We start from the raw sequence: 56,159 nt of genomic DNA on the forward strand, positions 1-56,159 counted from the left end.
ACAGAAACGGCCGAAAATTTCAGCTTTTCCAGCTAGAAGGGATTAAAATTGCCTGCGATGAGTACACGTAACCCACACTCCCCCAATAAAGCGCCGCGGCGTCCGAGCGCAGGCTCACGCATAGGACGGTTTTTTGTCCAATCCTTCATCTTCTGCATCGGCTTAGGTCTCTGCGGTTTGTTGTTGGGCACCCTTGCCGTCGCGCTGACCTGGCCGAACCTGCCTGACCTGAAGGCGATGACCGACTATCGCCCGCGGGTGCCGCTGCGCGTCTACACCGCCGATAAGGTGCTGCTTGCCGAATACGGCGAAGAGCGACGCAATGTCCTGCGTTTCAACGAAATTCCCGATGTCATGAAGCAGGCGCTGCTGGCGGCAGAAGATGATAATTTCTATCATCACGGCGGCGTAGACTGGTCCGGGGTTGGCCGGGCGGTCATTGCAAACCTGGTATCCGGCGCCAAGGCACAGGGCGCCAGTACGATTACCATGCAGGTAGCCCGCAATTTCTATCTGTCTTCAGAAAAGTCATTTATTCGTAAATTCTACGAATTGATGCTCACATACAAGATCGAGCAGAACCTGAGCAAAGACCAGATTCTGGAGCTGTACCTGAACCAGATTTATCTGGGGCACCGCTCCTATGGTTTTGCTGCCGCGTCCCGTACGTACTATGGCAAACCGCTATCTGAAGTCACCGTCGCCGAAGCGGCGCTGCTGGCCGGCATTCCCAAGGCGCCGTCTCGCTTTAATCCGCGTGCCAATATGAAGCGTGCCGTGGCGCGCCAGCACTATGTGCTTGAACGCATGGAAAAGCTTGGCTACATCACCCCCGAGCAGCATCAGCAGGCGCTGGCACAGAAGATTGTGCTCCGGGACAATACGGTTGAAACGCCTGAAACGACCTTTGCCCGTCACGGGCAGTACGTTGCCGAACTGGCAAGACAGCTGATGTACAACGTATACAAGGACAATGTTTACGGACGTGGCCTGAGCGTATACACCACCATCCGTTCCCAGGATCAGGAAGCGGCCTATCACGCCGTGCGTGACGGTATTATGTCTTACACACGCCGCAAGCCTTACCCAGGTCCGGCAGCGCAAGTGGATCTGCCGGCCGGCATTGAGAACGATACGGAACGTTTCGATCTGGCGCTTGAAGACATTCGCAATAAATATCGCGACAGTGACGATCTGGTGACGGCTGTGGTGCTGTCGGCCAGTGCAACCAAGGTAACAGCAGCGCGTACGCCGGAACAGATTTTTGAGCTCAGCGGCAAGTCACTGGGCTATGTGAAACGCGCGCTGGTCAAGACCGGTCCGGTTTCCCGCCGGATCCAGCGCGGCTCCGTGATTTACCTGCAAAAGGTCGATAACGTCTGGACGATTATCAATATGCCGAGTGTGGAAGGCGCGTTTATTTCGCTCAACCCGCAAAATGGCGCGATCGACTCAATGATCGGCGGCTTTGATTTCAATCGTGGCGACTTTAACAGGGTGACTCAGGCATGGCGCCAGCCCGGATCCACGTTCAAACCGTTCGTATATGCGGCCGGCCTTGAGCGCGGCATTACGCCGGGCACCAATATTTCCGACCAGCCGTTTCACCTGAGCGCCGCCCAGACGCGCAGCAAGCCCTGGAGCCCCAAGAACTACGGCAATTCATATACCTACAGCCAGACCATGCGCCAGGGCCTGTATAAGTCCAAAAACATGGTCTCTATCCGTATTTTGCAGACGGTGGGTCCGGAATTTGCCAGTGAATTCATTTCGCGCTTTGGTTTTGACCCGGCTCGCCAGCCGCCCAAAAGCGCCTATCTGACCATGGCCCTGGGGGCAGGCAGCGTGACGCCCCTGCAAATGGCCAGTGCCTATTCGGTTTTTGCCAACGGCGGTTATCGCGTCAATCCGTACATTATTGACTCTGTCGTCGATATTTCCACGGGTCGCGTGGTTATGAAGGCCCAGCCGGCCCTGGCCGGAGACGAAGCCAACCGGGTTCTGGACCCGCGCACAGCCTATGTCATGAACGATCTGTTGCGAGGCGTGGCCAAATCCGGCACGGCTGCCCGTACGCAGGCGACCCTGAAGCGCAGCGATATCGGCGGCAAAACAGGCACGACCAACCAGTCTTTCGATGCCTGGTTCGCAGGCTTTACACCCAAGCTGGTAGGCATTTCCTGGCTGGGCTTTGACCAGCCGAAATCCCTCGGTGACCGGGAAACCGGTGGTGGCGCAGCCATGCCGATCTGGCTCAGTTATATGCAAACCGCGCTCAAGAAAGTGCCGGTCACGCCGGTGGGACCGATTCCCGATGGCTTGACCAAGGTGGGCGACAACTTCTACTTCACCGAGTTCCCGCAGGGCAAGGCGCTGGCCAATATCGGCGTATCGGGCAGTGGCGTGCAGAATCCAAATGCAGCCAAACCGGCATCCGCCCCGTCGGGTGATGCCATTGGCAAGGCACTGGAGTCATTCAATCCCATGGGTGGGCCACCGATCCGCTTCTAGCCAGGCGTTTGCAGCAGGCACGAGCGCCATGCTCTGCCTCACTGCTCTGCTTATAAAAAAAGACGCCTTGCATATGCAGGCGTCTTTTTTACCTTAAAGCGTGAGGTTAAGCGTCTGGCCGGTAATCTCAGAAAAAATCTGGCTCAGGTTTTCTTCAAGTCCGGTACCATCACGCGTATCGACCCAGCGGTCATTTTCGAATTTGTAATGAAAACCGCCGGATGGCGCAGCGACCCACATTTCCTGCAGCGGCGCCTGGCTATTGACCACGACATGGGTTTTCTGATTGAATACGATGGTCAGCACCTGGCCGCTGCGGCTGGCGTCAAGATCAATATCCAGCTTTTCGAACCAGTCATCGGCCTGTTCGTGGATCTTGTCGAGGATCGCATCTGCGCGTGCAAGAAATTCTGATTCAGTCATAATATCGTTCTGTAAAAAATTTTAGGGGTGTGCCGTGTCTGCGCCAAGTATAAAACGCCGTGTGGCCTTCATTGTAACCCTCCTTGTCGGGAGTGTGGGTTTATCGGCTTGCGGCTACAAAGCGCCCCTGTACATTCCCACACCCGAGCAGCAACAAAAACTGCAGGAACGCGAAGCGCGCATTCAGGCCCGCAAGGCCAAGGCCGCGGCAGATAAGAAGGCGCAGAAGGCTGCGTCCGACAACGCCCGCGCAAGCCAGAACCCGCCTGTGCCGGTTTCCGACTCATCCGATCCCGCTATCCCGCAGTAAAGATACGCAGCTCCCGTCGCGCTTGGAGCAGCAGTCTGCCAGAATCACGATTTGCGTCCGGATCACGGCGCCCCAGATGGCGAACGCAGCAGCCGGATTTTATTGCACCGACGTCCAAATCGGGCCGGCTATCTTTGCCAAGCCCTGTTTCCATTGTATTTTTAATTATTCTTTAACCTACTGTCTGATTATGTCTGAATTGAATGCCCCGGCGGGCTCGCCTTTTTTCCATTATGACGGCTCCCAGTTGATGGTCGAGGCCGTGCCTGTGGCGCAGCTTGCCGAGCGCTTTGGCACCCCGCTATATGTCTATTCACGTGCGGCGCTGAAAGCAGCGTGGGAATCCTATGCCCAGCCGCTGACCGGCCGCAATGCGCTGGTCTGTTTCGGCATGAAGGCCAACTCCAACCTGGCGGTGCTGCAGCAGTTCGCGCAATGGGGCAGTGGTTTCGATATTGTCTCGGGCGGTGAACTGGCACGCGCGCTCAAGGCAGGCGCCCGGCCCGAGACGATCGTGTTTTCGGGCGTCGGCAAGCAGGATTGGGAGATCCGCGCCGCACTGGACGCGGGAGTCAAATGCTTTAATGTGGAATCGACCGATGAACTGGAACGCATATCGTCAATAGCCAGCGGGCTTGGGCGTATTGCCCCCGTGTCGCTGCGCGTGAATCCCGACGTGGACGCCCAGACGCATCCTTATATTTCTACCGGCCTGAAGGACAACAAGTTCGGGATCGCCATCGACATCGCCCCCCAGGTTTACCAGCGCGCAGCAACGCTGCCCGGAATCAGCATCGTGGGGGTCGACTGCCATATTGGTTCGCAAATTACCCAAATCTCCCCTTACCTGGACGCACTGGAGCGCCTGCTCAATCTGCTGGACACGCTTGCCGGCATGGGTATTACTGTACATCACCTGGATATTGGCGGCGGGTTGGGCATCCGCTATCAGGACGAAACACCGATTGCTCCGGCCACCCTGCTGGACAACGTGTTTGCCGCCCTGCAGGAACGCGGGTATGGCCAGTTGCAGCTGGTGATGGAGCCTGGCCGGTCCCTGGTGGGCAACGCCGGTATCCTGGTGACCCGCGTCCAGTATCTGAAGCATCATGAGAGCAAAAATTTTGCCATTGTGGATGCCGCCATGAACGATCTGCTGCGCCCCACGCTGTATGACGCGTGGCACGGCGTGCTGCAGGTCAATCAGCCTTCTGACGGCACCTCTGCCCTGGTCTACGACGTCGTTGGACCGATTTGCGAGAGCGGCGACTGGCTGGCGCGCGATCGTACCTTGTCATTGACGCAGAACGATCTGCTCGCCATTGAATCGGCCGGCGCCTATGGATTTGTCATGTCTGGTCAATACAACACCCGCCCGCGCAGCGCCGAAGTCATGGTGGACGGCGATCAGGTTCATCTGATTCGCCCGCGCGAAACAGTCGAGGAACTCTTCGCCTCCGAGCGCATGTTGCCGGCATAAATAACGCCGACAGGCAGAGCTTACACCCAGCGAAGGTCGAGAAATTGACATTCGCTTTTTTTTATCTGCACGCAGACCGACCCACGCTCGATTAAGCGTATTCCGCATTTCATTTGCAATAAAATTCACTTGCGAATGAAAACGCCGCAGTCGTGCAATCACCGGAGACGCCAATGTCAGAGCGTGCGTGTGCTTCATGCCTGCCAGTTACGTTCATATATCCGGATATATAAATAAGAAATATCTATTTTACGTATAAAAATAACTTATATACAGTGGTCATAACTGACTCATCCCTTGGTCTTGATCTTTTATGACTGCTGTTTATTCAACTATCGATGCCAGGGCGTCGAACAACGCCCTGGCGATTAACCGGCCTTTATCGTCTGCCAGCACCGGTCACCCTCCCTTTCTCATCCGGCAATTTGCGGCGCCGCTGGGTGCACAGGTACTGGGCCTGGATTTGAACCGGCCGCTGCACGAAGACGATTTTTCACTCATTCGCAAGGCGTTTGCGGACCACCATGTGCTGGTGTTTCGCAAGCAGGACATCACGCCGCAGCAGCATGTCGCCTTCAGCCGCCGTTTCGGCCCGTTGCAGATTCATGTGCTGAAGCAGTTCCAGTTACCTGGTACCCAGGAAATTTTGCAAATTTCCAATATCCGGGAAAACGGCGAACCCATTGGACTGGGAGATGCCGGCGCGTTCTGGCATTCTGATCTGTCCTACAAGGCCATACCCAGCCTGGGCTCGCTGCTACATGCGCGCGAATTGCCGACGACGGGGGGAGATACGCATTTTTCCAATATGCATCTGGCCTGGGAAACTCTGCCTGCAGCCCTGCAGAAAACCCTGCTGCCCCTGAAAGCCGAACATACCTACATCAAACGTTATGAGGAACAGCGAGCCAAGGCGCCCTGGCGTCCTGCGTTGACGCAGACGCAATTGGATGAAGTCCGTCCGGTTGTTCATCCGGTAGTGACCACGCATCCCGAAAACGGTCGCAAGACGCTTTTCGTGAACGAGCACTTTACGTCGCGCATTGTGGGACTGCCTGTGGATGAAAGCGACGATCTGCTGCAGCAGCTGTTTGCCCATAGCATTCGTCCCGAGTTCATTTACACACACCAATGGGAAGAGGACGACATGGTTTTCTGGGATAACCGGTCAGTCATTCATCTGGCAGGAGGCACGCCCGATGACCAGCGCCGCCGCCTGAACCGGACCACCGTTGAAGGTACCGTGCCTGTCTGAGGACAGCGTATTATTTTTTTCCAGAGAATCCATTATGTCCAAGCTGCCCATTACCCCTTTGTTTCGTTTGCTATCCGCCCGGGCAGCCAGTCTGATGCTGGGCGCATCGCTGCTGGCCGGGACCGCTGCCCATGCCGAAGGTCAGTTGCGAATCGCCGAGCAGCACGGCATCGTATACCTGTTGCTGCAGGTTGTGCAAGACCAGAAACTCATCGAGAAGCACAGCAAGGCAGCAGGCCTGGATATCACTCCGCAATGGGTCAAGCTGTCGGGCGGGGCCGCGATCAATGATGCCCTGCTGTCCGGATCAATTGATATAGCCGGCGCGGGCGTAGGGCCTTTGCTCACGATTTGGGACAAAACGCGCGGCAAGTACAACGTCAAGGGTGTCGCCTCACTGGGCAATTTTCCGTATTATCTGATCAGTACGAATCCGGACGTCAAAAGCATTGCCGATTTCAGCAGTAAAGATCGCATCGCGCTGCCGGCCACGACCGTTTCTGTCCAGGCACGCATTTTACAACTGGCCGCCTCCAGGCAATGGGGCAAGGATCAGTTCAACAAACTCGATCCGTTGACCGTGACGCTGCCACACCCGGAAGCGACGGGCAGCATCATCAAGGGTGGCACGGAAATCAATGCGCACTTTGCCACCCCGCCGTTTCAGGAGCAGGAACTAAAGGGCAACAAAAACGCGCACATTGTATTGAAATCATATGACGTACTGGGTGGGCCATCGACCTCGACCGTGCTATATGCTACCGAGAAATTTCGCCAGGACAATCCCAAAACCTATGGCATATTCATCGAATCGTTAAAAGAGGCGGCCGCGTTCATCAAAAACGACCCTGAAGGCGCAGCCGACGCCTACATCCGCAGCGCCGGAAGCAATATCGACCGCGATCTGTTGATTGAGATCATCAAAAATCCCGATATTGATGTCAAGCTTGCGCCTGAAAAAACGTTCCCCCTGGCCACATTCATGTCTGAAGTGGGTGCGATCAAGAACCGGCCTGCGTCCTACCAGGATTACTTTTTTGAAGATGAACATAACCGCAATGGCAGTTGAAATATGGCTCATGTCCTGAAAAACACTGCGTTGCGACTTGCTTCTGTGACCCCCGAACCGGCCCGGAACGCAACGCCGGTGGTTGCGGCGCAGAATCATGGCAGCGACTCCGCGACATTTCCTGCTCAGCTGCCGCCGGCCCTGTTCCGTGCGGAGCGTGTAAGCCTGCGCTATGAAACAGATGATGCCGTCGTCCAGGCGACGCGCGATGTGAGTTTCTCCATCTACCAGGGCGACCGGTTTATTTTGCTGGGCCCGTCGGGTTGCGGCAAATCCAGCCTGCTGAAGGCGGCGGCCGGCTTTATCACACCACAATCGGGTAGCTTTACCCTGAACGGCAAAGCCATCTCAGGACCCGGACCTGACCGTGTCGTGGTTTTTCAGGAATTCGATCAGCTGGCGCCCTGGAAAACCGTGCTTCAGAACGTCGTGTTTGCCCTGCGTGCTTCGCGCACATTGGGCAAAGTGCAGGCAAAAGAGCGCGCTGAACATTATTTGCATCGCGTAGGTCTTGGCCAGTTTCTGCATGCCTATCCACATACCCTGTCCGGTGGAATGAAGCAGCGCGTGGCCATTGCCCGGGCGCTGGCAATGGAACCCGCGGTGCTGTTGATGGATGAACCCTTTGCTGCGCTGGACGCTTTGACCCGACGCAAAATGCAGGAAGAATTATTACAGTTGTGGGATGAAACCCGGGTCACGCTGATGTTCGTTACCCATTCCATTGAAGAAGCTCTGGTCGTGGGCAATCGTATTCTGCTGCTGTCGCCCCACCCCGGCCGGGTGCGCGCCGAACTGAACAGTCATGAGTTCGGAATGGATAGTGCTGGCAGCGACGCCTTCCAGGCGGCAACCCAGCGTATCCATCATCTTCTGTTCGAAGAGCAGATTGAACCCCAGCCTTTGCCCCCACGCGTTGCGAGCCACCATGAATCCGTCTAGCATTCGCGCCGATCCGCCGTTGCGTCCGGAATTTGAATATCCCGTGTCCGCGCTTGCGCCAGCCGCCAACGCCGACTTGGTGCGCGCGCCGCGCAGTTTGATTCAGCAATGGCTCCACCATGATGGAGTCCGCAAAGTATTGATTCTGGTGGTGCTGGCATTTGCCTGGGAAATGGCGGGACGCTGGCAGGACAATGAGCTGTTGCTGCCCACCTTTAGCGCCACGATGTCCGCAATGTGGAGCGATCTGGCCAATGGCCAGTTGCCCGCGCGTATGGTCACTTCACTGTCCGTCCTGTTGCAAGGCTATGTCCTGGGTGTGATGCTGGCGTTCTTTCTGACTACGTTTGCTATTTCCACCCGGTTAGGACGGGATGTGCTGTCTACGCTGACCTCCATGTTCAATCCGTTGCCGGCGATTGCCCTGCTGCCACTGGCGCTGATGTGGTTTGGCCTGGGCACGGCCAGCCTGCTTTTCGTGCTGGTCCATTCTGTCATGTGGCCATTGGCTCTTAATACCTTTTCGGGCTTTCAGAGCGTGCCGCAAACCTTGCGCATGGCCGGCCAGAATTATGGCCTGCGCGGCTTGCCGTTTGTCTGGGCAATCCTGATTCCGGCAGCATTGCCTTCGATCGTTTCTGGCCTGAAGGTCGGCTGGGCGTTTGCCTGGCGCACACTGATTGCGGCCGAGATGGTATTTGGTGCATCGTCCGGACAGGGTGGGCTGGGATGGTATATCTTCCAGCACCGCAACGAACTTGAAACAGCCCAGGTGTTTGCGGGCCTGGTTATGGTGGTTTTGCTTGGGCTGCTGGTAGAAAATCTGGTGTTCAGAACGGTAGAGCGCCTGACCGTCCGACGCTGGGGAACGCAGCAATAGCAAGTGAGATGCCTCGCCTGTCTGGCAGACGGGTCAGTATGAACCAGCCGATCAGCGCATTGAAGAATGAATGATTTTCCCTGTTGGGATACCACGGTGTTTTATCACCTGGTATCCCTTTTTTTTACCTGCAGCGAAGGGATGAGCGAACCGGCCCGCTCCGCCCTGGACTATGGCGCTTACAACTCGCCGTAGGAGTGCAGGCCGGACAGAAAGATGTTGACGCCCAGGAAGGCAAAGCTGGTAATGACCAAACCCACCAGAGCCCAATAGGCTGCGAAAGTACCGCGCATGCCTTTCATCAGGCGAAGGTGCAGCCAGGCAGCGTAGTTGAGCCACACGATGAAGGCCCAGGTTTCTTTGGGATCCCACTGCCAGTAGGTGCCCCAGGCGTCGGCAGCCCAGAAGGCCCCCAGGATGGTCGCGACGGTGAAGAACGCAAAGCCGATAGAGATGGAGCGATACATAATATCGTCCAGCACTTCCAGCGGAGGCAGTTTGGCCGCAATCACGCGGCGTCCCAGCAGAATGGCGGCCACAATAGCCAGGCTGGCCAGAAAATAGACGAGCCAGAATCCAACGTTTTCTTTGTCACGGAAGATAAACAATTCCGACACCATGGCGCCGCCCACCAGCAGCAGCGGAATCATGGGCTTCCAGCTGGTGGTTGCGCCATGCTGCTTGACCAGATAGGCAAAACCCACCATGGCCGACAACGCGAACGAGCCGTAACCGATAAAGTTCGCCGGCACATGCAGCTTCATCCACCAGCTGCGCAGCGCATTGTTCAATGGCGTGATCACCGCGGCATCGCGCTCGAAGGTGTACCAAAGCAGGAAGATCACGGCAGACGAGATGACCAGCAGCACGAACCCGCCCAGGGCCCGCGTGTTATAGCGTTTTTCGTAATACAGGTAGAACAGCGCCGTTATCAGACAGAACAGCACGAAGACTTCATACAGATTGCTGACGGGAATATGACCCATATCGGGGGCGATCAGGTGACCTTCACGCCAGCGCACCAGCAGGCCGGTGAATCCGGCAAACACGCCCGCCCAGGTAAGCGCAGAGCCCATCCAGGCACCGGTCGTACTCACAAAACCAATCCAGTAGCAGACGGTTGCCATAAAAAACAGGGCACACATCCACAGAATGGCCGATTGCGACGACAGCAAATACTTCAGCATGAAGTTGCTTTCTGCATGAGCCAGTTGTCCGTCATAGAGCCAAATCGCCAGGCCGGCCGCAAGGGCACAGGCAATCATGAGTTTGCGCGCAGGCCGCCACAACCAGCCCAGCCAGGTCGCCACAAAGGTCATGCCGACCAGGATGGCTTTTTCATAGTAATCCATGGCGTCGGGATAACGCATGATGGCGTAGGCGGCCCCGGCCAGCAGCACGAGCAGGAAAACAATATCTGTCAGGCCCGGCCGACCGCGCTGCATGCGGCTATCGCCCGACTCGGTGATATTTTTTTCCCACGCTGCCAGAGAATCGGTATCAGCCCAGCTGTCAGTTGCCAGCTCAGCGTTTCCTGATGCGGTCACAATTGTATTTGACATAAATACCCCTACTAGGCTTTTGGGTTACCGGTAAAGTGATGACGGAACCGCTCGAACTCACGATTGAAATCGAGTGTGCGTTTTTGCGAGGTCATGGCCGCCATCATCCGGCTGTCCTGATCGTCCTGCCCGGGCTTGACCCAGATCCAGATACGTCGATCACGAATGTAGAACATGGAGAAGACACCCAGTATCAGCAGCACCGATCCTCCGTAAACCAACAGTTTACCCGGGGATCGCGTAGCCTGCAGAACACTGGCCTGAATATGCTGAAAGGTTTTCAGCTGGAAAAACATGGGTGCGGGGTAATTGGCCAGATCTGAAACGGCGCGCAGCGCCTGATCGAACCACCGCGCCTGGGCTTCGGAGCCCGGTCCGCCAAAGACGATCGGCGCCAGGCCCGCCTGTTCGCGCGACAAATTACGCAGCTCAATCGCGGAAAACAACAAATATTCGCGCAGGATCTTCTTCATGGGTTCGCGCAGATCTGCCGGTACCCGGTCTTTTTCAGGAACACCCTGACCATCGACGTAATTATCGATGCCCGCAAAGCCATCAGCCGCAAAGACGCTCAACGCCCGCTCTGCCAGTTGGACGATGACAGCCTTGTCGATACGTCCGTCCTGATTCTTCTCGGCATAGGCAGTCGCAGCCTTCAGCCGCATGGCTTTGTCATTGAACGCCGCGCGCAGGCTCAGAAATTCATTGATCGAGCTTTTATCATCAGCCGGAATCCTGACATAACGGAACATCGTGTCCCCCGGCACTTGCATGCCGATCAGGAAAACCGGCGCGTTCTCGAGCATGACCGGCAGCATGTAATTATTGAATTTGACGGACTGGTTACGGTCATCGGTCAGCGTGTACGAGACGCTGGGGCCGATATTGTGCAGTTTTTTATCATTTTTGCCGGCGGCGCTGCCGGTGACAGCCAGAATATCTTCCTGGAAGGTCTTGGGCTTTGCCGCGCCGGGATTGGGTGCAGACAGATCTTCTACATTGATGGGCTTGAAGTCGTCGAAGGTGACGGTATAGTGTTTGGTCTGGCCTGCCAGTGTCGTGGTGACACGCGCCTGCTCTCCAACCGCGCCGGCCAGTTCGAAGGGTGTGCTATCGCTGCCGGCCAGCGGATAACCGGTTAGCGTCACCTTGGAGCCGCCATCATGGAAACTGGATTGGTATAGCGTAATGCCATGCATTTCGAAAGGATGGTTGACCTCGATGGTTTTATCGGTCACCTGCCCCGTTTCTTTGTCGGTAATGGTCACTTCGCTGGCAAAGCGCTTGGGCATGCCATTGGTTTCGTAGTATTCGATAATGAACTTGTTCAGCTTGATATCGAACGGCAGCATTTGCAGATACTGCCCCGCGCTTAACTGCAGAATGCCGGTATTGGAGGTGTTGCCCTCTGCGATGGAGACATTACCCCGAAAGCTGGGGTTGCCGGGCGAAAAGCGGGCAGAAGACGGGACATCGGACACGTAGCGCGCCGATTCGGGAATAGGCTGCTTGGAACCGAGCCAGATTTGCAGACGGTTGGGCAGTTCGCTATCAAGCAGACCACCGATACAGACGATCACAATGGACACATGTGCAAAGATGTAGCCCAGGCGGTTGGCGCTGCCTTTTTTGGCGGCCAGCAACGTGCCGCTATCGTCGGTTTTTTCCTTGACCGCGTAGCCTTCCTTTTTCAGCCAGGCCTTTGCCCGCGCCAGCGTTGCCGCGGCAGTGTGTCCGGTCTGGAAGTCCAGGCGATGCGGGAACGCGCGCAGGCTGCCTTCACGAATATACTCGCGAAAGGAACGCATGTCCTTGATCATTTTGGGCGCATTGCGCAATACGCAGACCGATGTAGACACGACCAGGAAGGTCATGATGAGCAGAAACCACCAGGTATTGTAGATTTGCGCTACACCGAATTTGCTGAAAACGGCATACCAGTACATGCCGAACTGGTCGGTATAGGTGAGTTCAGGCTGGTTTTGCTGCAGAACAGTACCGATGATACTGGCCACGCAGATAAAACTGAGCAGGCTCACTGCAAAGCGCATGGAACCGAGCAGGTCAATGAGCTGGGCGCCCCAGACTCTGTGGGTTGGACGAGATACTGAAGTGGTCATAGGAAAAAGGGGCACACAATACGCGTTACCCCTTCTTAGACCAGCGTAAACGGAAAAGTTCCAAACATTCCCGCCGGTGCTGGTGATAAATTGACGATCAGGACAGGTTCAGCTGCAGCCTGCCTTGAACGTTCGGCCGGCAGCTTAGCGAATGCCTGCTGCGTAATCTGCAACGGCCTGGATGTCCGCCTTGTTCATGCGGTTGGCAATTTTACCCATCATGTTGTCTGCACCGCCCTGCTTGCGATACCCATCGGCAAAGCCATGCAGTTGCGCTTCAAGATATTCGGGGTGCTGGCCGGAAAGACGCGGGAAAGCAGAGGGAATGCCCTGGCCGGTTGCACCATGGCAGGATGCACAGGCAGGAACACTACGCTCGGGAATACCGGCGCGCCAGATCTGGCGACCACGACTGACCACGTCTTTGTTGTCGCCCTGTTTGGCCTTGGCGGGCTGGGTCAGTTGCTGCTTGCTGAGAAATACGGACAGATTCAGCATGTCTTCTTCTGTCATTTGCGCTACGATAGGCGCCATTGCGGTGGGTTTGCCATCGGCCGTGCCGCGAATGACCTTGTCTGCGGGGGCTTTGAAATGTTCCAGCTGGAGTGCGATGTATTCATGAGGCATGCCGGCGAGGTTCGGATACATGGGTACGCCACTGTTACCGTTGGCGCCATGACAGGCTACACAGGCCAGAATGCCGCGAGACATATCACCTTTCGTGTAGAGCGCTGCACCTTTTTCAGCATCGGGTACGGGCGCTTTTGCTGCTGCCGCTTCTGCACCGAAGGCTGCCGCTCCAAAGGCCACACCGGCCAATACGCTACCGGCAACCAGAATGTTTGTTAAAACTCGCTTCATGAATATCCTCTGTGACCCATGGATCTGGGGTGCACTTTTGCAACCACGGCCCGTATTTTAAAAGATAAATGCTGTCAGACACGGAAGTATAAACCTCAAACGTGAATTTAGGCATTTTTTAGCCTAGCAATTATACAATACAGGACGAAACTTTTTTTGCCGGAACCCCTTGTGTCAATATTACATCGCGCCTCGTTCTACATCTCAGCCGCCAAGCTGGATCAGTTGCCCCCGCCCGGCGCCCCGGAGGTCTGCTTTGTGGGACGCTCCAATGCCGGCAAATCATCTGCCATCAATGTGCTGACCAACCAGAAACGGCTGGCGTTTTCCAGTAAAACGCCGGGGCGGACCCGGCTGATCAACCTGTTCGGCATCCCCGATCCGCTGGATCCGGAGCAACCCCTGGGCTTTCTGACCGACCTTCCCGGCTACGGTTATGCGTCGGTGGCACGCGATGCCCGCGAGGAGTGGGCTGAAGTGCTGGGCGCCTATCTGCGCCAGCGCACCTCGCTGGCCGGCGTCGTGCTGCTGATCGACATTCGCCGGGGCGTCACCGACCTGGACCGGCGGCTGGCCAACTGGATCGCCCCCTCGGGCAAACCGGTGCTGGCGCTGCTGACCAAGGCCGACAAACTGCCATATGGGCAACGCATCAAGGCGGTCTTCGCTGTCAAGAAGGAACTGGCCGATATCGGCGCGCTGAACGCCGTGCCGTTTTCCGCCACCCAGCGCATCGGGCTCGAAGAGGCCGACCGCAGCATCGTGAACTGGATTTCACCCCAGGTTGTGCCCTGAAGAGGATCAGCCACTCGCTCAAACCACAGGGCTATATCGAACTTTTTTGACCGGGCGCACTCTGAGCAAAGGGTGCTCATCCTGACACCAACGACCCGTTGTGCCGATTCAGGCCGGGGGAGTGTGCCAGAACCGGATCATCCGTCATCTGCCACCATTGGCATGACATCTACTGCTTTACGGACAAAACAATGACTTCTATTATCACCGCCGACTTTCCCGCTTCCCGTCCCCGCCGCAACCGTCGCGACGATTTTTCGCGCCGGCTGGTCCAGGAAAATGTCCTGACCGTCAACGACCTGATTTATCCGGTCTTCATCAAGGAAGGCCGGGGCATTACCGAACCTGTCGCATCCATGCCCGGTGTCAGCCGCTACAGTCCCGACACGCTGCTGGCGGTGGCCGAAACCTGTGTATCCCTGGGTATTCCTGTCATGGCGCTGTTCCCCTCCATCGATCCGGACATCAAGACGCCCGACGGCATTGCCGCAACCCGCGAAGATGGCCTGATCCCCCGTACGATTGCGCTGCTCAAGAAGGAGTTTCCCGAACTGGGCATTTTGTGCGACGTCGCGCTGGATCCCTACACCAGCCATGGGCAGGACGGCGTACTGGATGAAAATGGCTATGTGCTGAACGATGAAACCACGGAAATTCTGCTGCAACAGGCGCTGACACAGGCACGCGCCGGCGCCGACTATGTGGCGCCCAGCGATATGATGGACGGCCGGATCGGCGCCATCCGCCAGGCCCTGGAAAAGGAAAAACTGATCTATACCCGGATCATGGCCTATTCGGCCAAGTACGCCAGCGCCTTCTACGGCCCCTTCCGCGATGCAGTGGGTTCAGCCACCAATCTGGGCAAATCCAACAAAATGACCTACCAGATGGACCCGGCCAATCGCAACGAGGCGTTGCGAGAAATTGCTGCTGATATTCGCGAAGGTGCCGATATGGTGATGGTCAAGCCCGGGCTGCCTTACCTGGATATTGTCCGCGAGGTCAAGGACACGTTCCGCGTTCCGACCTACGCCTATCAGGTTAGCGGTGAATACGCCATGATCAAGGCAGCCGCGCAAAACGGCTGGCTGGATCACGACAAAGTGATGATGGAGTCACTGATGTGCTTCAAGCGCGCCGGTGCAGACGGCATTCTGACGTACTTTTCCATTGACGCAGCACGTATTCTGACCGGTCGTCAGTAAGATGGAGGCCCGATACGCTTCTACAATCTGAAACGAAAGACAACGGCCGTGTTTTCTTGCGACAAACGAAACTCGACAGGGCGCGATTGTTGACGGCGGCAAGTCCTCGCCAACAATCTGTTCAACAAATTACAGCTTGAAGCCGTGATATTTCTGCCCCAGTGCGACCGTCGCGGCAAAAAAGCCGGCCTTGCTGCCGCAATCGTAGCGTACACCATCGTAGGCGAGCCCAAAAACATTGCGGCTTTTGAGCAGCGCGGCAATCCCGTCAGTCAGCTGGATTTCGCCACCCGCCCCCTTGCCGATATGGCGCAGGTATTCAAAGATTTCCGGTTCCAGGATATAGCGCCCCACGACGGCCTTGTCTGATGGCGCGTCTGCCGGTGACGGTTTTTCGACAATATTGGCTACCTGAATGGTGTTGGATGACACGGACTTGCCGGCAATAATGCCGTACTTGCTGGAATCTTCACGATTAATCGTCTGAATACCCAGCACGCTGCCATTGTTGGCGTGCGCGGCCTGGATCAGCTGTTGAGTCACCGGCACATCGGCATCAATCAGGTCATCGGCCAGCAAGACGGCAAACGGCTCGTTCCCCACGACGGGTTCGGCGCACAGCACGGCATGCCCCAGTCCCAGCGGCGCCGGCTGACGGATATAAATGCAGTTGACGTTGGACGGAATGACCTGTCGGACCTGTTTCAGCATTTCCTGTTTGCCCTTTTCTTCGAGCTCGGATTCGAGTTCGGGCATGGAATCAAAATGATCTTCGATGGCGCGCTTGTGCCGTCCGGTAATGAAAATCAGATCTGTAATACCGGCCTTGACTGCCTCTTCAACTGCGTATTGAATCAGCGGTTTATCGACGACCGGCAGCATTTCCTTGGGCATCGCCTTGGTGGCCGGTAAAAACCGGGTGCCCAGACCGGCGACAGGAAAAACAGCTTTACGAATCGGATTCATGTAGACCTCATTGAGTGACAGATCGTTGTATTTTATCTGAATGTTCCACCAAACCGGTCCTGCACACGCGCTCAGCCTAAACGCCTGCCCTCAGGGGTAGAGGTCCTGCAGTGCCGCAAACGCCGGGAAGTGCCGGTCCCGCTCGGCCAACAGGCGCCGCTCGCCCGGCACCCGCCAGTCGATATTGAGCTGGGGATCATCGAAAGCCACGCCCCGCTCTGCCTCGGGGGCATAGGGCGCGTCGGTTTTGTAAGAAAAAATAGCCTGTTCACTGAGTACGGCAAAGCCGTGTGCAAAGCCGACGGGGATAAATAGCATCTGTTTTGTCTCGGCATCCAGTTCAATTTGCAGAGACTGACCAAAAGTGGGGCTGCTTTTACGCAAATCGACCACGACGTCCCGCACCCGCCCCTGCACCACCCGCACCAGTTTGCTCTGGCCCCAGGGCGGCAATTGGTAATGCAGCCCCCGAATCACGCCATAGGCAGACAGCGACTCATTGTCCTGCGTAAAACGCACCGGGCGTCCCAGCGCATCGTCAAGCACCTGTTGCCGGTAGGTTTCCAGAAAATAACCGCGCGCGTCGCGATGCACCCTGGGCGTGAGCAGCAGGACATCGGGGATAACCAGGCGTTCTGTTTTCATGAAAGCGTTGACATGCCATGAGGGGATCGGATCAACACCGATTATAGCGGATCGATACGGAGCGCGGCGGGCCGACAGGCCAAGGCACACGGGCATCCTGTTATGATAGTCGATTACCACTTTGACTTGACAGCCCGAAGACAATCATGGCCTCTCTGCTCGTTACCGGTGGCGCCGGATTTATCGGAGCCAACTTCGTTCATTACTGGCTGGCGCAGCACCCCGACGACACGCTGGTCGTGCTGGATGCACTCACCTATGCGGGCAACAGGGAGAACCTGGCGGAACTGGATGCGCGTCAGAATTTCACTTTTGTGCACGGCAACATTACCAATACCGACAAGGTCATTGCCCTGCTGCGGCAGCACCGCATTGATACGATCGTGCATTTTGCCGCGGAAAGCCACGTGGACCGCTCCATCCAGGGTCCCGATACGTTCATCCAGACCAATATTACCGGCACTTACAGCCTGCTCAAGGCCGCCCGCCAGGTGTGGATCGAGGCGCCGGCACTGCAGAATAAGCCTGCCTTGCCGCATCGTTTCCATCATGTCAGCACCGACGAAGTGTTTGGCAGCCTGCAGGCAGACCAGCCGGCCTTTACCGAAAACACTGCGTACGCGCCCAATTCACCGTATTCAGCCAGCAAAGCGGCAGCCGATCATTTGGTACGCGCCTTCAACCAGACGTATGGACTGGCCACCACGCTCAGCCGCTGTTCAAACAACTACGGCCCCTATCATTACCCCGAAAAACTGATCCCGCTGGCACTGACCCATATCCTGCACGATAAAACCATTCCGGTTTTCGGCGATGGCCGGCAAATCCGCGACTGGCTGTATGTGCTCGATCATATTCGCGCAATCGAAACCATTCTCCTGCGAGGCAAAGCCGGCGATACCTGGAATATCGGCGCCCGTTGCGAATTGACGAATATTCAGGTGCTGCACACGCTGTGTCGTGTCATGGACGAGGCCTTTGCCACGCAACCACAATTGCGGCAGCGCTTTCCGCTGGCCAGGGCCGCGCGCGCGGGACAATCAACCTCCCTGATTCGTCATGTGCAGGACCGGCCGGGGCATGATCGCCGCTATGCCATTGATCCTGCAAAAATCGAGCGGGAACTGGATTTTGTCGCGCACGAGCCGTTTGACTCGGGGATTGTCAAGACAGTAGCATGGTTTCTTGACAATGAATCGTGGTGGCGCACGGCGCTATCACAGACGTAATAGGCCGGGCTTTGAGGCAGGCCGAGTTAACGCCCGCATCAGATCATCTTGATTGCAGACGCTTTGGACGACGGGAACACTTTCTGCACTTGCTCATTATTCAGCCCATAAATTTCTTTGAACAGACCACCGAGCACATCCCGTGAATTGTTCAGCACCTTGTAATCACGTTCTTCATTCAGCGCCGCAATGCTGACGTCGGTTTGTTCGCCCAGAATTTTACCGCCGTTGATCGCGCCCCCCAGCACCCAGTGCACCGAACCGTGGCCGTGGTCCGTTCCGCCACTGCCATTTTCACGAAACGTTCGGCCGAACTCGGACATCACATACACCACGGTTTTGTTCCACTGCGGGCCCATTTCGTCGGCAAAGGTTTTCAGACCACTGCCCAGGTTTTTGAACTGATTGGCCAGCATTCCGCTGGCGCCACCCTGACTATAATGGGTATCCCAGTTACCAATATCCAGAAAACCCAGGCTGTACTTGTCTTTCATCAACGAGGCCATGCGTTTGACCTGCAGATCAAACCCTTTGGCGCTGACTGCATTTCTGCTGGCGGCTTCCTTCTCTTTCTCAAACTCCTCCAGCATCATTCTATGGTTGGCTACGCCTTCGGCGACAATCTCCTCCTGTTTGCTGTTTTTGTACAGATCTTCCAGCAGGGATATTTGATTATCTCTGAACACCGACTTGCCTGATCCGCTCAGACCAATCAGGGGAATGCGGGCGGGCCCCTGCATGATGAGCGGGTTGTTGTTGGTGAATGAAACGGGCTGCGCCTTTGCGCCCAGAACGGTGGCTAGCCGGTTCAGGAACCCCGTCCCGTAAGCGCGTTTACCATTGGCCGGTTGCCCGCTCTCCATCAGGTCCTGCGTCTCGAAATGGCTGCGGGACAAATCGGCAGTACCCGCAAAGGGAATGAATGCAATCTGCTTTTTCTCCCAAAGCGGCATCAGCGTTTTCTGAAAGACCGGGTGCATGCCCCAGTGATTGTCCAGCTTGAGCGCTGCGTCTTGCGCACTGCCGGGCTGGGCAATAGCGATACGCGGGCGATTTTCGTAATAATCGTCACTGGTGTAGGGCACCAGAAAATTACAGGCGTCATAGGCGCCGCGCAGGAAAATAACCAGCGTTTTGATATCCGTGCTTTCGGCAGCAAACAACTGGTGGCTATTGACCGTGAGCGGCGCCAGCATGGCGGTCGCCAGGAAATCACGTCGGTTCATGTTCATTTCTTGTACTCCCTGTTCATCCATTCTGGCGAGGAGAAGAGCATGGCATTCCACATTACCCGGTTTTTGGGGGTTTTGTTCAGCACGCCCAGCGTGGTCTCGGACAGATGCGGTTTGATGTTTTGCTCGTAGAAGTCATTGTTCAGATCAGGAACAGATCCTTTTATCTCGTCAGATTGCTTGCCATACTGGAAAAATCTGGCGGTGCCTGTGCTCAGAAACCGAACTACTTCAAAGCGCTGAAAGAGCTGACTGGAGCCATCCCACATGCTTTTTTGCAGCGGATAGCCGTCTGGCGTCACTCTTTTGTATAAGCCCTGACCCAGGCGGTCGAGCGAATTGGTCAGGGGTAGATAGTTCTGTATTTGCCGATCTTCGTAAGCCAGCCTTGCGGTAGAGACGACCACTTCCATGGGGTCACGGAATTTGCTGCCCAGTGAGGCCTTGAATTCTTTGCTTTTGAACAGCGTTTCGAGCGTTTGCGAGATATCGCCGTCGCTTTTCATAAAACGCTCGCTCATAGCTTTGACCAATGCCGGCGCGGGCTGGTCGCCGACAAAAAACTGGGCCAGTTTGGTACTGATGTGCTTGGCGGTAGCGGGCTGTCTGGCAAGCAGATCGGCCAGCGCTTCAACTTCACCCCAGCCGTCACCCTTGATTTTTTTACCTAGCACGACCTTGTCCCCTGCGTCATGCTGACGAGGAAAGAACTGTATGCCATTTTTGCGAAAGAAACCCTCTTTAGATTTCTCGTTAAGCTTGGGCAGTGTGGGACTGAAATTGACACTGATCCCCGTCAGCACCCGGGCCACTTCCGTGATGTCTTTCTGTGTGTAGCCGCTGCCCACCCCCATTGTGTGCAACTCCATGAGTTCACGCGCATAGTTTTCGTTGGGCTTGCCTTTTTTGTTTTTGGAAGCATCCAGGTAATCAAGCATCGCCGGATGCGTCATGGTTGCCAACAGCAGATCCCTGAATTTCCCCAAGGCGTGGGGACGCAGGGCACGATCTTCGTAGTCGCCTGCCTGAAAGCGAATATTGGCCTTTGCAGCGAACACAGAAAAATGATTCAGCCAGAACCAGGCCATTTGCTCTTTCAACTGCCAGGGTGAATAAATGGCGCGAATCAGGTGCCGGCGTTTGGCGACAGCCAGTACCTTGTTGCCTTCGCGACGGATCATGGTGTTAAATTCAGACCGTTTCCTCTGGTCTTTGACTTCACGGACAAATTTCTGCCGCCTGACCGTCACATTCTCCATGACGGTCTGCATATCAACGACATTCCGCGCCAGATTCGCTTCAGTGGCCTCATCCAATTGGTCATTTGCGGGCGGATGCAGCTGTTTTTGCAGAAACTTTTCCCGTCCCAGTTTCTCGTACTCCATGGCCGTCTGTTTATTGACGCCATAGGTGATCCGGTCTATCCAGGCCAGGTCTTCCGCAGACAGGGCCGCCATTGCAATGCGGGGAGCCAGGAGCATCGCGGCAAGCAGCAATGCGCTAGTGGCAAACCGGCGTGTGGCCGCAATTGAGTCCGGGGACGCGGCTTGTTCCAGATTGGGCGACACGTTTGCCGTAATGAGAGACGGCTCGGAGCGCTTGTCGGATTGCCAGGCGCGGTTCCATATTTTGTTCATAAATCAGCCATTTTCTGTTATGAAGAGAGTCACCCACACTTGCGTACATGGGCAAGATGCATCAGTAACAAAACAGATTCTAGTGTACCGGGCCTGATCGCAGGCTTAACAAATTGAAAGCGGCTGAAACCACGTGCCAGTAACCCGATTTGACAGCGATGAACCTTTTCGGGACGCATGCGCCGCCGTTCACCGCGATCACCCTCACGCAACTATCTGGCCCATGTCAGCGGATTTGTATTACTATATCGGCAATGGGTTTTCATAGTCAGGGGAATTAAAATGAAAGTGCTGATCACATATGACCGCCGTCTGCTGGGAACACGCTTTACCAAGTTAAAGCAACTGATCGATGAACATTTTCCCAGCCGCTGGCATTGCTATGACTCAAGTTATATTGTGTCCACCAGCCTGGGAGTCACGCAGGTGCGCGAGCTGTTGCTGCCTGCCCTGGACACCAACGACAGTCTCCTGGTGATCGAACTGGGAAATAAATGGGCTGGCATCGGACTATCGGAAAAAAACCGCAGCTGGCTTGACCTGGACTGACCTTCCCTTCTCTATTCAAGATTGCCTGCACTGTGTGCAGCCGGCTATTGCTGTGCCTGTTGCAGCTTTTCCAGAAACCGGTCGGCTTTTTGAAAGCCCACGACCCGGTTATCGACCATTTCCCGGCCGCCCCGGTCAAAAAAGATAATCCCTGGCGGGCCAAACAGCCGAAAACGCTTGAGCAACTCCCGATCCTGCGCATTGTTACCCGTCACATCGGCCTGCAGCAGAAGCATTGAGTCCATGAGCCCGGCTACCCGGCTGTCGGTAAACGTGAATTTTTCCATCTCATGACAGGAAATACACCAGTCGGCATAAAAATCCAGCATGACCGGCTTGCCGGCTGCGGCGACACGCGCCTCTAGCTCAGTCAGGGATTTGACCCGTTCAAACTGCACTTTTGTGTTACTGGCGGGTGCTGCACCATTGACTTGCGTGATGCCTTGCAGGGGGGCCAGAGGGTCGCGGCTGCCGGTGGCCAACCCGATCAGCAGCAACAAGGCCCAGGCCGCCGCCAGCAGGCCCAAGGCGCGCAGTATCAGGCGCAGGGGACCCGTGTCGCCAACCGGAGCGGTATCAGCGCGGAAGGCGCCCAGCAATACCGCCAGACACATACTCAGGAAGGCCCAGCCCAACATCTGTACCCACAAGGGAACAACGGGCATCAGCATCCATAATGCCGTCGCCAGCAACAGCAGGCCGCAGAAATATTTGATACCTTCCATCCACGGGCCGGCCCTGGGCATCAGCGCGCCCGAGGTGGCGCCCAGAATCAACAGCGAAGCGCCCTGCCCCCAGGCCAGCACAAACAGCGCCAGCCCACCCAGCAACAAGTTACCGGTCTGCGAGATAAACAGCAAAATGCCCGCCAGGGGCGCCGCTACGCAAGGACCACAGATGAGTGCGGACAGCATCCCCATCCCGAAAGATCCGCCGTAACGCCCGCCAGGCATGCGCGACACCTTATTGTTCAACGCGGTTTGCAGCGACACCGGCATTTGTATGGTGAAAGCGCCAAACATGCCGATGGCCAGCACAATCAATATCAGGGCGAACGCCGACAGGACCCAGGGATTCTGGATCCAGGCTGCCAGGACTGAACCGACAGAGGCTGCCGCGATGCCCAGCACCGTGTACACAACGGCGGTGCCCAGCACATACATGAGCGTCAGCGCGAAGCCGCGCCCTTTGGAGGGAACTCCGCCGCGCGCCTTCTGGTCGCCGACGATGACGGACAACAGAATCGGCAGCATGGGCAGCACGCAGGGGGTAAACGACAGCACGACGCCCAACGCAAAACAGATCAGCAAAATGCGGACCAGCCCGGCTTCTGACAGCCATTGGGCGATCGTTGTATCGCCTGCATCAAAAAGGGATGGCGTTGCGGCATCGGCACCGGGACCGGGACCGATCTGATTCTGGGATGCGTTCTGCCCGGTTGCTGATGGCTGCGCCAGACTGCGGGTCAGATCAGACGTGGCAGTAGACGTAATCTGACCTGCGCCATTCCCGGAAGCATCTGCGTTGGTTGGCGGACTATCGACCGAGCCTGCGGGAGCCGCGCCTTTTTTAACGCCGCGCGTCCCGTCTACAATGCTCAGGCCGCCGCCAGGCGCCGGTTCCAGTTCGATTTCATACGTAATGGGTGGGTAGCACAGACCGGCATCGGCACAGCCCTGGCCGACGACCTGAAGCGTAAACGGTGTGGTCTGTTTAAGCAGCGGTAAAGTAATGCCCACCTGGTTATGGAAGACCTCCATCTTTTTGTCGAAGGTCGGGTCATACTTCACTTCCCCCTTGGGGAAAACCGGGGTTCCCAGCAGCGTGCGTGCCTGGGACTGATCCGCGTCGCCCTTTACATGAAACTCAAAGCGCTCGTGATACATATAGTATTTCGGCGCAATACGATAGTCTATACGCAGTTGCGAAGGGTTTTGCATTTGCGCAGAAAACACAAATGCCTGTTCCGGATCCAGAAACTCTTCTTCTGCATGTACTATCGGCCCGGCCATGAGCACCAGCATGGCAATGAGCCCCAGCAGCCACATCATGCGGCTCTTCAGATCAGACAACGTCAACACTTGACCTCTCTACTTCGATGTTTGCGCTTTCACCCAGTTCAGGTAGGGCACATGCCCGCCCAGGACAGGCAAAATAATGATTTCCGGTACGTCATAAGGGTGCAATTGCACAATCCGCTCCTGACAGCGCAGACTGGCCTGGCTGGAGGTCTTGATGGTGAGGGTGATTTCCTCTGTCCCTTCGACGTTCTCTTCCCACAAATAAATAGACAGGCCGGCAGGGCTTAAGTTCACACAGGCGGCCAGATGTTCTTCAACCAGCAAATGGGCTATGCGCTTTGCCAGTAACAGGTCGGGCACGGTGGTGTGCATGACTACGCATTCGGTTGTCATTTTGAAACTCCCGGAATGAAAAAAGCTAGTCCAGCGCCATTCCCTTGCGTTCAGGAATCAGAAACAGCGTCGCAATAATGTCCAGCACGTACAGGGAAGCCAGCAAAGCCAGCGCCACTTCAAAGGAATACGCAGCGGCAAGCGCGCCCACGACCACAGGCCCGAAACCACCCACGGCCCGGCCGATATTGAACAGCACATTCTGCGCCGTGGCCCTGGCCGCCTTGGGATACAACTCGGAAATAAGCGCCCCGTATCCACCAATCATACCATTGACAAAAATCCCCATGATGGCGCCGCCCCACAATAATGCAGCCGGCGTTGTCAATTGAGAATACACATACACCATGATCACGGCGCCACCCTGGTAGATCAGGAAACTGGGGCGACGCCCGATGCGGTCCGCCAGTTGCCCGAACAACCAGATGCCCAGGCTCATGCCCACCACCGTCATCGCCGTCCAGCTGGCTGATTTGGTGAGCGAATAGCCGAACTGAGTGGACAGGTAGGAGGGCATCCAGATCATGAGTCCGTAATAACCGAAGTTCTGGACTGAACAGAGGATGATGACGCCCACGCTGCGTCTGATGGTCTCTGCATCTTTGATCAGCAGTCGCAAGGGTGCGAGGGTAAATGAGCGCGCCACGGGCGTGGATTTGACGAACTGTTCAGGCTCGCCGATGTAGGATCGAACCACAAACGACACGATGGCCGGCAGCACGCCGACCGCGAACATGCCGCGCCAGCCGATAATGGGCAGCAACAATGGCGTGAGCAGCGCGGCCGCCAGCACCCCGGCCTGCCAGCCAAGGCCCACGTAGGAGGACACACGAGCGCGCTGCGACGGGCGACAGGCTTCGGTGGCCAGGGCCATGCCGATACCAAACTCTCCCCCCAGGCCCAGCCCTGCGATTGTGCGATAGACAAGCAGATCCCAGTATCCTTGCGCCAGCGCGCACATGCCCGTGAACACGGCAAAGAGCAGGATTGTCCAGGTCAGCACGCGTACCCTGCCGTAGATATCGCTGAGCAGACCGAAGCCGACGCCACCGACCACCGCGCCGACCAGCGTCCAGGTCACCAGGGATCCCGCTTCGGTGCTGGTCAGCCCCAGCCCTGCGCTCACGGCCGACAGAATAAAGCCCAGGATCAGCAGATCAAAGCCGTCCAGTGCATAACCGATAGAAGAGGCCCAGATGGCTTTTCTGGCATTTTTTTCGTAATCGGGTTCTGCAGGCGCAGCAAGACCTGACACAGACGAAGCACGCATGGTACGTTCCTGGTGGAGAGAAGATGGGGGATTTTTTTGCAGGCCTTATTGTAGCGCGGGTATGACTGTCATCAATCTGAAAAAATCGGGTTTTAGAAAAAGAACGATATGGTGGATGCTCATTGCGCAATATCGTGTTCAATAAGCATCCTGATATATCGCGTGTATGGAATGCCTTTGCTTTTTGCCTTGGCTTTGATGGCATCCAGCAAATTCTGCGGCAATCGCAGATTGAGCGCTGCTGATTTGTTTTGCACCTCGAAGCGCATGGGCTTAAAACCGGAGAGATCGAACTCCGAAAGATCGGCTGAATCCACAAATTCCTCTGCCTGTCTGTCACTTTTGAGCGAAGGCATAGGCTTACGTTTTGACGCATTGCTGCTCATAATAGGCAATCTCCTTTTGATGCATATAACGTGCGCTAATTGGACGAATCTCTTAGAAACCCCGTGTCTCGCGCATTTTGGCCAATTTCCGTTATCCCAATCGAATCCTGAAATGAAGAACTGCATTCCCATAGTATATACAAATGTAGATATATTTGTATTTCAACAATCAATTTTATTTAACTACATGAGAATAGCAAAAATGACGCTTTAAGCAGATGTGAGTGTGACAGATTGCTCCTGCCCAAAAGACCACAACTGATTTTCGACGAACATCCAAGGCGCTTGTCGACCCAGCAGACGCAAAAAAGGCACCTGCCAAAACAGATGCCTTTTTTGCTGCCGATGTAAAATGCTCACCGGCCAAGAAATACTGCGACGCCTGCCGGTGTATGAACACCGGCGTGTCGACTTGCGATCTATGCCTTATTATTCGGCGTCGACCACTTCGTCGGCCACTTCAGGACGGTCAACCAGTTCCATGAATGCCATTGGTGCGTTATCGCCCTGACGGAAACCCATTTTCAGAACACGGGTGTAACCACCGTTGCGCTCTTTGTAGCGGGGACCGATTTCGGCAAACAGTTTAACGACGGCATCGCGATCACGCAGACGGGCGAATGCCAGGCGTTTGTTGGCCAGGGTTGGCTCTTTGGCCAGAGTGATAAGGGGCTCGATGACACGGCGCAGCTCTTTGGCTTTAGGCAATGTTGTTTTGATCGCTTCGTGCTGGATCAGAGATACAGACATGTTGCGGAACATCGCCAGGCGATGGCTGCTGGTACGGTTCAGTTTACGAAGACCACTACGGTGACGCATGATAATTTCCTTTGAATCTACGTTAAAGACGGCAGATGCCGCCTGTTTGGCCGGTTCTTCTATCCTGTTATGACAGCTGTCATAGCCGGCGGTCCGGTTGGCTTATGGAGAAAACAGGTATGCCCGTTGCGACATGCCCGGTTTCATCCGGATTATTTGGCTCCCTTGCGGGGAGCCGCTTATTTTACAACAATTGTGAGCCTCAGGCTCATATCGACCGCCGGCTTTGACGCCGGCGGCCGACACTATGCAACATTAAGGCCGCTCAAGTCCCAGTGGCGGCCAGCTTTCCAGCTTCATGCCCAGGGTCAGGCCACGCGCAGCCAGTACTTCTTTGATTTCGTTCAAAGACTTACGGCCCAGGTTTGGTGTTTTGAGCAATTCGTTTTCAGTACGCTGGATCAGATCACCGATGTAGTAAATATTTTCGGCTTTCAGGCAGTTGGCGGAACGAACAGTCAGTTCGAGGTCATCAACAGGACGCAGCAGCACAGGGTCGATTTGCGGTACGCCGCGAACCGGTGTTTCAAACGTGTCGCTCGCGCCTTCAAGCGCGGCAAAGACGGAGATCTGGTCCATCAGGATACGTGCAGACTGGCGCACGGCTTCTTCAGGAGAAATCACGCCGTTTGTTTCGATATCAAGAACCAGTTTATCCAGATCGGTACGCTGTTCAACACGAGCGCTTTCAACGGCGTAGCTGACGCGACGAACCGGGCTGAAAGAGGCGTCCATCTGGATGCGACCGATCGTGTGCGAGCGCTCGTCTGTAAGGGCGCGCATATTGCCGGCGACATAGCCACGGCCCTGCTCGATCTTGATCTGCATTTCCAGCTTGCCGTTGTCGGTCAGCGTGGCGATGACATGATTCGGGTTGATGATTTCAACGTCGTGAGGCAGATCGATATCGCTGGCCAGAACCGGGCCTGAGCCGGATTTGCGCAGCGTAACGGTCACTTCTTCACGATTATTCAGTTTGAATACAATACCTTTGAGGTTCAGAACGATGTCAACGACATCTTCACGCACGCCTGCCAGCGTAGAGTATTCGTGTACCACACCTGTGATCTGCACTTCTGTCGGCGCATAGCCAGTCATGGAAGACAGCAGGATGCGGCGCAGGGCGTTGCCCAGGGTGTGGCCATAACCACGTTCGAACGGTTCCATGACCACTTTGGCGTGGTTTTCGGTAACCGGTGTGACTTCAATGGAACGAGGCTTCAAAAAACCTTGAGACATAACTCTGTTTCCTTTTCAATACCCTCGGCTCGTTACACCGATAAGGCTGATGGATAAGATAAATACTACCTGGATACAAGCTGGAGAGACAAAAAACAGGAAACCCTGAAGGTTCCCTGTTTTCCTGAAGCACATTAACGTGAATACAATTCCACGATCATGGATTCGTTGATATCGCGAGCGACATCAGCGCGATCAGGAGCCTGTTTGAACGTACCAGTCAGTTTGCTGGTGTCCACTTCGACCCACTGTGGCAGGCCGTTGCCGGATGCCAGTTCCATGGATTCCTTGATGCGACCCTGGTTTTTCGATTTTTCACGAACAGAAACAACGTCGCCGCTGCTGACCAGCATGGAAGGAATATCTGCCTTGTGGCCGTTCAGTTCGATTGCACCGTGGGCAACCAATTGACGGGCTTCTGCACGTGTTGAACCGTAACCCATACGGTATACAACGTTGTCCAGACGTGATTCAAGCAACTGAATCAGGGTCTCGCCAGTGTTGCCACGGCGACGCTCAGCTTCAGCGAAGTATTTACGGAATTGCTTTTCGAGCACACCGTACATACGTTTCAGTTTTTGCTTTTCACGCAGTTGCAGGCCGTAGTCGGACGTACGGGCACCGGAGGTGCGGCCGTGCTGACCGGGTTTGGAGTCCAGCTTGCATTTGGAGTCGAGTGAACGACGTGCGCTTTTCAGGAACAGATCAATGCCTTCGCGACGCGAAAGTTTGCATTTTGGTCCAGTATATCGTGCCATTTTTTTCCCTTGCTAAATTAGATACGACGACGTTTAGGAGGGCGGCAACCGTTATGCGGGACTGGCGTGATGTCTGAGATGCTGGAGATTTTGATACCCAGTGCATTCAATGCACGCACCGAAGATTCACGACCAGGACCAGGGCCCTTGATGCGTACTTCCAGTGTTTTGATACCATATTCCAATGCTACACGGCCCGCTGACTCGGCTGCAACCTGCGCTGCAAAAGGCGTCGATTTACGAGAGCCTTTAAAGCCCGCGCCACCCGACGTCGCCCATGACAAGGCATTGCCTTGACGGTCAGTAATTGTGATGATTGTGTTATTGAAAGACGCATGAACGTGTGCAATACCGTCCGATACGACCTTTCTGATTTTTTTGCGTGCGCGTGCAGCGCCGCCAGAAGCTTTCGCCATAATCTACCCCGATTATTTCTTCAGTGATTGTGCTGAACGACGTGGGCCCTTGCGTGTGCGTGCGTTAGTACGTGTGCGCTGACCGCGAACGGGCAAACCACGTTTGTGACGCAGACCACGGTATGTACCCAGGTCAATCAGACGTTTAATCGAAAGTTGTACTTCACGACGCAAATCACCCTCGACTGTGAACTGACCAACCTGTTCACGGATTTTTTCGAGTTCTGCATCTGTCAGATCTTTCACTTTCTTGTCAAAAGCCACACCGGCTGTTTCGCAGATTTTGCGAGAGCGTGTGCGTCCAATGCCAAAAATAGCGGTCAGACCGATTTCTGCATGTTGATGCGGCGGAATGTTAATGCCAGCTATACGGGCCATGTCTGTTCCTCGTTAAATCGATGCACCAGGATTAACCCTGACGCTGCTTGTGACGTGGATCTGTACAAATTACTCGTACAACTCCGTGTCGTTTAATGATCTTGCAATGACGGCAGATCTTTTTTACCGATGCCATTACCTTCATGGTTGACTCCTAGTTTTGTTTCCGCTTATTTGGAGCGGAAGACGATTCTTGCACGTGACAGGTCATAGGGTGTGAGTTCCACCGTTACCTTGTCACCCGGAAGAATCCGAATATAGTGCATTCGCATCTTGCCGGAAATGTGAGCCAGGACCACATGTCCGTTTTCGAGCTTTACACGAAAAGTTGCGTTTGGGAGGTTCTCGACAACCTCACCCTGCATTTGTATGACGTCATCCTTTGCCATGTTCTATCTCATTGGTAAGCTCGAACCTTTGAAACTTGTTTTCTTCAGTAGCGAATCATACTGGTGTGACATCATATAGGCCTGTACCTGCGCCATGAAGTCCATTGTCACCACTACGATAATCAACAGCGAGGTGCCACCAAAATAAAACGGTACGTTCTGCCACTGCATCCGGAGAAATTCGGGAACCAGACACACCAGCGTGATATAAATCGCACCGATCAGTGTCAGGCGCATCAAAATCTTGTCGATGTATTTTGATGTCTGCAGTCCCGGACGGATACCCGGAACAAATGCACCGCTTTTCTTCAGATTGTCTGCTGTTTCCCGGCTGTTGAAAACCAGCGCGGTATAGAAAAAGCAGAAGAACACGACCAGGGCAGTAAATACTGTCACATACAGGGGCTGACCGGGCTGCAATGCAGCTGCCGCATCAGACAGCCAGCGCATGTTGCTTGACTGCGAGAACCAGCTGGCAATCGTGGCCGGAAACAGAATAATGGATGAAGCGAAGATGGGAGGAATCACACCTGCCATATTCAGCTTCAGGGGCAGATGCGAGCTCTGACCGCCATAAACCTTGTTACCAACCTGACGTTTGGCGTAGTTCACCGTAATCCGGCGCTGACCACGTTCAACAAATACCACCAGTGCAGTTACCGCCACCACCAGAACCAGGATGAACAGTGCGGACACTGTACCGATCTGATTCTGACTGACCAACTCGAACATGCTTGCCAGCGCGGTAGGCAGACCGGCCACAATACCTGCAAAAATCAGGATTGAAATACCGTTGCCCAGGCCGCGTTCGGTAATTTGCTCACCAAGCCACATCACGAACATGGTTCCGGTTACCAGGGTGACCACGGTCGTGAAAACGAACATGGGTCCGGGTGCATTGACCAGATCAGGTTGAGCCTGCAGCGTGGCAGCAATACCAAAGGATTGCGCCAGCGCCAGCACAACCGTGCCATAGCGTGTGTACTGGGTGATCTTGCGGCGGCCGGCCTCGCCTTCTTTCTTGATAGCTTCAAGAGAAGGCATGACCGAGCTGAGCAGCTGCATGATGATCGATGCCGAAATATACGGCATGATACCCAGAGCAAATACCGAGAAGCGCGACAATGCGCCACCCGAGAACATGTTAAAGAGGCCCAGAATCCCGCCTGACTGAGAATTGAACAACTGGCGCATGGCATCGGGATTAATACCCGGAACCGGAATATGCGTGCCCAGTCGATACACAACCAGTGCGAGAATCAGGAACACAAGACGCTGCCTGAGGTCGCCGTATTTCTTACCGCTACCTGCTTTTCCTGCTGCCTGTGCTTTAGCCACTTTGACCCCTTTTACTCAGCGAGTGAACCACCAGCGGCTTCGATCGCTGCGCGGGCACCTGCTGTTGCTGTCAGCCCTTTGAGGGATACCTTGCGGGAAAGATCACCGGATTTGATGACTTTCACATAACGTACCTGCTGACCAATAATACCTTCCTGCTTGAGCACCTGAACGTCAACCTCGTCGGCAGTCAGCTTCTGCAGATCAGACAGACGTACTTGTGAGTACAGGTGCTGACCCAGAGGCGTAAAGCCGCGTTTTGGCAAACGACGTTGCAGAGGCATCTGACCACCCTCGAAGCCGACTTTATGAAAGCCGCCTGAGCGTGATTTCTGACCTTTGTGTCCACGGCCGGCGGTTTTACCCAAGCCTGAACCAATACCGCGACCAACGCGGCGTTTGGCATGCTTGCTGCCTTCAGCGGGGGACAATGAGTTGAGTTGCATTTCGGACATCTCTATTCCTTTACGATAGGCTTCAGGCTTCCGAGACGGACACGAGATAATCGACTTTGCGAATCATCCCGCGAACTTCCGGTGTATCCACCAGCACGCGGCTGCTGTTTACTTTACCCAAACCCAAACCACGCACTGTATCGCGGTGATCTTGCTTGGTGCCGATAACGGACCGAACAAGCGTGACTTTAATTTGCTTCTTCTGTGCCATCATTTACCCCAGAATTTCTTCGACGGACTTGCCACGCTTGGCTGCCACCTCGGAAGGTGTCAGGCAGGCGTTCAGACCGTTCAGTGTTGCGCGTACCAGGTTATACGGATTGCTTGAGCCCAGGCTCTTTGCAACCACGTTACGGACACCCATCACTTCGAAAATGGCGCGCATCGGACCACCGGCGATCACACCGGTACCTTCGGCGGCCGGTGAAATCAGAACAGTTGATGCGCCATGTTTACCCACGACGGTGTGATGCAGGGTACCCTCTTTCAGAGCGATACGAACCATGCCGCGACGGGCCTGTTCCATTGCTTTCTGAACTGCGACGGGCACCTCGCGTGCTTTACCTTTACCCATGCCGATACGACCATCGCCATCACCGACCACTGTCAGGGCAGCGAAGCTCATTGTGCGACCACCTTTTACTACTTTGGTCACACGGTTGACCGCAATCATCTTCTCGCGAAAACCGTCATCGCGTTCTTGCTCAGGGGCGTTCTTGCCTTGTGCTTTTGCCATTTGACAATTCCTCGATTAGATCTTGAGGCCGGCTTCACGCGCGGCTTCAGCCAGCGCCTTGACGCGGCCATGGTAACGAAAACCGGCGCGATCGAACGCTACAGACTCGATGCCCGCTGCCTTGGCTTTCTCGGCAACGCGTTTTCCAACAATGACGGCTGCCTCAACGTTGCCACCATTTTTCTTGCCTTCGGCCAGTTCCTTGCGGACTTCAGGCTCGAGCGTAGAAGCGGTGAACAACACCTTGTCGCCTTCCGGCGAAATAACGTTTGCGTAAATGTGAAGATTCGAACGGTGAACTGACAGACGGTATGCACCGAGTTCTGCAATTTTCCGGCGAGTCGCCACGGCACGACGCAAACGGGATAATTTTTTGTCCATGATATATCCTTGCCTGCGCTATTATTTCTTCTTGGTTTCTTTGATGATGACGCGTTCGTCAGCATAACGGACACCTTTGCCTTTGTAGGGCTCTGGTGGACGATAGGCGCGAACTTTCGCAGCAACCTGACCAACAGCCTGTTTGTCGAAGCTCTTCAGAACGATTTCGGTCTGAGTGGGGCATTCGGCTTTCACGCTTTTTGGCAGCGGATGCACGATGTCATGCGAGAAACCAAGTTGAAGCTTGAGTGAATCTCCCTGAACCTGGGCACGGTAACCCACGCCAACCAGATTCAGACGACGTTCGAAACCCTTGCTGACGCCGGTAACCATGTTGTTTACCAGAGCACGCAGAGTGCCGGACATTTCTTTTGCATGGCGGGAATCATCAGCCACCGCAAAAGAGATTTTGCCGTCGTCCAGTGTCAAAGCGACTTCGCCGCCCAGAGCCTGGTTCAGTTCACCCAAAGGGCCTTTAACATGAATGTTGCTGTCCGTGATGTTAACGTCAACACCTTTAGGGACTTCAACAGGATATTTTGCTATACGTGACATATTCTTCTCCTTATGCCACGTAACACAGTACTTCGCCGCCCACGCCTTCATGACGGGCCTTGCGGTCGGTCATGACGCCACGTGAAGTGGAGACGATGGCTACGCCCAGACCGTTCATCACCTGAGGGATGGCAGTACGGCCTTTGTAAATGCGCAGTCCAGGACGTGAAACGCGGTCAATGCGCTCGATCACGGGACGTCCCGCGTAATATTTCAGTGAAATTTCAAGCTCTGGCTTGGCTTTTTCACCTTTGACTTCAAAGCTCTCGATATAACCTTCATCTTTCAGCACGGTGGCGATAGCCACTTTCAGCTTAGAGGAGGGCATCGATACCGAGACTTTCTCGACCTGCTGTGCGTTACGAATACGCGTCAGCATATCGGCGATTGGATCGCTCATGCTCATAATTTATTCTCCTACCAGCTAGCCTTGGTCATACCGGGCACTTCTCCGCGCATTGCCATCTCGCGCAGTTTGTGACGGGTCAAACCAAATTTGCTGAACACGCCACGAGGGCGTCCGGTGATAACACAACGGTTACGCATACGGGTCGGGCTTGCATTACGCGGTAATTGCTGTAATTTCAAACGTGCGTCGTAGCGCTCTTCGTCGGATTTCGATGTATCGTTAATGATCGCTGTCAATGCGGCACGTTTGGCTGCGAATTTCTCAACCAGTTTGGCGCGTTTGATATCGCGATTGATGAGTGAAAGTTTTGCCACGTCATCGCCCCTTAGTTACGAAACGGGAAGCTGAAGGCGGTAAGCAGTGCCTTGGCTTCTTCGTCTGTCTTAGCTGTCGTTGTGATACTGATATTCAGGCCACGCAGTGCGTCGATTTTGTCGTACTCAATTTCAGGGAAAATGATTTGCTCTTTCACCCCGACGTTGTAGTTACCACGACCATCGAACGCGCGACCGGAGATACCACGGAAGTCGCGTACACGAGGCAACGCAATCGTCACCAGACGATCCAGGAACTCGTACATACGCTGACCGCGCAATGTCACCATGCAACCGATAGGATAGTTTTCACGGATTTTAAAACCGGCAATCGCCTTTTTGGTTTTAGTCACGACAGGTTTCTGACCGGAGATTTTTGTCAGGTCGGAAACAGCGTGTTCGATCACTTTCTTGTCGGCAACGGCTTCGGAAACACCCATGTTCAGTGTGATCTTGGAAATGCGAGGCACTTCCATGTCGCTCTGGTAACCGAACTGTTTCTTCAGATCGCCAGCAATTTTGCTGTTGTATAAGTCTTGCAAACGAGCCATGATTACGCCCCTTTCGCTTTCGCGCCAACGACTTCGCCGTTAGAACGGTAAATACGGACGTTACGTCCATCCACTTCTTTCACGCCCACGCGATCAGCCTTGCCGGTAGCGGGGTTGAACAATGCGACGTTGGAAACGTGAATAGGCATTGTTTTGTCAACGATACCACCCGGGTTGTTGCTCATCGGATTGGGTTTGGTGTGTTTCTTGACAACGTTAACGCCTTCGACCAGGACGTAATTAGCGTCAACACGGGCCAGTACGACACCGCGGCGCTTTTTGTCACGACCGGTAAGGACGATAACCTCGTCACCTTTACGAATATTTTCCATCGATCTGCCCCTTACAGCACTTCAGGTGCCAGTGACACGATTTTCATGAAGCGGTCGGTACGCAGTTCACGCGTAACAGGCCCGAAAATACGTGTACCGATAGGTTCAAGTTTGGCGTTCAGCAGTACAGCTGCGTTTCCGCCGAAACGAATCAGCGAACCGTCTTTACGACGAACGCCCTTGGCGGTACGTACAACGACCGCGTTATAGATTTCGCCTTTTTTGACGCGTCCGCGCGGAGCTGCATCCTTGACAGTCACCTTGATGATGTCACCGATGGCTGCGTAACGGCGCTTTGAGCCGCCCAACACCTTGATGCACATAATACGGCGCGCACCAGTGTTATCAGCCACGTCTAGCGTGCTTTGCATTTGGATCATGATTATTCCTGTTCCAACTTAGTTACATACACTGCCGGTCTCCCGACAGCCCGTTTGCCATTTCTGGACTCCCAACCCGTTTTTACCCAGTCACCCCAACGGCCATATTGGCTGTGGAAAATCAGGATATTAGGCAGGCAGCAAGCACCAGATGCTATTCATATAACCAGTTTTGGTCCCGTCAGGCCGCGCCCGTTAGTTTCGCGTGCGCCACCCTGGGTTGAAATCTGTTTAAATAGTTTTCCCGCTCGTAAACGAACGAAGTCCTCTAATATATCCTATCCGCTATCCGAATGCAAGGGCTATTTACCGTGAAATTGCTTATTAATACTTGAAAAACAACAACTTTTTGCAAAAACGGTGAGTAGATTCCGTAGGCGAACCAGATGACATGTTTAATTCCGGTAGTTGATATGGTGCTAAGCGTTGTTCGCACAGATTTGCGAGCAAGCCCATTGGCCATACGCATTAAGCTCAGCTGATGTTTGATGAAGTATATATACTTCATCAAACACCGTTTATATTATAAAACATCGCGGAATGGGTACGAACCGAATAGCCAGGGAGAGAATGAAGTATATATACTTCATTCTCTCCCTCTTGTGCCCATTTCCTTAGGTGGCATGGTATTCTAGGATGTATATATACTTCCTAGAACGCTGGTGAATAAAGTGGCTGTTTCCCGTATTCAAATCGCCAAGTCCGACATACTGAATGCCTTGGATCAGGGCGTACCGGTTCTGAAGCTTTCCGACCTGAAAATGCTTCTGTCCAATCAGCGGAGCTTTTGGCGCCTGGCAAAAAGCACGACCACGCAAGACTTCATTGAATTTCTCAAGAAACAGGGTAAGTTAAGGGAATATCACTTCCCCTTCCCCCACCGCAAGGAAACCCGCTACGTCTGGGGAGAACAGCCGTTACTGAATATTCTCCAAACGCTACGCCCGAACAGCTATTTTAGTCACTATACGGCTATGCGAATGCATGGGTTGACCGAACAAATCCCCAAAACGATCTATATCAATCACGAGCAGCATTTGAAAAGCCAATCGTCGGGCGCACTCGAGCAAACCAACATCGACACGGCCTTCAGTCGCCAGCCCCGAATCTCCAATAATGTCATTGAGTTTGAAGGTAATCGCATCTATTTGCTGAACGGTAAAAATACCGGCCAGCTCGGCGTTATCAACGAGCCGATGAATGATGAAGAGGGTCAGCAGGTCCTCGTTCGCGTCACCGGCGTCGAACGGACTTTGATTGATATTACAGTGCGTCCCGTTTATTCCGGGGGAGTCTATGAGGTACTAAAGGCATTTACACTGGCAAAGGAACAGGTCTCAGTCAACGCCCTAATAAGTATGCTGAAAAAAATTAATCATATTTATCCTTACCATCAGGCGATCGGATTTTATCTGGAACGCGCCGGTTACCGGTCCTCACTTCTGGACTTGGTCAGACGGCTGCCTATTGAGTACGATTTTTATTTAGACAATAAAATGCAGGATATGGAATATGTGAAGGCATGGCAACTATATATTCCGAAAGGCCTTTAAGCGATTCACCAGCCCCACAGTGAAGTCAAAATAGAAATCAAAGCTTTCCAAGCTTACGCCAGGCGGGACAGTGTTCTGCACAGAAGGAAAATCCGGTCTGTGAAACTCCCGTTGCCCGGTGATCCTGTCCAGAAATGCCAAGTCTACCCTTTTACACTCGAACATTTCCGTGAGAATGTGATGCGCATGATCAGACACTAAGTCCAAATTCAGCAGTGTCACCAATTGGTAAATGTCGTAAAAATCTCGTGCTCTCGCACTCCCCGCCCGGGCCCTTTTGACCACAGGGCCATACTCCGGCATCTGTTGGCAAATAGCCCGAAGTTTTTCGCAAACAATCATAAGGGGCGAATAGACGTAAATGATGTATCCATCAAAATCGTGAGCAACGCGGTCATTGACATATTCATGGCGACTGATGTCGATGAGGAATTTTTGCCCTTGCCCCACTCGCAAAGCATGCTTGCGAAGTAAATCCTGATCGCCTGAATGGTTGGCGAAAAAATCTGAGGGTACGAGCTTGAACTCAATTTTATACCCGCCCCAGAAATCTTCGACGTCTACCGACAGCGTTTCCGGTCTACAGTGAAATTTGAAATCAAAAACCTGGTATCCATGCTGTTTAAATGTGTGCGTTAATGTCCGCTCTGCACGTTGCGCCAAATTCGCACTACCGCCTGGAAAATCAGCCTTCATTGAAAAATCGATATCGATCGACGCACGCGCCACAATATGATGAATCAGCTCTATCGCGTTCCCACCCTTCAAAATGAGATGTTCAAAAAGCTCATCATCGGAAATAATGGCAGTAATTACCCACTTTTTTATGTGATCTAACGTGATGCCCTGAATATTCACCATAAACAAAAAACGTACTGAAAATGATAGTCCTGACGGCGAATCATCCTAATACAATACGCTGGCTGGCGGAACTACCCGGTGTAGCAGTCCCTACGCAATTTTGTCTACCGGCTATCCCTGCACACCCCCCATGCGCAGTCGTTCACTGCGGCGGCGCAGCCATTCCAGGGTCAGCAGCATGACGACCGAAAACAGAATAAGCAGCGTGGCGGCCGCTGCGATGGTCGGATTGAGATTTTCGCGGATGCCGCTGAACATGACCCGGGGCAAGGTGTATTGGTCCGGTCCGGCAATGAACAGGGTCATGACCACTTCGTCGAATGACGTCCCGAAGGCGAACAGCGCGCCGGAAATGACGCCCGGCGCAATCAGCGGCAAGGTCACCTTGGTAAACGCATACAGTGGCGGCGCGCCCAGGCTGGCCGCCGCCCGGCCCAGATTGGTGTCATAGCCTTCGAGCGTGGCCATCACCGTAATCAATACAAACGGCGCCCCCAGCACGGCATGCATCACAACCAGCAATCCCAGACTGTTCGCCAGCCCCAGCGGCGCGAAGAACAGATAGGCGGCCACGCCAAGAATGACGACGGGAACGACCATGGGGGAAATCAACAGCCCCAGCAACAGGCCTTTTCCGGGAAAGCGGGCGCGGTACAGCGCCAGGGCGGCCGCCGTGCCCAGTACGGTGGCGATCAGCGTGGCCAGCGGCGCGACGATCAGGGTGTTCTTCAGGCCCAGCATCCATTCAGGGGATTGAAAGAAGTTCTCATACCAGCGCAACGAAAAGCCACTGAGCGGATAGACCAGGAAGGAACTGTCATTGAACGACAGGGGCACAATGACCAGTACCGGCACGATCAGAAACAGCAGCACGATCAGTGCCAGCAGCCAGTGCACGACGCGCCAGATGCGCTCAGAGGGAGTTAGGATTGCCTTATCCTGTGCCATTTATGCCACCCCTAGGCGCGTGCTGCCGCTCAGGCGACTGTAGACAGCATACAAAATCAGCGTTGCCAGCAGCAACATGGCCGCCAGCGCCCCGGCCAGGCCCCAGTTGATGGTGCCGTTGGTATAGAACGCGATGAAATAACTGATCATCTGGTCTTTGGGCCCGCCCAGCAATGCCGGCGTAATGTAATAGCCGATAGCGGTAATAAACACCAGCAGGCAACCGGCGCCGATACCGGGCAGGGTTTGGGGGAAGTACACGGCCCAGAAACTGCGCAAGGGATGACACCCCAGCGATACCGCAGCCCGCATATATGTCGGCGAAATGCCCTTCATCACGCTGTAAAGCGGCAGAATCATGAAGGGCAGCATGATATGAACCATGGCGATGTAGACGCCAAGGCGATTGAACACCAGTTGAACCGGCGCATCGATCAGCCCGAGATCCAGCAGCAGCCGGTTGATGAGGCCGCCGTTCTGAAGCAGCACAATCCAGGCCGCCGTACGCACCAGCAGCGACGTCCAGAAGGGCAGCAGCACCAGGATCATCAGCAAATTGCTGATCCGGGCCGGCAGCCGCGCCAGCAAATACGCCAGGGGATAGGCCAGCAGCAGCGCCACCACCGTCACAATGGCGGCCATCCAGAAAGTGCGCAGGTAAATGGCCTTGAAAATGCCCTGATCGGCCGGCGCCGCGCCGATACTACCATCGGGCGCCTGTTTCAGATCGAGCGCAGTCAACAGATAATAAGGCGTCTGCGCCCGGGCATTGTTTTTGAGAATACCCCAGTACTTCTGGTCTGACCAGCGCGGATCGATCTCGTCAAACGCTTTCTGAAAACTGGGTGGATCGATTTTGAACGGCAGTTTGCGCGCGGTTTTGGAAATCAGGGTACGAAAGCCCGGCTCTTCGAAATTGAGCCGCTGCATGAGCGGTCCCATTGCCTGTTCTTCACGGGCGCGGGCCAGATCATCGGCCAGCGCCCGATACATGACTTCGGAGACGGGCGAGCCCGCCTCCCATTTCTGTAATTGCTTTACAGTCGCCGGCAAGGTCGTGACCACTTCGGGATTGGCTACGCTTTTGCCCAGGAACGAGGCGATCGGCGCCACGAACGTCAACAGCAGGAAAAGCAACAGAGGAACGGTCAGCCACAGCGCCTTGCGTGAATCAGTCATTATTTGGCGACCCAGGCGTTATACCGCTGCTCCAGAGAAACCCCATTGTCGATCCAGAAATCCACATCCAGGGCAATGGCATTCTTTTCGTTGTCCGGTGCCGTCGGCATGTCGGCCAGGAATTTTTTGTCGATCAGCTCAATGGCTTTTTTATTGACGGCGCCATATGCAATATTTTCTGCATAGACCTTCTGGGTTTCAGGCTTGCTGGCAAACGCAATGAATTTCATTGTCTCGGCCTTGCGTGCATTGCCTTTCGGAATGGCCCAGTAGTCCAGATCATAAACGCTGCCATCCCAGACGACTTTGAGATTCTTGCCTTCGCGGGCTGCCTGCGAAATCCGGCCGTTGTAGGCCGAGGTCATGACGACATCACCCGAGACCAGATACTGTGCCGGCTGCGCGCCCGATTCCCACCACTGGATGTTGGGCTTGAGTTCATCCAGCTTGGCAAAGGCACGGTCCACGCCTTCGGGCGTGCTGAGCACTTTATAGACTTCTTTAGGTGGGACGCCATCGGCCATGAGGGCAATTTCAAGTGTGTACTTGGCGCCTTTGCGCAGGCCCCGCTTGCCGGGGTATTTCTTGACGTCCCAGAAATCGGCCCAGCTTTTGGGTGCGTTGTCCTTGAATTTATCGGCGTTGTAGGACAGCGCGACCGACCACACGAACATGCCTACGCCGCAATCCTTATCGGTGGCCGCCTCGATGAAATCGCCTTTGTTGCCGATCACGCTCCAGTCGATGGGCTCGAACAGGCCTTCTTCACAGCCGCGCACCAGCTCGGGGCTTTCCACTTCCACCGCGTCCCAGCTCACACTGTTGGTGTCAACCATGGCCTTGATTTTGGCCTGCTCACCGTTGTATTCCGCAGCGGTGATTTTGGTTCCGGTTTCTTTTTCGTAAGGCGTGTAATACGCTTTTTCTTGGGCTGTCTTGTTATCGCCGCCAAACGAGACCAGTGTCAGGCTGTCGGCAGCCTGCACGCCCGTCATGGCCAGTCCCAGGCCGCTCATGACCGCAGCACGCAAGAATGCGGATTTGATTGTTTTACTTTTCATTTGTCTCACTCCAGATAAAAATTATGCTGCTGGTGTTTTTTCGAACGGATCCAGCAGCCGCACGAACTCATGATTCCAGCCCAGCTCGACTGTTTCGCCCACGGCAATGTTGCGGCGAAGCTGGGAAACCGGCTGTTTGACAACAAAATCAGGGTCGCCATTGATGGCCAGGCGAACACGAACGTGATCGCCCAGATAAATGACCTCCTGGACCTTGCCCTGGCAGCGCACATCCGTCGCATTCTCTGCTGGATCAAGCGCGATTCGCTCCGGACGGATGGACACTGACACGCGATCGCCCACCTTCATGCCCAGTTGCTGCAGGCCACGTATCTGCAAGCCGCTATCCAGGTCGACCGTGGCCTGGCGCGAACTGGCCTGCGTGATCACACCATGTGTCCGATTATTTTCACCAATGAACCCGGCGACAAAGGCCGTTTCGGGCGACTCGTAGATGTCCTGGGGAGAGCCGATCTGCTGAACCTTGCCATCGTGAAACACAGCAACGCGATCCGACATGGTCAGCGCCTCACCCTGATCGTGTGTCACGTAAACCACCGTGACCCCCAATTCGGCATGCAACCTTTTTATTTCAAGTTGCATATGCTCGCGCAGTTGCTTGTCCAGCGCGCCCAGCGGCTCATCCATCAATACCAGTTCCGGATCAAAGACCAGCGCCCGCGCCAGCGCGACGCGCTGCTGCTGCCCGCCCGATAACTGTGAGGGGAAGCGTTTCTCCATTCCATCGAGCTGCACCATGGCAAGCGCCGTTTTGACTTTCTCTTGCTGCGTGTCGGCATCGAACTTGCGAACCTTGAGCGGGAAGGCCACATTTTCCGCAACGGTCATGTGGGGAAACAACGCGTAGTTCTGAAACACCATGCCGATATTGCGTTTGTGTGGCGGCAGGTTGTCTATCTGCTCACCGGCCAATTCGATCGTGCCCGAGGTAGGCGCCTCGAAACCGGCCAGCATCATGAGCGTCGTGGTTTTGCCCGATCCCGATGGCCCCAGCAAGGTCAGAAACTCGCCCTGCCGGATATCCAGGTTCAGGTGTCTGACCACCAGGTTCTTGCCGTCATAACTCTTGCGTACGTTTTTGAAACGCACCAGAGGATTATTGTGGTTCGCAGTCGCGGCGCACATAAGGCTTGCTTCTCCCTGTCAGGATTTCAGCGACTGCTGGGTGGCATCCAGTGCCTGAGTCACGGCATCAACCAGCGTGTCCACTTGCTCTTTGTTGATGATCAGCGGCGGGCAGAATGCCAGCGTGTCACCGATATTGCGCGTGATAACGCCCAGCTCCTGCAGCTTGCGACCAACGGCTGTTCCCAGCTGTCCTGGTGTTGCCAGCGCTGTCTTGGCTTTTTTGTCCGTGACCAGTTCCACGCCGGCGATCAGGCCAACGCCTCGCACTTCGCCCACCAGCGGATGATCTCGCAGACTGCCAAGCCGCTCCTGCAGATGCGCCCCCGTTTCAGAGGCATTTTGTACAAGATTTCGCTCACGAATGATATTCACGTTTTCCTGACCCACTGCCACGGCGACCGGGTGCCCGCCGGCAGTAAAGCCATGCCCCAGCACGCCCAGCTTGTTGCTTTCGTCGGCGATCGGATCGAACATGCGGCTGTTGAGCAAAATGGCTGACAGCGGCTGGTAAGAGGAGGAGATCTGTTTTGACAGTACCATGACATCCGGTTTGATGTCGTAAGTTTCACTGGCAAACATTTTGCCGGTGCGGCCAAAACCGCAAATCACTTCGTCGGCGACCAGCAGCACATCATATTTATTCAGGACTGCCTGGATCTTTTCCCAATACGTTTTAGGCGGCACAATTACCCCGCCCGCCCCCATGACCGGCTCGGCAAAGAAAGCGGCAACGGTGTCGGGACCTTCCTTGACGATCAGCGCTTCAAGGTCGGCTGCCATGCGGGTGGCAAATTCCTCTTCGGTCTCGCCGTCTTTGCCTTCGCGCCAGTAATGCGGGCACGTGGTGTGCAGCACGCGTTCAAGCGGCAGATCGAAGCCCTTGTGATTGCCAGGCAGGCCGGTGAGGCTGGCCGACGCAATGGTCACGCCATGGTAGCCCTTGTTGCGGGCAATGAGTTTTTTCTTGTTTGGCAGACCCAGTGCATTGGACCGATACCACAGCAGTTTCATGACGGTGTCATTGGCTTCGGACCCGGAGTTGGTAAAGAACACCTTGCTCATGGGCACGGGCGCCAGATCAATCAGAGTTTTGGCAAAACGGACAGCGGCGTCATGCGTTTTATGCGTAAACAGATGATAGAACGGCAGGGTCTGCATCTGGCGCATGGCCGCATCCACCAGTCGCTGTTCGCTGAAACCGACGGCGACACTCCACAACCCGGCCATCGCTTCGATGTATTTCTTGCCGTTTTCATCTTCGACATAAATCCCGTCACCACGCACAATCACCAGCGGCCCCTGCGTGGCATGGGTGATGGCGTTGGTATAAGGGTGCATGTGAAAGGCGATGTCGTCGTTGCCCTGTTGCGAGATTGAATTGCTGCTCATGTTTCCTCCAAAATGAGTTGCGTCCGGTATATGGTTATTATCCATACTATCGTGGCCGATGGCGAGCACTCCGGGGGGAGCCCGGGAAATCCCACCCCCGTCGAGCATCCGCCGCCCTTCACAAAGTCACAGTTGTCATATAACCGTCAGCGCCACCTTGCGGATATGCGCTATGATAATAAGATTACCTTTTTGATAAACACATTTGAAATTAACCACTATGCCTGAATTAGATTGGTCTTTCCCCTACCGTTCCCAGAAGATGCCCGTTTTTGCGCGCAATGTCGTCAGCACATCACAGCCGCTGGCAGCCCAGGCCGGCCTGTCGATGCTGTACCGTGGCGGCAACGCGGTGGACAGCGCGCTGGCCACGGCCATTGCGCTGACCGTGGTTGAACCGGTCATGAACGGCATTGGGGGAGACTTATTCGTGCAGTTATGGCATGAAGGTCGTCTATATGGGCTGAGCGCTTGCGGTCGTTCGCCCGAGAAATGGACTTACGACGTATTCAAAGGCAAGGACAGTATGCCCGGCAAAGGCTGGGGTACGGTCACTGTGCCTACGCAGATCGCAGGCTGGCGAGCGCTGTCGGAAAGATTCGGCAAACTGCCCTTCGAAGATCTTTTTGAGCCTGCCATCCGGTATGCCGAACAGGGGTTTCTGGTCTCGCCGACCATCTCCCGTATCTGGGCCGCACAAGGTGAAACCTGCAAGGACCAGCCAGGCTTTGCCGAGGCATTTATGCCCAGCGGGCGTTTTCCGACAGCGGGAGAGCTCTGGCGATTCCCTGAACAGGCAGCGACGCTCAAAGACATTGCCCAAACCCGGGGCGAGAGTTTTTACCGCGGCGCGCTGGCCGAAAAAATTCTGGCGTTCTCCGACAAATCCGGCGGCTACTTTACCGCCGCCGATCTGGACAGCGCCGCCGCCGAATGGGTCGAACCCATCAGCGCCCGGTTTCGCGATCTGACCCTGCATGAAATCCCGCCCAACGGCCAGGGGATCGCCGCCCTGATGGGCGTTGGCATACTGGACCAGTTCGATCTGGAAGCCATGGGCGTGGATAGCCCCGATTTTTATCATGTGGGCATCGAAGCCATGAAACTGGCGTTTGCCGATTTGCATGAGCATATTGCCGACCCGACGCATATGACGATGACGACCGCCGATCTGCTGTCAACTGCCTACCTGCAGGAACGTGCCCGCCAAATCCGCATGGATCAGGCAACGACCCCACAAGCGGGCATGCCGGCAGCGGGCGGAACCGTCTATCTGACCGCAGCCGATGAAGCGGGCACGATGGTGTCGTTCATTCAGTCCAATTATCACGGCTTCGGTTCGGGCGTGGTGGTGCCGGGCACCGGCATTGCGCTGCATAATCGCGGTTGCGGATTCAATGTCCGCGAAGGTCACGGCAACTGCGTGGGACCAAAGAAAAAGCCGCTGCATACAATTATTCCGGGTTTTGTGACACGCAAGGGCGAACCCCTGATGTCCTTTGGCGTGATGGGTGGCAGCATGCAGGCTCAGGGTCATGCGCAAATGGTGGCGCGCCTGGGGGCGTTCGGGCAAAATCCGCAAGCCATGAGCGATGCCCCGCGCTTCCGCGTCGAAAACGGGCCCATTGTGTATCTGGAAGCACATACCCCGGACGCAGTAGTGCAAAGCCTGAAAGCGCGAGGCCATCGCGTGGAAGTAGCAGCTCCCGACAGCCTGGAATTCGGTTCCGCGCAGCTTATCTATAAAGCCGAGCACGGCTATTATGCCGCTTCTGATTCCCGGCGCGACGGCCAGGCTGTCGGTTTCTGATTAATCTTTGTTTCAGGACGGAGCAACTATGACGGACGACATTTTTTCGCTGCATCGGGGCTCCCTTCCGCTGCTCGTTTCCATTCCCCATATGGGAACGCAGCTGGACCCGCAGATTGCAGAAAATTTCACGCAGGTCGCCACCTTTGTGGACGATACCGACTGGCATCTGGACCGCTTGTACGCCTTTGCAAAAGAGGCAGGCGCCTCGTTTCTGACGCCTGCATATTCTCGATACATCATCGATCTGAACCGACCGCCCGATGACGAAAATCTGTATCCGGGCCAGGATACCACCGGCCTGTGCCCGATTGACACGTTCGATAAAGAACCGCTTTATCTGGCGGGTCGCGAACCATCCGAACACGAAAAAGCGCGGCGGCGTGACCTGTTCTGGCAACCCTATCACACTGCGCTGCAGACAGAGCTGCAGCGGCTCAGGGAAGAACACGGGTACGCCGTGCTTTGGGAAGCGCACTCCATCCGCTCTGAAATCAGCCGGTTCTTTCCCGGCAGGCTGACCGACTTCAATTTCGGCACGGCCAATAACAAAAGTGCTCACCCTGAACTGTGCGCAGTGCTGGCAGCTCAAATCGAACAGGACGGCCAGTATACTGCTGCGGCCAATGGGCGCTTCAAGGGTGGCTATATCACACGTCAATACGGCAATCCCGCAGACCGCATCCACGCTGTACAACTGGAACTGACACAAATCGCCTATATGGAAGAGTCGCGGCCCTTTGCCTACGACGAGAACAAGGCCGCCCGAGTGCAGCCGTTGCTGCAACAGGCACTGGAGACGACATTGCACTACGCACAAAAATAACGGTCACCTGCCGGGCAGCAAACGTTATCGTCCAGTCCGCCAGACAATTTGTCATTTGTGATACGCAATAAATGTAAACAGGCGTCCCGCAGGACGCCCGTTTTTTTTACCGCCAAGCAAAGAGTTGCTTATTCGCCGTCTTCCGCTACCTGTGCCAGCAGTTTCTTGCCCTTGCGGCTGAATTTGCGCATCAACAGCGGCAACAGCACGACCGCTGCCGAAGCGAGCCATAAGCCAATTGAAATATTGCTTTCAACCAGGATACTCGCATCACCATTGGTGATAGACAAGGCACGGCGCAGGTTCTGCTCCATCATATCGCCCAGCACTACACCCAGCACCAGCGGTGCCATGGGGATTTCCATTTTCCGCAGCCAGTAGCCGATGACACCGATAATCACAACCATCATCAGATCGAAACTGCCCGCGTTGATCGCATAGACACCGATAAAACTGATGCAAAGCACACCAGGTACCAGGAGCCAGCCCGGAACCGCCAATACTTTGGAGAAGACACGGACCATGGGTACGTTCATGATAAACAACATGACGTTGGCGATGAACAGAGAAGCAATCAGCCCCCACACCAGTTCAGGTTTGGAGTCAAACAACACCGGACCGGGTGTAATGTTATACAGCGTCAACGCACCCATCATGACCGCAGTCGTGCCCGAGCCGGGTACGCCCAGCGTCAGCATGGGCACGAACGAACCGATAGCCGAACCGGTGGCGGCCGCTTCAGGTGCGACCAGACCACGCATATCCCCCTTGCCGAATTTCGCATTGGGATCCTTGTTCTCGATAATGCGCTTTTCCTGCGAGTAGGCAACGGCCGCAGCCACACTGGCACCCGCGCCAGGCAGCACGCCGACAAAGAACCCGACAAAGGCACTGCGCACCACGCTCCACCAGGTGAAGGCCAGTTCTTTCAAATTAAACAACTTACGACCGCTGGAATCGACTTCGACATGTTGCCCGCCCATCACTTTTTCAAGCATTTCAAGCAGCTCGGCCACAGCGAACAGGGCAATAACCACGACCACAAATTCAATGCCGTCGGCCAGATGCACCGAGTCGAACGTGTAGCGATAAACGCCTGAATTGGCATCGACGCCGACCACGGAAATGGCCAGCCCGATCATGGCTGCCAGCACACCCTTGACCGGTTTTTTACCCAGCAGGCTGGTCAGACAGCAGAACGAGAACACCATCAGTACAAAATACTCTGGCGGACCGAAGGCCAGCGCCCAGCTTGCCAGCAACGGGGCCAGCAGCATAATGCCAATCACCGAGACCGTCGCGCCAAAGAATGCAGACCAGGCCGAGAGGGACAAGGCGACATTGGCCAGGCCCTGGCGTGCCAGCGGGTAGCCGTCAAGCGTGGTCATGATGGCACTGGCTTCGCCGGGCACATTCAACAGAATGGACGTAATACGACCGCCATATTCGGCACCCACATACACCGCCGCCAGCAGAATCAATGCTGACTCCGGCGGAAAATTCATGGCGAACGCCAGCGGAATCAGCATGGCTACACCGTTGATCGGACCCAGGCCGGGCAACACGCCTACCAGCGTACCCAGGAATGCACCCACGGCAGCAATCAGCAGATTGCTCCATGTCATGGCCACCCCGAAACCGATAGATAAGTGATCGAACAAGCCGCTCATAGCAGGCCCTCCAGAATACCTGTCGGCAGCACGACGTCAAGCGCACGGTCAAACAGGAAGAAAAACAGAATACCCATGACCAGACCACCGGTCAGGCATTTGATCCAGGCGCCGCCAAACAGGCGCCCAACCAGCACCGTCATCAGCGTAGTCGCGATAATGAAACCCAGCCATTGAAACAGGAAAGCATAGCCAAGCGCGACCAGCACCATCAGGAAAATCCGGCCGTTAGCGCCGGGCGGGTTGGCTTCGGCAGTGAATTCGTTTTTGTAGATAAGCCACAGGCCACACAGGCCAATGACAAGTGCAATCAGCAATGGAAAAGCGCGAGGCCCGACGGGTTCGTAAGACACCGGTGCGTGCAGATTCCAGCCGAAAACGGTCAGAAATACGGCAGCAGCCAGGGCAACAATTCCCAAGATGCGATCATTCATGATAGAAATTCCAGACAGAGAGAGAGTCACAGCGCGCCAGCGCGGCCCGTTATCCGCGATAAATCACACAGACAACGGGCAGGGAGCACTGTTATTTTTTCATCAGGCCGAAAGAGTCAGCCAGCTTGCGGTACGCTTCAACGCGTTCCTTGATATAGGTATCCAGCTCGGCGCCGGTTTTGTCAAAGGGGAACAGGCCCTGCTGTTCACGCAGTTTGGCGAACTCGGGATCGGCCGTCATTTTCTTGAATGCATCGATCCAGAAGTTGTAATCCTCATCGGATACCTTGGGTCCGACATAGTAGCCACGGATAATCGGCCATTCAATGTCAAAGCCCTGTTCTTTGGCGGTGGGCACGTCCTTGAACTTGCCTTCCAGGCGTTTGTCGTTGAACACGGCCAGCACTTTGATGGGTGCGCCCCCTTCAAGCATGGTGAAGGCCTCGGCCGCATCACCCATATACGCCTGAATATGACCACCACGCAAGGCCGTCACGGCTTCGCCACCCCCTTCAAATGCGACAAAACGCATTTTCTTGTAGTCGACACCAGCCGCACGCGCCGTCAGCGCCGCTTTCATCCAGTCCTGGCTGCCCACTGTGCCGCCGGCACCCAGTACCACTTTGGTCGGGTCGTCCTTGAAGGCCTGCATCAGCGATTTCAGATCCTGATAAGGAGAATCCTTGCGTACAACAGCCACGCCATAATCGGTACCAACCGCGGCCAGCCAGCGTACGTCGTTTTCGTTGTACTTGCCGAACTTGCCCTGGGCCAGATTCAGCAGCGAACCGCCGGAGAAGGCCACAATATTGCCGCCCTCAGAGGGTTTTTGAGCAACCACGTTGTTGTATGCCACCGCGCCAATACCGCCCGGCATGTAGACAATCCGCATGGCGGACTTCAGGGCACCGCTGTGCTTGAGGCCTTCCTGCGCAAGGCGGCAGGTCAGGTCAAAGCCGCCACCGGGCTGGGCCGGGGCGATACATTCAGGGCGGCGGGGTTCATCGGCAAAGGCAGTCTGTGCGATCACAAGCTGCGCAGCAATCACGGATGCGCCGAAAACTCGGGACAGAAAAGAAGAACGCATGTTTAGTCTCATCTTTATAATTGAATGATAGAAAAGTCCGGCCCCGGAACAGCACGAGCCGGAATCCGTGCAAACGGCCTGAACCACGAAACAGCCCGTACATTACAGATTCAACCTTTCGGTTAGCTTTCAAATTCAGCGTTCAACCCGCTTGCGTGCCCAAATTAAGGGTAAACACTAGGCACACGCGCAAACCCCTGAGCTTTTCTGCCGGCCCCAGGACCATCTGCGCCTGATGCATTTGCACAATCGTATTGACGATCGCCAGGCCAAGCCCGGCTCCCGGCAAATGCTTGCCGGCCTTGCCGCGACGAAAGCGGATGCCTGCCTTTTGTTGGTCTTCCTGCGACATGCCGGGCCCACTGTCTTCAATCACCACTTCGACCGTGGTGTCGTTCACACGCCGCAGCTCAATGGCAACGGCCCCTTCGCGCGGGCAATAGCGAATCGCATTGTCCAGCACATTGCGCAACGCTTCCTGCAGCAACCAGGCCACACCCCGCACGTACAGGACGGTATCGGGCCGGATCACCTCCAGATCAATACGCCGCTCGCGGATCAGCGGCCATAAATCGCGCACCAGATCATCTACCAATGCCCCCATGTCCACATCGGCACTATCCCGCCAGACCTGATTATCCAGCGAATCGCGTACGCGGGCCAGCGCCAGCATCTGGCTGGTCATGCGGATCGCCCGGTCTACACCGTCGTTCATGGACTGCAACACCTCGCGCACTTCCTGGGGGTCTGATTCGCGCAAGGCGTAATCGATCTGCGTTTTGAGCACAGCCAGCGGTGTTTTCAGCTGATGCGAGGCATCATCCAGAAACTGACGCTGGCGCTCGGCCTGATCTGTGTAACGCTGCATGTGCGAATTGATGGCGTTGACCAGCGGCTTGACTTCCTTGGGCATGCCTTCGGTGCTGACGGGTCTCAAATCATTGATGGTGCGCGAGCGCATCTCATGGCGCAGACGCTCCAGCGGTCGCACGGCAAATATAATCCCCACGATCACGATGATCATAACCACCATGATCAACAACAAGTCGCGCCCGACCGAACGCCACAACATGCGTTCGATAAAAGACTCACGGTCACCAATACCCTCGGCCACCTGAATGATGATGCGCACACTCTTGTCACCATACAGGGGGGGATCGGCTTCGCGGGCCATGACCACAGAACGCACGGGCGCGCCAAGGTAATTGGTGTCGAAGAAATAGGCCTTGCCGGAAGTCAGCGCCATGTCAGGCATAGGCAGGTCAGCATTGCCGATGACGGACAGTCCGTCTTCGGCGGCGATCTTGAAAAACACATCGGCATTGGCGGTGAGCTGATAGAACTCAAGCAATGTATAAGGCTGCTCCAGCGACAGTCCGCCACTTTGCGTCGAAATATTGTGATTAAGCGAATTGAGCGCCCCCACCAGCGAACGGTCATAGGCCACCGTGATCTGCCTGCGCAAGTCCTTGTTCGAGATGCCCAGCGCGGTCAGCATGGTGAGCAAAAGCGCGGGCACCAGCAGCCAGAGCAGAATGGATTTGAGACTGCGGGAGAACAGCTTCATTCGTGCGCCACCGCGGCCTCAAGACTGTACCCCACGCCACGCACCGTCACGATTTGTGCGCCGCTGTCCGTCAGTTTTTTGCGCAGGCGATGCACAATGACCTCGATAGCCTCCAGATTGACTTCCTTGTCGTCGGCGACCACCCTGTCCAGAATAGACTGTTTGCTCACCGGCTCACCGCTGCGCTGCATCAGTACCCGCAGCACCGCAGTTTCCCGTGGCGACAGTGCCAGGGGTTGATCGGCAATAAAGAACTGTTGCAAGGCGGTATCGAGCGCCAACTGGCCCAGCAGCAGACGCGGCCGGCTTTTGCCACGACTGCGGCGGATCAGCGCCGTCAGGCGCGCCTCCAGCTCGCCCACCTCAAACGGTTTGGCCAGGAAATCATCGGCGCCCTGATGCAACAGGTCGATCCGCTGGTTCAGCGAGTCACGCGCGGTCAGCACCAGTACCGGCGTGCGATCATCCCTCGCGCGCATTCGCGCCAGTACGCCCGCCCCATCCAGGCCCGGCAGGCCCAGATCCAGAATGACCGCGTCGTATTCTTCCAGTTCCAGCCTGCGCACTGCCAGCAGACCGTCATCGGCCCATTCGACGATAAATCCGGCATAGCGCGCCAGGCTCTTGGCAAGCCATTTGGCCAGGGAAGGTTCGTCTTCGACAAGTAAGATTCTCATTATTTGCAATACCCGGGCTGCTCGGGCGGCTCCGGAAACGGGCGGACATCGGGGATGGGCCGATTATGAACCGTCGGACCACGAACTGCAACCGCGGCAGTCAGATGATAAATATTTCATTACTCCATGCTGCGCATGCAAAAATGCGCCAGTCCGTTTATCATCATCATAGGCATAACAATTCCTAGAAAAACCGCTTTTGTCCGGCGGGTCGCCCGCGACCGGCCGGCGCAATCTTTATATTTATATATTCACAGACACAGAAAGGATAAGCAATGAGCCAGTATGAAGCACTCAGTCTCTATATTGATGGTGAGTTTCTTTCAGGAGACGGTCGAACCACGCAGGATGTCGTCAACCCCGCCACGGGCGAGGTGCTGGCGCAACTGCCGCATGCCAGCGAAGCAGACCTGGACCGCGCACTGCAGGCCGCCGAACGCGCCTTCCAGACCTGGAAGCACAGCTCGCCCATGGACCGCTCGGCGATTCTGCGTAAAGCGGCCGAGCTGGCACGCGAGCGCGCTCAGGAGATTGGCCTGAACCTGACACGCGACCAGGGTAAGCCTCTGGCTGAAGCCGTCGGTGAGATCGTCAGTTGTGCGGATCATTGCGACTGGCATGCCGAAGAATGCCGCCGCATTTATGGTCGTATCGTGCCACCACGCAACCCCGCAGTACGCCAGCTTGTCGTGCGCGAACCCATTGGCGTATGCGCTGCCTTCACGCCATGGAACTTCCCTTTCAACCAGGCCATTCGCAAAATCTCCGCCGCCATCGGCGCAGGCTGCACCATTATCCTGAAAGGGCCGGAAGATGCGCCCAGCGCCGTCATGGCCATCGCCCGCATTTTCCAGGATGCCGGTCTGCCCAAGGGGATTCTGAATATTGTCTGGGGTGATCCACCGAAAGTATCCGATTACCTGATCCGCTCGCCAATCGTGCGTAAAGTATCATTCACGGGTTCCGTTCCGGTGGGCAAACAACTGGCCGCGCTGGCCGGCGCTCACATGAAACGCATCACAATGGAACTGGGGGGACACTCTCCGGTGCTGGTATTCGATGATGCGGATATTCCAAAAGCAGCCAAAATGCTGGCCAAGTTCAAGATCCGCAATGCCGGTCAGGTATGTATTTCCCCGACCCGCTTCTACGTGCAGGAAAAGGCCTATGACCAGTTCCTGTCGGTCTTTGTCGACACGCTCAAAGGCATCAAGGTCGGCGACGGCACGGCCAAGGACACTGAAATGGGCCCGCTGGCGCATGAGCGCCGCGTAGGTGCGATTGCCTCTTTTGTGGAAGACGCCCGTAAAGGCGGTGCCACCATTGAGCTGGGCGGCGATCCGCTGGGCGGCGAGGGCTATTTCTTCCCTCCCACTGTGGTCACCAATATCAGCGACGAGTCCCGCCTGATGACTGAAGAGCCGTTTGGTCCGATTGCACCGGTCGTGCGTTTCTCCGATACAGACGAAGTCATCAAACGCGCCAACAGCCTGCCCTTCGGACTGTCGTCTTACGTGTTCACCACCTCGCTGCAGACCGCGCACAAGGCGTCCAATGAAATAGAGGCCGGCATGGTCAACATCAATCACTTTGGCGTGGCTTTGCCTGAAACACCGTTTGGTGGCGTCAAGGACAGTGGTATCGGCAGTGAAGGCGGCACCGAAACCTTTGACGGTTATCTGGTCACCAAATTCATTACCCAGATCTGATGCGCGATGACGTAACGTTATCCGTTTCGTCATAAAACGCCAGTGCACAAACCGGTATCGCCGCAAGGGATGCCGGTTTTTTTTGTGCGTATTCAGACGGTGTCGGGATCGCATTAAGGACAGAATGTCCCCGCTGACGAGTTGGTTATTTGCGAGCCAGCGGTGCTAGAATGCAAGAATCGGAATTGACGCACTGCGGGCGAGCCTGCTGCTTTGTTTTTCAGGACGCGTTACACGCCCGTTTGGTATTGTTATGACAACTGTGTTCACAACCAAGGGAGCAGATCATGAACGCCATCGCGGCACTACTCACGCTACTATCGGGACTTGCGCTTGCCATCGGCGGTGGCTGGCTGCTGTCCCTGGGCGGCAGCATTTATTACGTGGCGGCCGGGATAGTCCTGCTGATTACGGCATTTCTGCTGTTCCGGCGCCGTCCCTCAGCCTTGGTGCTCTATGCAGCCTTCCTGATCGGCACCGCCGTCTGGGCATTTTTCGAATCCGGCTATGACTGGTGGCCGCTGGCAACCCGTCTGGGCTTTTTCCTCATACTCGGCCTGATTCTGCTGCTGCCGGGCGTTGCACGGCCACTACGCAGCCGCCTTGAGTCGGACCGGCGCATGGCCGCCAACGAGGCGACCAACGCAAAAGCCGTGCTTGCTGTCATCACAGTATTGATCGCCGTTGGCGCCCTGGGCAGCATTGCCAATCCGACCCACGATGTAGCCGGAGAACTGCCCGATGCGATCGTGAGCGCCGAACCGGATATGGGTAATAATGCAAGCACCGGTGACAACGACTGGCACGCTTACGGCCGCACCGCTTATGGTCAGCGCTATTCGCCGCTGAACCAGATCACGCCGGACAATGTAGGCAAGCTCAAGCTGGCCTGGACCTATCAAACCGGTGATATCAAGGGCGAAGGCGACACCAACGAATTTACCTATCAGGCCACGCCCATCAAAATCGGCAATACACTCTATTTGTGCACACCACATAACTGGGTGATTGCCCTTGATGCCGACAGCGGCGAGAAAAAATGGGAATACAAGGCCGATGTCGTCGCCGATGGTCAGCGTCAGCACCAGACCTGCCGCGGTGTGTCATACTGGCCCGGTGATGCCGGTGCGCCGGCTGCAGCAAGCGCCCCTGCTGCTGAGAATACCGCCGGCGCAAGCGACAATGCTTCTGCTGCTGCACCTGCCGCCGATACCACGGCCGCTACAGCAACAGCCAGCACGCCCGACTCCACCGCTGCCTGCAACAGTCGCCTGTACCTGCCCACCGCCACGGCCAAGCTGATTGCGCTGGATCCGCAGACAGGCAAAGTATGTACCGATTTTGCCGAGAATGGTGAACTGGATCTGACCCATAACATGCCGTTCAAGCAGCACGGCTATTATTATTCGACCTCGCCTCCCGTGGTGGCCGACGGAAAAATCATCGTAGCGGGTGCGGTCAATGACAATTATGATATTCATTCACCCTCGGGCGTGATTCGCGCCTATGACGTTCGCAGTGGCAAGTTGTTGTGGAACTGGGATTCGGGCAACCCGGACGACACCGCCCCGTTCGACCCCAACAACCCCGACCAGAAATACACGGAGAGCTCGCCCAATAGCTGGTCTGTCGGTAGCGCGGACGAAAAGCTGGGCCTGGTCTATTTCCCCATGGGCAACCGCACGCCGGACCAACTGGGTCGGTATCGTAATGAAGCAGAGGAAAAATACTCAACGTCAGTGGTTGCACTGAATCTGAAGAACGGTCAGGTGCAATGGGTGCACCAGTTCATTCATCACGATTTGTGGGATATGGACTCGCCGGCGCAGCCAAGCCTGATGGATATCAGTACGCAGCAGGGCGTCGTGCCCTCGCTGGTGGTGCCCACCAAACAGGGCGACATCTTTGTGCTGGACCGTCGCACCGGAGAGGCTGTCCTGCCGGTGCGTGAGGTCAAGGCACCACAAGGCGCCATCGAAGGCGAGCGCACCTCCCCCACCCAGCCGGAATCGGCTCTTAATTTCAAGCCGGAACCGCTGACCGAAGCCAAAATGTGGGGCGGCACGCCGTTTGATCAGCTCTGGTGCCGGATCGCATTCAAATCGCTGCGCTACGAAGGCCAGTACACTCCGCCTTCATTGCAGGGCTCGATTGTGTATCCCGGCAATTTCGGCGCATTCAATTGGGGCGGCATCGCGGTTGATCCGAAGCGCCAGGTCATGTTCGGCATGCCCCTGCAGCTGGCCTTTGTATCGCAGATGGTACCCAGGGAAGAGCTGGGCAAAGATGTCAAAATGAACGTCGGCGAACAGGGTGTTAACAGCAATGAGGGCGCACCGTACGCCGTGAACATGCATCCGTTCCTCTCGCCTTTGGGCGTGCCGTGCCAGCAGCCGCCATGGGGGTTTGTCACCGGTGTGGATCTGCGCACCGGCAAGATCGCATGGAAGCATAAAAACGGTACCGTACGCGACCTTACGCCACTGCCACTGCCCATTAAAATGGGCGTTCCAGGCATTGGCGGGCCCATGATTACCGGTTCGGGTGTCGTGTTTATGGGGGCAGCGGTCGACAACTACTTGCGCGCCTACAACCTGACAACCGGCGAAGTGCTATGGAATGCCCGTCTGCCTGCAGGGGGCCAGGCGACCCCCATGACCTATCTGAACAGCAAGAATGAACAGATGGTCGTGCTGGTAGCCGGTGGTCATGGTTCTATCGGCACCAAACTGGGCGATTATGTGATGGCTTATAAATTGGCGCAATAAGGCGCTGCACACAATGAAAACTGCCCGGGCATGACAACCCGGGCAGTTTTTTCTGTCCCTGACAGTTTCTGGCCCAGGTTATTTACCTGGAATATCGACATTACCCAGAGCAGCGTTGCTCAGCCAGGCCACCTCGTTGCAGTGTGTACAACCCGAAGGATGCGCACTTGGTCACTCACCAAGTCATACACTAATAGATAGTTGGCGTGCACGACTAACTCAAACGTATCGGGAACCCGACCCGGCCGCCCAATATGGGGATATCGGGATAGAAGCGCGG

At 55.5% G+C, this 56,159-nt stretch carries 58 protein-coding genes (1 of these 58 only partly in view); 16 read left to right on the forward strand and 42 right to left on the reverse strand.

Annotation, left to right across the window (positions count from 1 at the left end; all coding sequences use genetic code 11):
* Window positions 1–57 precede the first annotated feature (57 nt).
* On the forward strand, window positions 58–2,511 hold the full coding sequence (locus W822_RS28850) for a penicillin-binding protein 1A (RefSeq protein ID WP_024004039.1): 2,454 nt from the start codon (window positions 58–60) through the stop codon (window positions 2,509–2,511).
* A 93-nt stretch (window positions 2,512–2,604) separates the two neighbouring features.
* Here the strand turns inward: W822_RS28850 and cyaY are convergent, their stop codons facing one another.
* Window positions 2,605–2,934, reverse strand: coding sequence for an iron donor protein CyaY (cyaY, locus tag W822_RS28855; RefSeq protein ID WP_024004040.1), 330 nt, complete (start codon window positions 2,932–2,934; stop codon window positions 2,605–2,607).
* A gap of 34 nt (window positions 2,935–2,968) precedes the next feature.
* Here cyaY and lptM point away from each other — a divergent pair, with 34 nt between their 5' ends.
* The 6 genes from lptM to W822_RS28885 all read left to right on the forward strand — a co-directional run bounded on the left by lptM (window position 2,969) and on the right by W822_RS28885 (window position 8,870).
* Window positions 2,969–3,244 carry an LPS translocon maturation chaperone LptM gene (gene lptM / locus W822_RS46590; RefSeq protein WP_024004041.1) on the forward strand — a complete coding sequence of 92 codons (276 nt, stop codon included), beginning with the start codon at window positions 2,969–2,971 and terminating at the stop codon, window positions 3,242–3,244.
* Between the two features lie 190 nt (window positions 3,245–3,434).
* Window positions 3,435–4,724, forward strand: coding sequence for a diaminopimelate decarboxylase (gene lysA, locus W822_RS28865; protein ID WP_031242196.1), 1,290 nt, complete (start codon window positions 3,435–3,437; stop codon window positions 4,722–4,724).
* A 313-nt stretch (window positions 4,725–5,037) separates the two neighbouring features.
* The gene (locus W822_RS28870; protein WP_081724291.1) at window positions 5,038–5,979 is read left to right on the forward strand and encodes a TauD/TfdA dioxygenase family protein; all 942 of its coding nucleotides are present in this window, start codon (window positions 5,038–5,040) and stop codon (window positions 5,977–5,979) included.
* A 34-nt stretch (window positions 5,980–6,013) separates the two neighbouring features.
* Window positions 6,014–7,048, forward strand: a complete 1,035-nt coding sequence (locus tag W822_RS28875; RefSeq protein ID WP_024004044.1) for an ABC transporter substrate-binding protein — start codon at window positions 6,014–6,016, stop codon at window positions 7,046–7,048.
* A 3-nt stretch (window positions 7,049–7,051) separates the two neighbouring features.
* Window positions 7,052–7,990 carry an ABC transporter ATP-binding protein gene (locus tag W822_RS28880; protein ID WP_024004045.1) on the forward strand — a complete coding sequence of 313 codons (939 nt, stop codon included), beginning with the start codon at window positions 7,052–7,054 and terminating at the stop codon, window positions 7,988–7,990.
* The gene (locus tag W822_RS28885) at window positions 7,977–8,870 is read left to right on the forward strand and encodes an ABC transporter permease (protein WP_024004046.1); all 894 of its coding nucleotides are present in this window, start codon (window positions 7,977–7,979) and stop codon (window positions 8,868–8,870) included. Before W822_RS28880 ends, W822_RS28885 begins: the two co-directional genes overlap by 14 nt.
* A gap of 179 nt (window positions 8,871–9,049) precedes the next feature.
* On the opposite strand, the gene ccsB is transcribed toward W822_RS28885, so the two are convergent.
* The 3 genes from ccsB to W822_RS28900 all read right to left on the reverse strand — a co-directional run bounded on the left by ccsB (window position 9,050) and on the right by W822_RS28900 (window position 13,413).
* The gene (ccsB, locus tag W822_RS28890; protein WP_081724292.1) at window positions 9,050–10,432 is read right to left on the reverse strand and encodes a c-type cytochrome biogenesis protein CcsB; all 1,383 of its coding nucleotides are present in this window, start codon (window positions 10,430–10,432) and stop codon (window positions 9,050–9,052) included.
* 11 nt (window positions 10,433–10,443) lie between these two features.
* Window positions 10,444–12,552, reverse strand: a complete 2,109-nt coding sequence (locus tag W822_RS28895; protein ID WP_437177136.1) for a cytochrome c biogenesis protein ResB — start codon at window positions 12,550–12,552, stop codon at window positions 10,444–10,446.
* 144 nt (window positions 12,553–12,696) lie between these two features.
* A complete protein-coding gene (locus W822_RS28900) occupies window positions 12,697–13,413 on the reverse strand; it encodes a c-type cytochrome (protein WP_024004050.1) in 717 nt (238 codons plus the stop codon).
* Between the two features lie 171 nt (window positions 13,414–13,584).
* On the opposite strand from W822_RS28900, the gene yihA reads away from it, so the two are divergent.
* Window positions 13,585–14,208 (forward strand): ribosome biogenesis GTP-binding protein YihA/YsxC, encoded by a 624-nt coding sequence (gene yihA / locus W822_RS28905; RefSeq protein WP_024004051.1) that lies wholly within the window; start codon window positions 13,585–13,587, stop codon window positions 14,206–14,208.
* Between the two features lie 191 nt (window positions 14,209–14,399).
* The gene (gene hemB, locus W822_RS28910) at window positions 14,400–15,413 is read left to right on the forward strand and encodes a porphobilinogen synthase (protein ID WP_024004052.1); all 1,014 of its coding nucleotides are present in this window, start codon (window positions 14,400–14,402) and stop codon (window positions 15,411–15,413) included.
* Window positions 15,414–15,542: 129 nt separating this feature from the next.
* Here hemB and galU read toward each other — a convergent pair whose 3' ends face one another.
* Together galU and rfbC are read right to left on the reverse strand one after the other, a co-directional pair.
* Window positions 15,543–16,379 (reverse strand): UTP--glucose-1-phosphate uridylyltransferase GalU, encoded by an 837-nt coding sequence (gene galU / locus W822_RS28915; RefSeq protein WP_024004053.1) that lies wholly within the window; start codon window positions 16,377–16,379, stop codon window positions 15,543–15,545.
* A gap of 90 nt (window positions 16,380–16,469) precedes the next feature.
* Window positions 16,470–17,024 (reverse strand): dTDP-4-dehydrorhamnose 3,5-epimerase, encoded by a 555-nt coding sequence (gene rfbC / locus W822_RS28920; protein WP_024004054.1) that lies wholly within the window; start codon window positions 17,022–17,024, stop codon window positions 16,470–16,472.
* Window positions 17,025–17,170: 146 nt separating this feature from the next.
* Between rfbC and rfbB the strand changes: the two genes are divergently transcribed.
* Window positions 17,171–18,253 carry a dTDP-glucose 4,6-dehydratase gene (rfbB, locus tag W822_RS28925; RefSeq protein ID WP_024004055.1) on the forward strand — a complete coding sequence of 361 codons (1,083 nt, stop codon included), beginning with the start codon at window positions 17,171–17,173 and terminating at the stop codon, window positions 18,251–18,253.
* 38 nt (window positions 18,254–18,291) lie between these two features.
* Here the strand turns inward: rfbB and W822_RS28930 are convergent, their stop codons facing one another.
* The gene (locus W822_RS28930) at window positions 18,292–19,479 is read right to left on the reverse strand and encodes a DUF1501 domain-containing protein (RefSeq protein ID WP_024004056.1); all 1,188 of its coding nucleotides are present in this window, start codon (window positions 19,477–19,479) and stop codon (window positions 18,292–18,294) included.
* 2 nt (window positions 19,480–19,481) lie between these two features.
* On the reverse strand, window positions 19,482–21,122 hold the full coding sequence (locus W822_RS28935) for a DUF1800 domain-containing protein (RefSeq protein WP_051401608.1): 1,641 nt from the start codon (window positions 21,120–21,122) through the stop codon (window positions 19,482–19,484).
* A 282-nt stretch (window positions 21,123–21,404) separates the two neighbouring features.
* On the opposite strand from W822_RS28935, the gene W822_RS28940 reads away from it, so the two are divergent.
* Entirely contained in the window at window positions 21,405–21,671 is a 267-nt protein-coding gene (locus tag W822_RS28940; protein ID WP_024004058.1) for a hypothetical protein, read from the forward strand.
* A 44-nt stretch (window positions 21,672–21,715) separates the two neighbouring features.
* On the opposite strand, the gene dsbD is transcribed toward W822_RS28940, so the two are convergent.
* From dsbD to rplN, 22 genes are all read right to left on the reverse strand, one after another.
* Complete coding sequence (gene dsbD, locus W822_RS28945) at window positions 21,716–23,752, reverse strand: protein-disulfide reductase DsbD (RefSeq protein ID WP_253272233.1); 2,037 nt, start codon at window positions 23,750–23,752, stop codon at window positions 21,716–21,718.
* 9 nt (window positions 23,753–23,761) lie between these two features.
* Window positions 23,762–24,085 carry a divalent-cation tolerance protein CutA gene (gene cutA, locus W822_RS28950; protein ID WP_024004060.1) on the reverse strand — a complete coding sequence of 108 codons (324 nt, stop codon included), beginning with the start codon at window positions 24,083–24,085 and terminating at the stop codon, window positions 23,762–23,764.
* 25 nt (window positions 24,086–24,110) lie between these two features.
* Window positions 24,111–25,355: an MFS transporter gene (locus tag W822_RS28955; protein ID WP_024004061.1), complete on the reverse strand. Its 1,245-nt coding sequence runs from the start codon at window positions 25,353–25,355 to the stop codon at window positions 24,111–24,113.
* Window positions 25,356–25,474: 119 nt separating this feature from the next.
* A complete protein-coding gene (locus tag W822_RS28960; protein WP_024004062.1) occupies window positions 25,475–25,741 on the reverse strand; it encodes a CopG family antitoxin in 267 nt (88 codons plus the stop codon).
* Window positions 25,742–26,170: 429 nt separating this feature from the next.
* Complete coding sequence (gene rplQ, locus W822_RS28965; RefSeq protein ID WP_014752483.1) at window positions 26,171–26,560, reverse strand: 50S ribosomal protein L17; 390 nt, start codon at window positions 26,558–26,560, stop codon at window positions 26,171–26,173.
* Between the two features lie 255 nt (window positions 26,561–26,815).
* The gene (locus tag W822_RS28970) at window positions 26,816–27,799 is read right to left on the reverse strand and encodes a DNA-directed RNA polymerase subunit alpha (protein ID WP_024004063.1); all 984 of its coding nucleotides are present in this window, start codon (window positions 27,797–27,799) and stop codon (window positions 26,816–26,818) included.
* A 134-nt stretch (window positions 27,800–27,933) separates the two neighbouring features.
* Window positions 27,934–28,557 (reverse strand): 30S ribosomal protein S4, encoded by a 624-nt coding sequence (gene rpsD, locus W822_RS28975; RefSeq protein ID WP_024004064.1) that lies wholly within the window; start codon window positions 28,555–28,557, stop codon window positions 27,934–27,936.
* A 17-nt stretch (window positions 28,558–28,574) separates the two neighbouring features.
* Complete coding sequence (gene rpsK, locus W822_RS28980; protein WP_014752486.1) at window positions 28,575–28,973, reverse strand: 30S ribosomal protein S11; 399 nt, start codon at window positions 28,971–28,973, stop codon at window positions 28,575–28,577.
* Window positions 28,974–28,985: 12 nt separating this feature from the next.
* Window positions 28,986–29,351, reverse strand: coding sequence for a 30S ribosomal protein S13 (gene rpsM / locus W822_RS28985; RefSeq protein WP_014752487.1), 366 nt, complete (start codon window positions 29,349–29,351; stop codon window positions 28,986–28,988).
* A 31-nt stretch (window positions 29,352–29,382) separates the two neighbouring features.
* Window positions 29,383–29,496 (reverse strand): 50S ribosomal protein L36, encoded by a 114-nt coding sequence (rpmJ, locus tag W822_RS46100; protein WP_024004065.1) that lies wholly within the window; start codon window positions 29,494–29,496, stop codon window positions 29,383–29,385.
* A gap of 25 nt (window positions 29,497–29,521) precedes the next feature.
* On the reverse strand, window positions 29,522–29,740 hold the full coding sequence (infA, locus tag W822_RS28990) for a translation initiation factor IF-1 (protein WP_024004066.1): 219 nt from the start codon (window positions 29,738–29,740) through the stop codon (window positions 29,522–29,524).
* Between the two features lie 3 nt (window positions 29,741–29,743).
* Window positions 29,744–31,078, reverse strand: a complete 1,335-nt coding sequence (secY, locus tag W822_RS28995; protein ID WP_024004067.1) for a preprotein translocase subunit SecY — start codon at window positions 31,076–31,078, stop codon at window positions 29,744–29,746.
* Between the two features lie 11 nt (window positions 31,079–31,089).
* The gene (gene rplO, locus W822_RS29000; protein ID WP_024004068.1) at window positions 31,090–31,533 is read right to left on the reverse strand and encodes a 50S ribosomal protein L15; all 444 of its coding nucleotides are present in this window, start codon (window positions 31,531–31,533) and stop codon (window positions 31,090–31,092) included.
* Window positions 31,534–31,555: 22 nt separating this feature from the next.
* Window positions 31,556–31,744 carry a 50S ribosomal protein L30 gene (gene rpmD / locus W822_RS29005; protein WP_024004069.1) on the reverse strand — a complete coding sequence of 63 codons (189 nt, stop codon included), beginning with the start codon at window positions 31,742–31,744 and terminating at the stop codon, window positions 31,556–31,558.
* A 3-nt stretch (window positions 31,745–31,747) separates the two neighbouring features.
* Entirely contained in the window at window positions 31,748–32,269 is a 522-nt protein-coding gene (gene rpsE, locus W822_RS29010) for a 30S ribosomal protein S5 (RefSeq protein WP_014752493.1), read from the reverse strand.
* A 15-nt stretch (window positions 32,270–32,284) separates the two neighbouring features.
* Complete coding sequence (rplR, locus tag W822_RS29015) at window positions 32,285–32,650, reverse strand: 50S ribosomal protein L18 (RefSeq protein WP_024004070.1); 366 nt, start codon at window positions 32,648–32,650, stop codon at window positions 32,285–32,287.
* A 21-nt stretch (window positions 32,651–32,671) separates the two neighbouring features.
* Window positions 32,672–33,205 carry a 50S ribosomal protein L6 gene (rplF, locus tag W822_RS29020; RefSeq protein ID WP_024004071.1) on the reverse strand — a complete coding sequence of 178 codons (534 nt, stop codon included), beginning with the start codon at window positions 33,203–33,205 and terminating at the stop codon, window positions 32,672–32,674.
* Window positions 33,206–33,215: 10 nt separating this feature from the next.
* Window positions 33,216–33,611, reverse strand: coding sequence for a 30S ribosomal protein S8 (gene rpsH, locus W822_RS29025; protein WP_024004072.1), 396 nt, complete (start codon window positions 33,609–33,611; stop codon window positions 33,216–33,218).
* Between the two features lie 11 nt (window positions 33,612–33,622).
* Window positions 33,623–33,928 carry a 30S ribosomal protein S14 gene (gene rpsN, locus W822_RS29030; RefSeq protein ID WP_024004073.1) on the reverse strand — a complete coding sequence of 102 codons (306 nt, stop codon included), beginning with the start codon at window positions 33,926–33,928 and terminating at the stop codon, window positions 33,623–33,625.
* Between the two features lie 11 nt (window positions 33,929–33,939).
* Entirely contained in the window at window positions 33,940–34,479 is a 540-nt protein-coding gene (rplE, locus tag W822_RS29035; RefSeq protein ID WP_024004074.1) for a 50S ribosomal protein L5, read from the reverse strand.
* Window positions 34,480–34,481: 2 nt separating this feature from the next.
* Window positions 34,482–34,811: a 50S ribosomal protein L24 gene (rplX, locus tag W822_RS29040; protein WP_024004075.1), complete on the reverse strand. Its 330-nt coding sequence runs from the start codon at window positions 34,809–34,811 to the stop codon at window positions 34,482–34,484.
* An 11-nt stretch (window positions 34,812–34,822) separates the two neighbouring features.
* Window positions 34,823–35,191 carry a 50S ribosomal protein L14 gene (gene rplN / locus W822_RS29045; RefSeq protein ID WP_024004076.1) on the reverse strand — a complete coding sequence of 123 codons (369 nt, stop codon included), beginning with the start codon at window positions 35,189–35,191 and terminating at the stop codon, window positions 34,823–34,825.
* Window positions 35,192–35,862: 671 nt separating this feature from the next.
* Between rplN and W822_RS29050 the strand changes: the two genes are divergently transcribed.
* Window positions 35,863–36,744 carry a type IV toxin-antitoxin system AbiEi family antitoxin domain-containing protein gene (locus tag W822_RS29050; RefSeq protein ID WP_031242201.1) on the forward strand — a complete coding sequence of 294 codons (882 nt, stop codon included), beginning with the start codon at window positions 35,863–35,865 and terminating at the stop codon, window positions 36,742–36,744.
* On the opposite strand, the gene W822_RS29055 is transcribed toward W822_RS29050, so the two are convergent.
* From W822_RS29055 to W822_RS29080, 6 genes are all read right to left on the reverse strand, one after another.
* Window positions 36,721–37,605, reverse strand: a complete 885-nt coding sequence (locus tag W822_RS29055; RefSeq protein ID WP_024004078.1) for a nucleotidyl transferase AbiEii/AbiGii toxin family protein — start codon at window positions 37,603–37,605, stop codon at window positions 36,721–36,723. The two genes, W822_RS29050 and W822_RS29055, sit on opposite strands and share 24 nt — an antisense overlap.
* Before the next feature lie 111 nt (window positions 37,606–37,716).
* Window positions 37,717–38,553 carry an ABC transporter permease gene (locus tag W822_RS29060; RefSeq protein WP_024004079.1) on the reverse strand — a complete coding sequence of 279 codons (837 nt, stop codon included), beginning with the start codon at window positions 38,551–38,553 and terminating at the stop codon, window positions 37,717–37,719.
* Window positions 38,554–39,732: an ABC transporter permease gene (locus W822_RS29065; RefSeq protein WP_024004080.1), complete on the reverse strand. Its 1,179-nt coding sequence runs from the start codon at window positions 39,730–39,732 to the stop codon at window positions 38,554–38,556.
* A complete protein-coding gene (locus W822_RS29070; RefSeq protein ID WP_024004081.1) occupies window positions 39,732–40,793 on the reverse strand; it encodes an ABC transporter substrate-binding protein in 1,062 nt (353 codons plus the stop codon). Before W822_RS29070 ends, W822_RS29065 begins: the two co-directional genes overlap by 1 nt.
* A 21-nt stretch (window positions 40,794–40,814) precedes the next feature.
* The gene (locus W822_RS29075; RefSeq protein WP_024004082.1) at window positions 40,815–41,939 is read right to left on the reverse strand and encodes an ABC transporter ATP-binding protein; all 1,125 of its coding nucleotides are present in this window, start codon (window positions 41,937–41,939) and stop codon (window positions 40,815–40,817) included.
* A gap of 18 nt (window positions 41,940–41,957) precedes the next feature.
* Window positions 41,958–43,331 (reverse strand): aspartate aminotransferase family protein, encoded by a 1,374-nt coding sequence (locus W822_RS29080; protein ID WP_024004083.1) that lies wholly within the window; start codon window positions 43,329–43,331, stop codon window positions 41,958–41,960.
* 220 nt (window positions 43,332–43,551) lie between these two features.
* Here W822_RS29080 and W822_RS29090 point away from each other — a divergent pair, with 220 nt between their 5' ends.
* Both W822_RS29090 and hutG read left to right on the forward strand, forming a co-directional pair.
* Window positions 43,552–45,141, forward strand: coding sequence for a gamma-glutamyltransferase family protein (locus tag W822_RS29090; RefSeq protein ID WP_024004085.1), 1,590 nt, complete (start codon window positions 43,552–43,554; stop codon window positions 45,139–45,141).
* Between the two features lie 28 nt (window positions 45,142–45,169).
* Complete coding sequence (gene hutG / locus W822_RS29095) at window positions 45,170–45,967, forward strand: N-formylglutamate deformylase (RefSeq protein WP_031242207.1); 798 nt, start codon at window positions 45,170–45,172, stop codon at window positions 45,965–45,967.
* Between the two features lie 128 nt (window positions 45,968–46,095).
* Here the strand turns inward: hutG and W822_RS29100 are convergent, their stop codons facing one another.
* From W822_RS29100 to W822_RS29120, 5 genes are all read right to left on the reverse strand, one after another.
* Entirely contained in the window at window positions 46,096–47,637 is a 1,542-nt protein-coding gene (locus tag W822_RS29100) for a tripartite tricarboxylate transporter permease (protein ID WP_024004087.1), read from the reverse strand.
* Window positions 47,634–48,071 carry a tripartite tricarboxylate transporter TctB family protein gene (locus W822_RS29105; protein WP_024004088.1) on the reverse strand — a complete coding sequence of 146 codons (438 nt, stop codon included), beginning with the start codon at window positions 48,069–48,071 and terminating at the stop codon, window positions 47,634–47,636. Before W822_RS29105 ends, W822_RS29100 begins: the two co-directional genes overlap by 4 nt.
* Window positions 48,072–48,162: 91 nt before the next feature.
* Entirely contained in the window at window positions 48,163–49,158 is a 996-nt protein-coding gene (locus W822_RS29110; RefSeq protein ID WP_024004089.1) for a Bug family tripartite tricarboxylate transporter substrate binding protein, read from the reverse strand.
* 142 nt (window positions 49,159–49,300) lie between these two features.
* Entirely contained in the window at window positions 49,301–50,725 is a 1,425-nt protein-coding gene (locus W822_RS29115; RefSeq protein ID WP_031242209.1) for a sensor histidine kinase, read from the reverse strand.
* Entirely contained in the window at window positions 50,722–51,402 is a 681-nt protein-coding gene (locus tag W822_RS29120; RefSeq protein WP_024004091.1) for a response regulator, read from the reverse strand. Before W822_RS29120 ends, W822_RS29115 begins: the two co-directional genes overlap by 4 nt.
* 275 nt (window positions 51,403–51,677) lie before the next feature.
* Here W822_RS29120 and W822_RS29125 point away from each other — a divergent pair, with 275 nt between their 5' ends.
* Both W822_RS29125 and W822_RS29130 read left to right on the forward strand, forming a co-directional pair.
* Window positions 51,678–53,111, forward strand: coding sequence for an NAD-dependent succinate-semialdehyde dehydrogenase (locus W822_RS29125; protein WP_024004092.1), 1,434 nt, complete (start codon window positions 51,678–51,680; stop codon window positions 53,109–53,111).
* A 287-nt stretch (window positions 53,112–53,398) separates the two neighbouring features.
* The gene (locus W822_RS29130) at window positions 53,399–55,879 is read left to right on the forward strand and encodes a glucose/quinate/shikimate family membrane-bound PQQ-dependent dehydrogenase (protein WP_024004093.1); all 2,481 of its coding nucleotides are present in this window, start codon (window positions 53,399–53,401) and stop codon (window positions 55,877–55,879) included.
* A 119-nt stretch (window positions 55,880–55,998) separates the two neighbouring features.
* Here the strand turns inward: W822_RS29130 and W822_RS29135 are convergent, their stop codons facing one another.
* Window positions 55,999–56,159 carry the 3' portion of a type II toxin-antitoxin system RelE/ParE family toxin gene (locus W822_RS29135; protein WP_024004094.1) on the reverse strand. 115 nt of this gene lie beyond the right edge of the window, so only the last 161 of its 276 coding nucleotides appear in the window; the start codon falls outside the window, past its right edge; the stop codon is at window positions 55,999–56,001.

It is taken from the genome of Advenella kashmirensis W13003 (assembly GCF_000506985.1).
GTDB classification, from domain to species: Bacteria; Pseudomonadota; Gammaproteobacteria; order Burkholderiales; family Burkholderiaceae_B; genus Advenella; species Advenella kashmirensis_A.

What these genes read in the sequence shown, in the direction of transcription:
- W822_RS28850 (WP_024004039.1), top strand. Translation starts at nt 58, where the DNA reads ATGAGTACACGTAACCCACACTCCCCCAATAAAGCGCCGCGGCGTCCG.
- cyaY (WP_024004040.1), bottom strand. Translation starts at nt 2,934, where the DNA reads ATGACTGAATCAGAATTTCTTGCACGCGCAGATGCGATCCTCGACAAG.
- lysA (WP_031242196.1), top strand. Translation starts at nt 3,435, where the DNA reads ATGTCTGAATTGAATGCCCCGGCGGGCTCGCCTTTTTTCCATTATGAC.
- W822_RS28870 (WP_081724291.1), top strand. Translation starts at nt 5,038, where the DNA reads ATGACTGCTGTTTATTCAACTATCGATGCCAGGGCGTCGAACAACGCC.
- W822_RS28875 (WP_024004044.1), top strand. Translation starts at nt 6,014, where the DNA reads ATGTCCAAGCTGCCCATTACCCCTTTGTTTCGTTTGCTATCCGCCCGG.
- W822_RS28880 (WP_024004045.1), top strand. Translation starts at nt 7,052, where the DNA reads ATGGCTCATGTCCTGAAAAACACTGCGTTGCGACTTGCTTCTGTGACC.
- W822_RS28885 (WP_024004046.1), top strand. Translation starts at nt 7,977, where the DNA reads ATGAATCCGTCTAGCATTCGCGCCGATCCGCCGTTGCGTCCGGAATTT.
- ccsB (WP_081724292.1), bottom strand. Translation starts at nt 10,432, where the DNA reads ATGTCAAATACAATTGTGACCGCATCAGGAAACGCTGAGCTGGCAACT.
- W822_RS28895 (WP_437177136.1), bottom strand. Translation starts at nt 12,552, where the DNA reads ATGACCACTTCAGTATCTCGTCCAACCCACAGAGTCTGGGGCGCCCAG.
- W822_RS28900 (WP_024004050.1), bottom strand. Translation starts at nt 13,413, where the DNA reads ATGAAGCGAGTTTTAACAAACATTCTGGTTGCCGGTAGCGTATTGGCC.
- hemB (WP_024004052.1), top strand. Translation starts at nt 14,400, where the DNA reads ATGACTTCTATTATCACCGCCGACTTTCCCGCTTCCCGTCCCCGCCGC.
- galU (WP_024004053.1), bottom strand. Translation starts at nt 16,379, where the DNA reads ATGAATCCGATTCGTAAAGCTGTTTTTCCTGTCGCCGGTCTGGGCACC.
- rfbC (WP_024004054.1), bottom strand. Translation starts at nt 17,024, where the DNA reads ATGAAAACAGAACGCCTGGTTATCCCCGATGTCCTGCTGCTCACGCCC.
- rfbB (WP_024004055.1), top strand. Translation starts at nt 17,171, where the DNA reads ATGGCCTCTCTGCTCGTTACCGGTGGCGCCGGATTTATCGGAGCCAAC.
- W822_RS28930 (WP_024004056.1), bottom strand. Translation starts at nt 19,479, where the DNA reads ATGAACCGACGTGATTTCCTGGCGACCGCCATGCTGGCGCCGCTCACG.
- W822_RS28935 (WP_051401608.1), bottom strand. Translation starts at nt 21,122, where the DNA reads ATGAACAAAATATGGAACCGCGCCTGGCAATCCGACAAGCGCTCCGAG.
- W822_RS28940 (WP_024004058.1), top strand. Translation starts at nt 21,405, where the DNA reads ATGAAAGTGCTGATCACATATGACCGCCGTCTGCTGGGAACACGCTTT.
- cutA (WP_024004060.1), bottom strand. Translation starts at nt 24,085, where the DNA reads ATGACAACCGAATGCGTAGTCATGCACACCACCGTGCCCGACCTGTTA.
- W822_RS28955 (WP_024004061.1), bottom strand. Translation starts at nt 25,355, where the DNA reads ATGCGTGCTTCGTCTGTGTCAGGTCTTGCTGCGCCTGCAGAACCCGAT.
- W822_RS28960 (WP_024004062.1), bottom strand. Translation starts at nt 25,741, where the DNA reads ATGAGCAGCAATGCGTCAAAACGTAAGCCTATGCCTTCGCTCAAAAGT.
- rplQ (WP_014752483.1), bottom strand. Translation starts at nt 26,560, where the DNA reads ATGCGTCACCGTAGTGGTCTTCGTAAACTGAACCGTACCAGCAGCCAT.
- W822_RS28970 (WP_024004063.1), bottom strand. Translation starts at nt 27,799, where the DNA reads ATGTCTCAAGGTTTTTTGAAGCCTCGTTCCATTGAAGTCACACCGGTT.
- rpsD (WP_024004064.1), bottom strand. Translation starts at nt 28,557, where the DNA reads ATGGCACGATATACTGGACCAAAATGCAAACTTTCGCGTCGCGAAGGC.
- rpsK (WP_014752486.1), bottom strand. Translation starts at nt 28,973, where the DNA reads ATGGCGAAAGCTTCTGGCGGCGCTGCACGCGCACGCAAAAAAATCAGA.
- rpsM (WP_014752487.1), bottom strand. Translation starts at nt 29,351, where the DNA reads ATGGCCCGTATAGCTGGCATTAACATTCCGCCGCATCAACATGCAGAA.
- rpmJ (WP_024004065.1), bottom strand. Translation starts at nt 29,496, where the DNA reads ATGAAGGTAATGGCATCGGTAAAAAAGATCTGCCGTCATTGCAAGATC.
- infA (WP_024004066.1), bottom strand. Translation starts at nt 29,740, where the DNA reads ATGGCAAAGGATGACGTCATACAAATGCAGGGTGAGGTTGTCGAGAAC.
- rplO (WP_024004068.1), bottom strand. Translation starts at nt 31,533, where the DNA reads ATGTCCGAAATGCAACTCAACTCATTGTCCCCCGCTGAAGGCAGCAAG.
- rpmD (WP_024004069.1), bottom strand. Translation starts at nt 31,744, where the DNA reads ATGGCACAGAAGAAGCAAATTAAAGTCACGCTTGTTCGGTCCGTTATC.
- rpsE (WP_014752493.1), bottom strand. Translation starts at nt 32,269, where the DNA reads ATGGCAAAAGCACAAGGCAAGAACGCCCCTGAGCAAGAACGCGATGAC.
- rplR (WP_024004070.1), bottom strand. Translation starts at nt 32,650, where the DNA reads ATGGACAAAAAATTATCCCGTTTGCGTCGTGCCGTGGCGACTCGCCGG.
- rplF (WP_024004071.1), bottom strand. Translation starts at nt 33,205, where the DNA reads ATGTCACGTATAGCAAAATATCCTGTTGAAGTCCCTAAAGGTGTTGAC.
- rpsH (WP_024004072.1), bottom strand. Translation starts at nt 33,611, where the DNA reads ATGAGCATGAGCGATCCAATCGCCGATATGCTGACGCGTATTCGTAAC.
- rplE (WP_024004074.1), bottom strand. Translation starts at nt 34,479, where the DNA reads ATGGCTCGTTTGCAAGACTTATACAACAGCAAAATTGCTGGCGATCTG.
- rplX (WP_024004075.1), bottom strand. Translation starts at nt 34,811, where the DNA reads ATGGAAAATATTCGTAAAGGTGACGAGGTTATCGTCCTTACCGGTCGT.
- rplN (WP_024004076.1), bottom strand. Translation starts at nt 35,191, where the DNA reads ATGATCCAAATGCAAAGCACGCTAGACGTGGCTGATAACACTGGTGCG.
- W822_RS29055 (WP_024004078.1), bottom strand. Translation starts at nt 37,605, where the DNA reads ATGGTGAATATTCAGGGCATCACGTTAGATCACATAAAAAAGTGGGTA.
- W822_RS29060 (WP_024004079.1), bottom strand. Translation starts at nt 38,553, where the DNA reads ATGGCACAGGATAAGGCAATCCTAACTCCCTCTGAGCGCATCTGGCGC.
- W822_RS29065 (WP_024004080.1), bottom strand. Translation starts at nt 39,732, where the DNA reads ATGACTGATTCACGCAAGGCGCTGTGGCTGACCGTTCCTCTGTTGCTT.
- W822_RS29070 (WP_024004081.1), bottom strand. Translation starts at nt 40,793, where the DNA reads ATGAAAAGTAAAACAATCAAATCCGCATTCTTGCGTGCTGCGGTCATG.
- W822_RS29075 (WP_024004082.1), bottom strand. Translation starts at nt 41,939, where the DNA reads ATGTGCGCCGCGACTGCGAACCACAATAATCCTCTGGTGCGTTTCAAA.
- W822_RS29080 (WP_024004083.1), bottom strand. Translation starts at nt 43,331, where the DNA reads ATGAGCAGCAATTCAATCTCGCAACAGGGCAACGACGACATCGCCTTT.
- W822_RS29090 (WP_024004085.1), top strand. Translation starts at nt 43,552, where the DNA reads ATGCCTGAATTAGATTGGTCTTTCCCCTACCGTTCCCAGAAGATGCCC.
- hutG (WP_031242207.1), top strand. Translation starts at nt 45,170, where the DNA reads ATGACGGACGACATTTTTTCGCTGCATCGGGGCTCCCTTCCGCTGCTC.
- W822_RS29100 (WP_024004087.1), bottom strand. Translation starts at nt 47,637, where the DNA reads ATGAGCGGCTTGTTCGATCACTTATCTATCGGTTTCGGGGTGGCCATG.
- W822_RS29105 (WP_024004088.1), bottom strand. Translation starts at nt 48,071, where the DNA reads ATGAATGATCGCATCTTGGGAATTGTTGCCCTGGCTGCTGCCGTATTT.
- W822_RS29110 (WP_024004089.1), bottom strand. Translation starts at nt 49,158, where the DNA reads ATGCGTTCTTCTTTTCTGTCCCGAGTTTTCGGCGCATCCGTGATTGCT.
- W822_RS29115 (WP_031242209.1), bottom strand. Translation starts at nt 50,725, where the DNA reads ATGAAGCTGTTCTCCCGCAGTCTCAAATCCATTCTGCTCTGGCTGCTG.
- W822_RS29120 (WP_024004091.1), bottom strand. Translation starts at nt 51,402, where the DNA reads ATGAGAATCTTACTTGTCGAAGACGAACCTTCCCTGGCCAAATGGCTT.
- W822_RS29125 (WP_024004092.1), top strand. Translation starts at nt 51,678, where the DNA reads ATGAGCCAGTATGAAGCACTCAGTCTCTATATTGATGGTGAGTTTCTT.
- W822_RS29130 (WP_024004093.1), top strand. Translation starts at nt 53,399, where the DNA reads ATGAACGCCATCGCGGCACTACTCACGCTACTATCGGGACTTGCGCTT.